This window comes from Methylobacterium organophilum (assembly GCF_022179465.1).
Classification (GTDB): Bacteria; Pseudomonadota; Alphaproteobacteria; order Rhizobiales; family Beijerinckiaceae; genus Methylobacterium; species Methylobacterium organophilum.
This window is the reverse complement of sequence record NZ_BPQV01000017.1, coordinates 1-52,681: the sequence shown is the minus strand read 5'-3', so window position 1 is coordinate 52,681 and position 52,681 is coordinate 1. Positions and strand designations below refer to the sequence as shown.

Below are 52,681 nucleotides of genomic sequence, written 5' to 3'. Positions count from 1 at the left end.
CGACGAGGTTGAAGCCCAGGGCGTCGAGGCTCTCCTGCAGGCCGGACTTCTCGAGATACTCGCCGACGACCTGGCTGCCGGGGGCGAGCGAGGTCTTCACCCAGGGCTTGGAGCGCAGGCCCTTGGCGACCGCGTTGCGGGCGAGCAGGCCGGCGCCGATCATCACGCTCGGGTTCGAGGTGTTGGTGCAGGAGGTGATCGCCGCGATCACCACGTCGCCGTGGCCGATGTCGAAGTTGGTGCCCTCGACCGCGTAGCGGCTGGCGATGTCGGCTGCCTTCTTGAACTCCTTCTCCATGGCATCGGCGAAACCGGCCTTGGCGGCGTCGAGCAGCACCCGGTCCTGCGGACGCTTGGGGCCGGCGAGGGACGGACGCACCGTGCCCATGTCGAGTTCGAGGGTGTCGGTGAAGACCGGATCGGGCGTCTGCGCGTCGCGCCACATCCCCTGCGCCTTGGCATAGGCCTCGACCAGGGCGATGCGGTCATCGGCGCGGCCGGTGACCTTCAGGAAGTCGATGGTCTTCTGATCGATGGGGAAGAAGCCGCAGGTGGCGCCGTATTCCGGGGCCATGTTGGAGATCGTGGCGCGGTCGGCCACCGCCATGTCGTCGAGGCCGGGGCCGTAGAATTCCACGAACTTGCCGACCACGCCCTTCTTGCGCAGCATCTGGGTGACGGTGAGCACGAGGTCGGTCGCGGTGGTGCCCTCGGGCAGCTTGCCGGACAGCTTGAAGCCGATCACCTCGGGGATCAGCATCGAGAGCGGCTGGCCGAGCATCGCCGCCTCGGCCTCGATGCCGCCGACGCCCCAGCCGAGCACGGCCAGACCGTTGACCATGGTGGTGTGCGAATCGGTGCCGACGAGGGAATCCGGATAGGCGATCTCGGCGCCGTCCTCGGTCTTGGTCCACACCGTCTGCGACAGGTATTCGAGATTGACCTGGTGGCAGATGCCGGTGCCCGGGGGCACGACGGAGAAGTTGCGGAAGGCCGACTGGCCCCACTTGAGGAAGGTGTAGCGCTCGCCGTTGCGGGCATATTCCAGCGCCACGTTCTCGTTGAGCGCCTTCGGGCTGCCGAACTCGTCGACGATCACCGAGTGGTCGATGACGAGGTCGACCGGCACCAGCGGGTTGATCTTCTGCGGGTCACCGCCGAGCGCGGCCATGGCGTCGCGCATCGCCGCGAGGTCGACGACGGCGGGGACGCCGGTGAAGTCCTGCATCAGCACGCGGGAGGGACGGAAGGCGATCTCGGTCTCGGCCGTGCCCCGGTTGTCGAGCCAGGCCACCGAGGCCTCGATGTCGGCCTTCTTGACCGAGCGGTCGTCCTCGAAGCGCAGCAGGTTCTCGAGGATCACCTTCATGGAGAAGGGCAGTGCGGCCGCGTCGGGCAGGCCGTTCTTCTGCGCCTCGGGGATGGAATAGAAGGTGTAGGTCTTGCCCCCTGCGGTCAGGGTCTGGCGGGCCTTGAAGCTGTCGAGGGATGCCACGGCGGGTCGGATCCTAAGCTGGCGTTGCGAACACGCGCAGGCATAACCTGCGCCACACGAGGTGTTCGGCTGGAAGCGCTCCAAAGAGCGCGCGCCGCCCCGGGGGTGCCCGGGTAGGATGGTGCGCGAGGGGCGGTTTGGACGCCCTGAGGGGTCGCGCGGCGCAGCCGCCGCCCGTATAGAACGTTTCGAATCTGGCCGCCAGCGTCGCGCGGCCGCGCGCGCCCCTTTCCCCTTTCATTCCGGCGCGTCCGCCGCCGAGGCGGGCGCCCGCTCAGACCCGGCCGTGCACGAGGTCGTGGATGAAGCCGAGCTTCGTCACCACGGGCGGCGCGAGCACGAAGGGGTAGAGATCGGTCTCGCCCATGGCCCGGCTGACGCTGTTCATGGCGAAGACGAAGGGCAGCCAGGCATCGATGATCTGCTGGATGCCCTCGGCCCGGTAGGGATCGAAATCGACCCGTGCGGCGAGTTCGCCGTGGGAATCGAGCAGGGGCTGCACCTGCATGCCGAAGGCGCTCGCCATTTCCAGGGTGTCGACGATGTGGAGATAGTGGGCCCAGGTCTCGGCGAAGTCTTCCCAGGGGTGGGTGGTGGCGTAGGCCGAGACGAAGTTCTCCCGCCAGTTCGGCGGCGTGCCCTGCTCGTAGTGGCGCTTGAGCGCCGCGCCGTAATCCTGCGAATCGTCGCCGAAGACGGCCCGGCAGGCCCCGAGCTTGCCGGCATCGCGCACCAGCACGTCCCAGTAATGGTGCCCGACCTCGTGCCGGAAATGGCCGAGCAGGGTCCGGTAGGGCTCGCCCATGGCCTTGCGCCGCTTCTCCCGCTCGGCCGGGTCGGCCTCGACCAGGGCGATGGTGATCACGCCGTTCTCATGGCCCGTCATCACCTTCGGCCCGTCGGCGCTGGGCGGATCGGCCAGGAAGTTGAAGATCAGACCGTGCTCGGGATCCTCGGCCCGGGTCACGAGGGGCAGTTTCCAGCGCAGGAGCGAGTAGATCAGCCGGTGCTTGGCGAATTCCATCTCGCGCCAGTGGATGAGGTTCTCCGGCACGCTCAGGTCCGGCACGATGCCGTTGTGGCGGCAGGCCAGGCAGAAGGCGTCGGTGGAGCCGGGCGGCACCAGCCAGTTGCAGGCGTCGTGCTGGGCGTTGGTGCAGAAGAAGCGCGGCGTCTCAGGCGCGGCCAGGGGCGTGAAGGAGTTGTTGTCGCCGGCCGGCGACACCGCGGAGAGCGTGTCCATCTCCGGCAGATAGCCGAGGCGATGGCCGCAGCGCTCGCAGGTGCGGTTCTCGAAATACAGGACGTTGCCGCAGGACTGGCACTTGAAGAGCTTCATCGGTGTCGTTCCAGGCCCGGTTCCGGCCGCGCCCGTGGCGTGCGGGTCGGCGGAGCGGCCGTCAGAGATGTCGAGGGGGCGCGGTCGGCGTTCACCGGGGGGCGAGCGCCCCGGTCCGCCGAGCTTCGTCGTTGTCGCGGCAGGAACTCGGGATCGCTGCCCCCGGTTTCCGGAGCCTTTACAAAAATCTGGTCCGCCTGGCTGCCGCCGTCTCGTCCTCCGCGCCGCCCTATTATTCCGACCAGCGCAGGGCGGCGGCGGCGGCGAGCGTGCCGATGACCGCGGCAATCAGGCTGAGGGCTGCCAGGATCGTGAGCGGCGTGGCGAAGGGAACGGTGCCGCCGAGGGCGGCCTCGCTCGCCGAGACGCCGAAGATCAGGGTCGGGATCATCAGCGGCAGCACCAGCACCGCCAGGATCAGGCCGCCGCGGCGGATCGAGGCGGTGAGCGCGGCGCCGACCGCGCCGATGAAGGTGAGCGCCGGGGTGCCGACGAGCAGCGTCAGGGCGGTCGCCCCCATGCCGGTGGGCGAGAGCGCCACCAGCAGGCCGAACAGGGGCGAGACCAGGGCGAGCGGCAGGCCCGTGGTCAGCCAGTGGGCCAGCACCTTGGCGAGCACGACCAGCTCCACGGGGGCGGGCGAGCCCGTCATCAGGTCGAGGGAGCCGTCCTCCTCGTCGGCCTGGAAGAGCCGGTCGAGCCCGATCAGCGTCGCGAGCACCGCGGCCAGCCAGAGGATCGCCGGGCCGATCCGCGAGAGCAGGTTCAGGTCGGGCCCCAGGGCGAAGGGCACCAGCGCCACGATCATCAGGAAGAAGACGAGGGAAAGCGCCCCCGAGCCGCCGACCCGGGCGGCGAGCAGGAGGTCCCGGCGCACCAGCGCCGCCACGGCGCGGATCACGACCAGGTCTCCCAGTCCGAGGCCGCCGCGTCGGCCGGGGCGGATGCGGCGGGGGGGGCGATGCGCAGCTCCGTCGCGTCCTCCAGCCCCATCGCCTGATGGGTCGCGGCGACGATCAGGCCGCCCTCGTCCCGGTGGCGCGCCATCAGGCCGGCCAGCACGGCCTGCGAGGCGGTGTCGAGGGCGGCGGTCGGCTCGTCGAGGAGCCAGAGCGGGCGCCGGCAGACGAGGAGGCGGGCGAGCGCCACCCGCCGCCGCTGCCCGGCCGAGAGGTAGCCGACCGGCAGGTCCAGGGCATGGGCGAGGCCGAGCGCCGCCAGCGCATCGCGGGGGCTCAGGGTCGGCGCGCCGAGGAGATCGCGGGCGAAGGCGAGGTTCTCACCGGCGGTCAGCGCGGTCTTCAGCCCGTCGCGGTGGCCGACCACGTGCAGGCATTCCGGCAGGGTGCGCTCGCCGACGCCCTCGACGCGGATCGTGCCCGAGGCGGGCTTCAGGCGTCCCGCGAGCATGGCGAGGAGGCTCGACTTGCCGGCGCCGTTGCGGCCGGTGACCATCAGCGCCTCCCGGTCGGAGAGCGCGAAGGACAGGCGCTCGAAGACGCGGCGCCCGGAGCGGCGGCAGGCCAGGTTCTCGACGATCAGCCGCAACGATCCGCCCGCATGTTCGCCCGCTCCGACCGCGTGTCGGAGCGGGCGCTCCGCCTATGCGGCGCGGGGCGGCTTCACGCAAGCGGCCGCGAAGGGGCGCGAACCGGGAGGTGGATGGCTCAGGCGGCTCGGCGGGAGAGCGCGGCGTCTTCCGGTTCGACCTCGTCGGTATGGACCTGGAAGGTGACGAGCTTGGCGGAGCCGAAGCTGGTGGTGATGGCGCAGTCGGTGGCATCGCGTCCCCGCGCCATCACGATCCGGCCGATGCGCGGGCGGTTGTGCCGGGCGTCGAAGGCGTACCAGCGCCCGTCGAGATAGGCCTCGAACCAGGCGGAGAAATCCATCGGCGCGGGATCCTTCGGCACGCCGATATCGCCGAGATAGCCCGTGCAGTAGCGCGCCGGGATGTTCATGCAACGGCACAGCGTGATGGCGAGATGGGCGAAGTCCCGGCAGACGCCGACCTGCTGGGCGTGACCCTCCGCGGCGCTGCGGGTCGCATCCGCCTGCATGTAGTCGAAGCGGATCCGCTCATGGGCGTAGTCGACGATCGCCTGCACCCGCGCCCAGCCCTCCGGCGTCTGACCGAAGAGCTGCCAGGCGGTGGCGCAGAGCTTGTCGGTGTCGCAGTAGCGGCTGCCCATCAGGTAGGGCAGCACGTCGTCGGGCAGGTCCTCGACGGGGAACTGGCGCGCCTCCGGCACGACCGGATCCGGCTCGCCGGAATCCCGGATCACGAAATCCGCCGACATGGCGATGCGCCCGGCTGGCGCGACGAGGCGGGTGGCGACATTGCCGAAGGCATCGCGATGCTGCCGCACCTCGACCGGCGGGTCGAACCGGATGGTCTCAGGCGTCACGAGATCCGGCTGACGCTCCGGGCGCACGTTCAGAAGTAGGGACATCGGGGTGGAGCGCACGGTCTCGAAGGCGATCGTGAAGCCGGTTCGGATCAGCATCTTGGGGTCCACAGGTCGACAATGTGAACCCCCAGAACATCCCTGCGCGCGCGCTGTTCCAGCCGCGCCTGCGGATAGAGGGGAGAGCGCTGCACAAATGTTGCGCAGGGCAAGGAGTTTCGCTCCGGGCGGCCGGGACCGGTTCGGTCCTTTCCGCGCGTCGGGTTGAAGCGTCGGGGCACGATCCGAGCGGCGTTGGACGCACCGTCGCGGTGCCGGCCTCGTGCATTGCTGGTGCACCGCACAGCGCGGTAAACGGGCGGCATGTGGACCGCCTTCTGGAACCGCCTCGCCCATCCGGGGCACTTCATGCGCTGGTCGGGGCGCCTGCTGCCCTGGCTCGCGGCTGCCTCGGCGCTTCTGATCGCCGCCGGGCTCTATCTCACCTGGTTCGTGGTGCCGCCGGACTACCAGCAGGGCGAGACCGTGCGGATCATGTACATCCACGTGCCCGCGGCCTGGCTCGGGGTGTTCTTCTACGGCGCGATGGCGGTCTCGGCGATCGGTACGCTGGTCTGGCGGCATCCGTTGGCCGATGTGGCGCAGCGGGCCGCGGCGCCGATCGGGGCGATGTTCACCCTGGTCTGCCTCGTCACCGGCTCGCTCTGGGGCAAGCCGATGTGGGGCACCTACTGGGTCTGGGATGCCCGGCTGACCTCAATGCTGATCCTGTTCCTGATCTATTGCGGCATCATCGCCCTGTGGCGCACCATCGAGGATCCCAACCGGGCGGCCCGTGCCATCGCCATCCTCACGCTGGTGGGGGCGGTGAACCTGCCGATCATCAAGTTCTCCGTGAACTGGTGGTCGACGCTGCACCAGCCGGCCTCGATCCTGCGCATGGGCGGCTCGACCATCGATCCGTCGATGCTCTATCCGCTGCTCGCGATGATCCTCGCCTTCACCCTGCTGGGCGTGAGCCTGCATCTCTACGGCATGCGCACGGAGATCCTGCGCCGCCGGGTGCGGGCGCTGACGATCCGCGAGGCCGAGCGGCTCGATGCAGGGGCCGCCATGGCGCCGGCATCGCCCCTTCCCGTGGGCCAGCCGGTCTGAGGGTGTCACGATGGACCTGACCGCCCAGCTCGGCCCCCATGCGGGCTTCATCCTCGGCGCCTACGGCTTCACGGCCCTCGTGATCGCGGGCCTCATCCTCAACGCCTGGCGCGACCGCCGGGCGCAGAACCGGGCGCTGGCCGCCCTCGAAGCGAGCCGGACGCCGCCGCGGCCATGAGCGAGACCCCCTCCCCCCACGACGCCCCGGCGGAGCCGGTGCGGCGCTCGCTGCTGGTCCTGCTGCCGGTGCTGGTCTTCGCGATCCTCGCCGGCCTGTTCTTCCTGCGGCTGCATTCGGGCGTCGATCCGCAGGCGCTTCCCTCCGCGCTGATCGGCAAGCCCGTCCCGGCTTTCGATCTCGGTCCCGTCGCCGGCCTCTCGGCCGAGGGGCAGCCGGTGCCGGGCCTGTCCTCCGCCGATCTCAAGGGCCAGGTGACGGTCCTGAACTTCTGGGCCTCCTGGTGTGCGCCCTGCCAGGTCGAGCACCCGATGCTGATGCGCCTGTCCCGGGAGCCCGGCATTCGCTTGGTCGGCATCGACTACAAGGATGGCGCCGAGGCCGGGCGTCGCTTCCTGGCGCGCAACGGCGTCCCCTTCGCCGCGGTGGGCGCGGATGCGAGCGGCCGCGTCGGCATCGATTTCGGGGTCTACGGCGTGCCGGAGACGTTCATCATCGGGCCGGACGGCACGATCCGCGACAAGCTCGTCGGCATCGTGACCGCGGAGAATTACGGCGACGTGCTCGCCAAGATCCGCGCCGCGGGCAAGATCGCGGCGGCCTCCCCGTGACGGATCAGGCCTCGGCCTTGTCCTTGCGCTCGTAGCGCATCAGCAGGGGCGTCTGGGCCAGCGCGAAGGCGATGGTGAGCGGCATGATGCCGAACACCTTGAAGCTGACCCAGAAGTCTTCCGTCTGCGTGCGCCAGACCGCCTCGTTGAGGACGGCCAGGGCCAGGAAGAACACGCCCCAGCGGAAGGTGAGCTTGCGCCAGCCCTCCTCGGTGAGGTTGAACATGCTGTCGAGGGCGACGGAGAGCAGCGAGCGGCCGAAGGCCAGCCCGCCGAGCAGCACCACCCCGAACAGGCCGTTCACGATGGTCGGCTTCATCATGATGAAGGTCTTGTCCTGAAGCGCGAGCGTCAGGCCGCCGAACACCACCACCACGACGCCCGAGACGAGGGGCATCACCGGCAGCCGGCGCACCAGGGCGAAATGGGCGGCCAGCGCGACCACCGTCGCCGCGATGAAGACGCCGGTCGCCACGAACAGCTTCTGGTCGGGCGAGACGCCGAAGCGCTCCGCATAGGAATTGACGAGGAAGAAGACGACGAGCGGCCCGAGCTCCAGGGCGAGCTTGAGGAGCGGCGGCAGGTGCCGGCGGGGCGGGACGGATTCGATCTTCATCGGGCGTTCTGGTGGCCTTCGCCGGCGTCCGGCCGGTGATGGCGGCGGCGGCGCGGCGGGTGTAGGACAGGGCGTTGCGTATTCCTAGAGCCGGGCCCCTCCCCTCGGACCGGACGCGGCTCCAGGCCCCGTCACAACGCGCGTTCACGCCGAAGCGGTCTCCACTGCGACGAAGCGCGCTCCAACTGCGGCGATCGCGCCGCCACGGTCGGACATGACGATCAGGATCGAGAACCCGGAGGCCGAAGCCCTCCTCGTCGACCTGGAACGGGCGACGGGGCGGGACCGGGCGGATCTGATCGTCGAGCTCCTGCGCCGCGAGCGCGACAGGCTCGCCCCTGGTCGGGAACGGATGCCCGTGGATGCCAAGGAATCCGCCCGCCTCCTGCGGGAAAGCGTGCAGGCGCGCGTTCTGATTGATTCGCGCCCCCTCGACGAGGTCCTGGCCTACGACGAGAACGGCCTGCCCGTGTGAGCGACTGCCACGTCATCGACACGTCTGTCTTCATCGCGATCCTCGCGAACGAGGCGGATGCCGACCTCTTGAGCGAGGCCGTGCGGTCGCGACCGCGCCGCGTCATGTCGGCTGCCACCTATCTCGAATGCGCGATGGTGATAGGCCGATGGCAGGCGGCCCGGGCGGATCTCGACGCCTGGCTCGCCCGCGAGCAGATCGACATCCACCCCGTCGATCACGCCCTCGTCCGGCTCGCAGCGGATGCCTTTGCCCGGTTCGGCAAGGGCCGGCATCCGGCCGGGCTGAATTTCGGCGATTGCTTCTCCTACGCCCTGGCGAAATCGCTGGATGCGCCGCTGCTGTTCAAGGGCGCGGATTTCGCGCGCACCGACATCGCGCCGGCCCTGCCCTAATCCTTCTCCAGCCCGGCGATGGCGCGGGCGAAATCCCGGGCCGCGAAGGGCTCCAGATCCTCCACGCCCTCGCCGACGCCGATGAAGTGCACCGGCAGGCCGAACTTGGCCGCGAGCGCCACCAGGATGCCGCCCCGGGCCGTGCCGTCGAGCTTGGTCATCACCAGCCCGCTGATCGGCGCCGCCTGGGAGAACAGCTCGACCTGGCTGAGGGCGTTCTGGCCGACGGTCGCGTCGAGCACGAGGAGCGCGGCGTGGGGCGCCTCGGGGTCGAGCTTGCGGATCACCCGCACCACCTTCTCGAGCTCCGCCATCAGCCCGGCCTTGTTCTGGAGCCGGCCGGCGGTGTCGATCAGGAGCACGTCCGTGCCCGCCTCCTTCGCCCGCTGCAGGGCGTCGAAGGCGAGGCCGGCCGCATCCGCCCCCTGGGCGCCGCCGATCACCGGCGTGCCCGTGCGCTCGCCCCAGACCTTGAGCTGCTCGATCGCCGCGGCGCGGAAGGTGTCGCCGGCCGCCAGCATCACGCTGCGCCCCTCCGCCTTCAGCTTGGAGGCGAGCTTGCCGATGGTGGTGGTCTTCCCGGCGCCGTTCACGCCGACCATCAGGATCACGAAGGGTTTCCGGGTCGCGTCGACCGCGAGGGGATGGGCGACGGGAGCCAGGGCCCGCTCGACCTCCGTGGCGAGGATGGCGCGGACTTCGTCGGCGGAGATGCCCTTCTCGTAGCGCCCCTTGCCGACGGCTTCGGAGATCCGCATGGCCGTCTCGACCCCGAAATCCGCCTGGATCAACGCATCTTCCAGCTCCTCCAGCGTGTCGGCATCAAGCTTCCGCTTCGTGAAAACCCCCGTGACCCGGTCGGACAGGGCTGAGGAGGTGCGGCGCATGCCGGCAGTGAGCCGGCTCCACCAGCCGCGCTTCTCCTCGGCCGGCGCCTCTGCCGGGGTTTCGGCGGAGACGAGGGAGGAAACCGGTGCTGTGCCGTGCTCGGGGTCGTCGCCCGCCGTCCCGGCGGGCGGCGCGTCCTCGTCGGCGACGGGCTGGAGATCGGCACCCTCGACCTCGTCGGGAACCGTGTTCTTGTCCGGGTCCTCGGGCGAGGGCTCGCTCGGCGGCAGGGGCACGGCCGCGATGTCGTCCGCACCTGTGGCGAAATCGGGCTGGCCCTCCGACTCCGAGGCCGGCGAGATCGGATCCAGCGTGGCGGCCTCGTCGGCGGCTGCCGGCTGCGATGCCTCCTTGCCCTTCCGTCCGAACAGCCGGCCGAACCAGCCCGGCTTTTCCTCGTCGCTCATTCGATCTTGCTCCCGGCGGCCGGCGTCACTAGCGAAACGATGCGATGCCGGCCCAAACACTCATCACCGACATAAGTGCGCGCCTCCTCTACCGCGACGCCCTGATGCTCGTCATCGACAAACCGGCGGGTTTGCCGGTGCATCCCGGACCGAAGGGCGGCCCGACGCTGACCGATTATCTGGACGCCCTGCGCTTCGGGTTGCCGAAGCGGCCGCAGGCGGCCCACCGGCTCGACCGCGACACCTCCGGTTGCCTGGTGCTCGGGCGCCATGCCAAGGCGCTGGCGCGGCTCAACCGCCTCTTCGCGGAGAGCGCCGTGGAGAAGACCTATTGGGCGGTGGTCGAGGGCGGGCCCCCCGACGAAGCCGGCACGATCGACCTGCCTCTCGCCAAGCGTTCCAATGACCCGCGGAGCTGGTGGATGAAGGTCGACCCCGCAGGCGATCCCTCTCTCACCCATTGGCGGGTGCTCGGGCGCGATCCCGCGGCCGGGCGCACCGTTCTGAAGTTGAAGCCCGTCACCGGCCGCACGCATCAGCTTCGCGTGCATTGCGCCGCTTCCGGCTGGCCGATCCTGGGCGATGCCGTCTACGGGACGGCGCCACGCGGCGCGGATCTCCACCTGCATGCCCGCGCCCTCGTCCTCCCTCTCTATCCACGCAAGGATCCGATCCGGGTGGAGGCGCCCCCGCCGGAGCGGATGCGTTCCGAGCTCGCGCGTTGTGGGCTTCCTGCCTGACGTCACCTCGCCGAGAGCATCTGCCCGTCATGGCCGGTGACGTGCACGGTGCGCAGTTCGCCCGTGGCTGCGCCGGGGAGGCGGACCCGCGCGAAGCCTTCGGTGCGGCCGATGCCGCCCCGCTCGGTCAAGACCCGCCGCACGGCGCCGATCTCGCCGTCGAGATGGCGAACGAGCGCCGCTTCCCCCGCGGCGCGCAGGCGGGAGGCGCGATCGCGCACGATCTCCGGCGCGACTTGCGGCATGCGTGCGGCCGGCGTGCCCGGCCGGGGGGAATAGGGGAAGACGTGGAGATGGGTCAGCCCGCATTCCGCGACGAGGTCGAGGGAGCGGGTGAAGTGGGGTTCGGTTTCGGTGGGGAAGCCGGCGATCAGGTCCGCTCCGAAGACGATGCCGGGGCGCAGGGCCTTGAGCCTGTCGCAGAAGGCGATCGCCTCGGAGCGGCTGTGGCGCCGCTTCATGCGCTTGAGGATGAGGTCGTCCCCCGCCTGTAGGGAGAGATGGACGTGCGGCATCAGCCGCGGCTCCTCGGCGAAGGCGGCGACGAGGGCCGGATCGGCCTCGATGGAATCGATCGAGGACAGGCGCAGCCGCGCCAGATCCGGCACCCCCTTCAGGATGCGCCGGACCAGGGTGCCGAGGCTCAGGCCCGCCGCGAGGTCGCGGCCATAGGCCGTGAGGTCGACCCCGGTCAGCACGACCTCGCAGCCGCCCCGGTCGACGATGCGGGCGACCTGCTCGACCACCGCGTCCGGGGGCAGCGAGCGGGAACGGCCGCGGCCGAACGGGATGACGCAGAAGGTGCAGCGATGGTCGCAGCCGTTCTGCACGGCGACGAAGGCGCGGGTATGCCCCTCCAGGGCGTCGGCCCGGACGGGGGCGAGGCGGCGCTCCTCCATGACGGTGCCCGGAGGCGCAGCGTCGCCGGTCCAGGTCTCCGGCCGCGTCTTGGCGGCGTTGCCGACGAGGCGGGACACCTCCGGCATGGCGGCATAGGCCTCCCGCTCCACCTCGGCGCCGCAGCCGGTGACGACGATGGGCCGGTCGGGCCGCGCCCGGGCGGCCCCGCGGATCGCCTTGCGGGCCTGCCGCCCGGCCTCCGCGGTGACGGCGCAGGTGTTGACGAGCAGGAGGTCGCCCCCGCCCGCGGCCTCGGCGGCGGCGCGCATCGCCTCCGACTCGACGGTGTTGAGCCGGCAGCCGAAGGTGAGCGTCTCGACGCTCATTCCGCCGCGCATCCGGCGAAGATCGCGGGGTCGAAGGTGCCCTCCCCTTCGAGAAAGACCGGGCCGGTCATCAGCACGTGGTCGTCGGCGCGCCACTCGATGAAGAGATCGCCGCCGGGCAGGCTCACCGTGGCCTGCCGGCCGATCATGCGCAGGCGCGCGGCGGCCACCGCCGTGGCGCAGGCGGCGGTGCCGCAGGCGAGGGTGAGGCCGGCCCCGCGCTCCCAGACCCGCAGCTTGATCGTCTCGCGGCCGGTCACCTGCGCGATCGAGATGTTGGCCCGCTCGGGGAAGAGCGGATGGGCTTCCAGCAGCGGGCCGATGCGGCCGAGATCGTAGCCGTCCGGGTCGGTCTCGACGAAGAAGATCGCATGCGGGTTGCCCATGCTCACCGCGCTCGGGGAATGCAGCACCGGCGCGTCGATCGGCCCGATCTGCAACTCGATCCGCCGCGTGTCGGGGAAGGGCTCGGCCAGCGGGATCTCGTCCCAGTTCAGGCGGGGGCGGCCCATATCGACGGTGAAGGAGCGGTCGGCGACCCGGCGCACGGCCACGAGCCCCGCCCTGGTCTCCAGCGTCAGGGTGCCGCCCTCGGCCGGGCGCGCCATCGCGGGGTCGTCGAACATGGCATAGGCGACGCAGCGGGTGCCGTTGCCGCAGGCCCCCGATTCCGAGCCGTCGGTGTTGTAGATCCGCATGAACGCGTCGGTGCCGGGGCTCTGCGCGTCGTGGATCACCATGAGCTGGTCGAAGCGCGAGCGCGAATCCCGCCCGATGGCGCGGGCTTCTTCCGGCGCGACGGTGAGGCCGCTGCCGCGCAGGTCCAGCACCACGATCGCGTTGCCGGCGCCGTGCATCTTGAGGAAACGACGATGTGCGAGAGGACTCATGAGGCCTGTGTGCCGATGGGGCTCGGATGAGAGGCGGCGGATGGTTGGAAGCCGGGGGCTATATGGCAGCCCGGGCCGCCGGGCGCGAGACCCGGGCGGGGTACGGGGGCGTGGCATGCAGGCCGCGCCGGGTCACGATCCCGCGCCGGATCCGCCTCGCCGAGGCGCGCACCCTCGCAGGCGCGGGGCTTCGTCGCTACGTAGGACGCCGTGCCCGGGAGCCGCGCGCGAATCAGCGCGGGCGGTCGGCAGGGCCATTCGGGAGTCTTTCTTGATCCGTCTGCCCGCTCCCTTCCTCGCCCTCTCGCTTCTCGTCGGCGGCGCGAGCCTGCCGGCCTGGGCGGACGAGAAGGCGCCCCCGCCGTCCAACGCGCCCTCGCCCGCCGAGAAGACGCCGCTGCCGACGACGACGCAGCCCGACCCGTCGAAATCCGAGGGGGGCACGCCTGCCCCCGCCCCGGAGCAGGCGCCGGTGCGGCAGACCCCGCCCGGGGCTCCCCCGCCGAGCGCGGCGGGTCCCAGCCCCCGCCAGACGCTGGTGCCGCCGAGTGCCGAGTCGAACGACGTGGAGACGGTCACCCTCGCCCCCAAGCCGGCGGCCATCGTGTCCGGCACCACCAAGTGGGAGGAGGCGGTGCCGAGCCTGAAGGCGAGCTTCGCGCGGATCGAGGCGGCGCTGGCCAAGGCGGGCGTCAAGGCGACCGGCCGCCCGATCGCGATCTTCATGAAGACCGAGGATGCGGGCTTCGACTACGAGGCGATGATTCCGATCGAGGCGACGCCCGCCAACCCGCCGACGGAGGAGGGCCTGCGCTTCGGCACCACTCCGGCCGGCAAGGCGATGCGGTTTCCCCACAAGGGATCCTACGACGAGATCGACGGCACCTACGAGACGCTCACCGCCTATCTCGACGCCAAGGACATCGCCGTGCAGGACCGCTTCGTCGAGGAATACGTGACCGACCTGACCGACAAGGCGGACGAGAAGCTCGACGTGAACATCTACGCGCTGACGAAGTAAGCGCCCCGAAGGAAGTGGCCCGGCGCGGGAACCGGCCGAATCCCTCGCGGATTCGGCCTCCATGTCCTTCCTGCCCGACAGCTCCGCCCAGAAGCGTCCCCGCGCCCGGCCCAAGCCGGACCCCGCGCCGGACCCCGCGCCGGATGCCGAGGCCGCCCCGCGCGCCCTGGAGATCCACCGGCGCCTCTGCGGCGTCTATGGCTGCCCGATCCCCTATTTCCACGATTTCGATCCCCTCAGCGAGCTGATCTCCTCGCTGCTCTCCCACCGCACCCGCAACGCGGAGTCGGGGCGGGCCTTCAAGGCGCTGCGGGCGCGCTGGCCCGACTGGGCCGCCGTGATGGCGGCCGACACGGCGGCGATCGAGGAGACGATCCGGGGCGTGACCTGGCCCGAATTGAAGGCGCCGCGGATCAAGGCCGTGCTCGCCGCGGTGGCCGAGCGGCAGGGCGAGCTCTCCCTCGATGTCCTGAAGGCGATGGAGGTGGAGGCCGCCCGGGCCTGGCTCGAGGCGATCCCCGGCATCGGCCCGAAGACGAGCGCGGCGGTGCTCGCCTTCAGCACCCTGCGCATGCCGGCGCTGCCCGTCGACAGCCATCATCACCGGGTCGCCCAGCGGCTCGGGCTGATCGGGCCGAAGGTCGATGTCGGCCCGAGCCACGCGATCCTGCGGGCGCAACTGCCGGCGGACTGGTCGGCCCAGGCCCTCTACGACAACCACGAGGTGCTGATGCTGCACGGCCAGCAGGTCTGCCACCACCGCGCCCCGCGCTGCGGCGCCTGCGTGCTGCTCGATCTCTGCCCGACCGGGCGGGCGCGAAAAGAGCTTCGCTGAGCCCGCCGGCGTTCTTGACCGGCTCCGCTCCCGGGTGCCAGTAACCGGCCCCTTGACCAGGGACACGAGATCGCCTCGGCCCAGCCTCCGCACCCAGGGATCCGCGCCGATGGCCGCGTTCACCGACCTCGTCTTCTCCGGCGTCCAGCCGACCGGGAACCTGCATCTCGGCAACTATCTCGGCGCCATCAAGCGCTTCGTGGAGATGCAGGAGCGGGACGCGCAGTGCCTCTATTGCGTGGTGGACCTGCACGCGATCACGCTGTGGCAGGACCCCGAGGCGCTGAAGGGCCAGATCCGCGAGGTCACCGCCGCCTTCCTCGCCGCCGGCATCGATCCCAAGCGCTCGATCGTCTTCAACCAGTCCCAGGTGCCCCAGCACGCCGAGCTCGCCTGGATCTTCAACTGCGTCGCCCGCCTCGGCTGGCTGAACCGCATGACGCAGTTCAAGGACAAGGCCGGCAAGGACCGGGAGAACGCCTCGATCGGGCTCTACGACTATCCGGTGCTGATGGCCGCCGACATCCTGGCCTACCGGGCGACGCATGTGCCCGTGGGCGAGGACCAGAAGCAGCATCTGGAGCTGACCCGCGACATCGCGCAGAAGTTCAACAACGACTTCGCCGGCTCGATCCTGGCCCATGGCCATGGCGAGCAGTTCTTCCCGCTCACCGAGCCGCTGATCGGCGGCCCGGCCGCCCGCGTCATGTCCCTGCGCGACGGCTCGAAGAAGATGTCGAAGTCGGACCCCTCCGACTATTCCCGCATCAACCTCACCGACGACGCGGACGCCATCGCCCAGAAGGTGCGCAAGGCCAAGACCGATCCGGAGGCGCTGCCCTCCGAGGTGGCGGGCCTCGCCGGCCGGCCGGAGGCGGACAACCTCGTCGGCATCTTCGCGGCGCTGCGCGGCATCACCCGCGAGGAGGTGCTGACGGATTTCGGCGGCGCCCAGTTCTCGAGCTTCAAGCCGGCGCTGGTCGACCTCGCCGTCGAGAAGCTCGCGCCGATCGGCGCCGAGATGAAGCGGCTCGTCGCCGACACGGCCTATATCGATTCCGTGCTGGCCGACGGCGCCGCCCGGGCCGAGGCCATCGCCGCCCCGACCCTCGACGCGGTGAAGGACATCGTCGGCTTCGTCCGCCGCGGGCCGGCGCTGAAGGCGGTCTGAGGCACGGGCGCCGAACGGCCGCTCCGGCCGTTCGGACGGTTGCGACGGCTCGGAGCCGGCATCGGTCTCCCGGCCGCGCTGGCCCCGCCCGCGATCTCGTGGCGACCTCGCCCGGCCTGTCTTCCGCAGGATCGCCCGGGGCGCCGCGCCCCGCTCCCTCAGGCCTCGCCCTTCACCAGCTTCTCCCCATAGGCATCGAGGCTCAGCACGCCTTCCCGCTCGGCCCGCGCCCGGTCCTCGTCGCTGATCACCGCCTGCACCATGTCGAGGCGCTTCCACTGGGCGAGCGGCGTCTCGCTGCCGGGCCTGGGCACGTAGCGGCTCTGCGCGACGCGGGTGTATTGGTGGACGTAGCGCGGGCAGTTGACCCAGGCCTTGGTGACGTCGACGCGCACGATGTACTTGGCTTCGGTGTATTCGCTCAGCAGGGGATCCTCGCGCAGGACCCGCGCGGTGCCCTGCACCCGCAGGCGGTGCGGCGTCTCGAAGTCGATGAAGAGCAGGCCGACCCGGCCCTGGCCGGTGATGTTGCCCATCGACAGGAACATGCCGTTGCCGTCGAAGCCCGGGAAGGCGAGCGCGTTCGGGCCGAGCACCTTCACGAAGCCGCTGGGGCCGCCCTTGTAGGAGACGGTCGGGTTCCCCTCCGGATCGACGGTCGAGAGGAAGAACATGTCGCGGGTCTCGATGAAGCCGCGCTCCGGCTCGCCGAGCGCCGGCTGGACGTGATGCTTGTCGAGGAAGTCCGCGAGCTTCTGCGTGCCGAACGCTTCCTGGAGCGCGCGGTGCTCCCCGCTATAGAGTGAATCCATCTCGTATCCTCCCGGTATGTCGTGCCGCCCGTCTTTGCGCGGGGCAGCATCGCAGAGCAGGCGGGGCCGCCTGTAGGGCATCTTGCCCGAGGGGGCCGCCCAAGAAAAAGGCCGGCACCGCGTCGCGGGCCGGCCTTCAGATGAGCCCGAGGCCGGGAAAGCCCGGCCTCGATGTCACGGGTGATCCGTTCCCGGATCAGTTCTTGGACTTGTCGACGAGCGCCTTCTCCGAGATCCACGGCATCATGCCGCGGAGCTTGGCGCCGACCTCCTCGATCGGATGGGCGGCGAGCTTGGCGCGGGTGGCCTTGAACGAGGTCTGGCCGACCTTGTTCTCCAGCATCCAGTTGCGGGTGAAGATGCCCGACTGGATGTCGTTGAGGACGCGCTTCATCTCGGCCTTGGTCTCCGGCGTGACGATGCGCGGGCCGGTGACGTACTCGCCGTACTCGGCGGTGTTGGAGATCGAGTAGTTCATGTTGGCGATGCCGCCCTCGTAGATGAGGTCGACGATCAGCTTCACCTCGTGCAGGCACTCGAAATAGGCCATCTCGGGGGCGTAGCCCGCCTCGACCAGGGTCTCGAAGCCGGCCTTGATCAGCTCGACGAGGCCGCCGCAGAGCACGGCCTGCTCGCCGAACAGGTCGGTCTCGCACTCCTCCTTGAAGGTGGTCTCGATGATGCCGGCGCGGCCGCCGCCATTGGCCGAGGCGTAGGAGAGGCCGAGGTCATGGGCGTTGCCCGAGGCGTCCTGGGCGATGGCGATCAGGGTCGGCACGCCGCCGCCCTTGAGGTACTCGCCGCGCACGGTGTGGCCGGGGCCCTTCGGGGCGACCATCAGCACGTCGAGGTCCTTGCGCGGCTCGATCAGGTTGAAGTGCACGTTGAGGCCGTGGGCGAACAGGAGCGCGGCGCCCTGCTTCATGTTGCCCTCCAGCGACTCCTTGTAGATGTCGCCCTGGAGCTCGTCGGGGGTGAGCATCATCACCACGTCGCCCCACTTGGCGGCGTCGGCGACGTTCATCACCTTGAAGCCCTCGTGCTCGGCCTTCTTGGCGGTGGCGGAGCCCTCGCGCAGGGCGATGACGATATCCTTCACGCCGGAATCGCGCAGGTTGAGCGCGTGGGCATGGCCCTGGGAGCCGTAGCCGACGATGACGACCTTCTTGCCCTTGATCAGGTTCAGGTCGGCGTCGCGATCGTAATAGACACGCATAGTCTGGTTCCTCTTCTCAAGCTTGGTGGTTGGGGTGTCGCGGCTGGCCGTACAGGGCCAGGAACTGCTCGACCGCCCGGGCCGCGTCGCGCCGGATCCCGGCGGCGTCGAGGTCGAGGGCGTCGCCGAGCAGGAGACGGATCTGGATGTCGCGGCCGACCAGCCCGAAGAAGGTCCGGAAGGCCGTCTCGCTGTCCTCGAAGGCGAGGAGGCCTGCGGCGCGCCCCGCCTCCAGCACCGGCTTGACCCGGTCCCCGATGGCGAAACGCCCGTTGGCCAGAACGATTCCGCCGAGATTGCTCTTGGCCGAGGCGGCGTGGCCGATGGCGAGGCGGTTGAGCGCCACCGAGGTGGGGCTCGCGATCACTTCGAGCCAGGTCGCCGCGAAATCCCCGAGGCTCTCGCGCAGGGTGGCCACGTCGAGATCCTGCGCCTCGTAGCGGCCGGCCCGCACCCGGGAGGCCTGCCACTGCACGGTGGCGGTGAGCAGGCCCTCGCGGTCGCCGAACCACTTGTAGAGCGTCTCCTTGGAACAGCTCGCCCGGCGGGCGACCGCATCCATGGTGAGCGGGTCGCCCTCCTCGACCATCAGCGACAGCACGGCATCGAACACCGCCTGCTGGCGGACCGATGGGGTGTCCTGCGGGGAAGGGGAATTCGGCTGCATCGCCCTGGGGCCAGTACCGTACCGTACGGTACGGCTCCTTAGACAGATTCGCCGCCTCAGGCAACCGGGCTCCCGGGCTCGGCTCCGGCGCCGCGCGCGAGGCCGCGGGCTCAGGCCGGCAGCGTCAGCCTCTCGCGGGCGAAGACCGCCTGCACGGCGGCCCGTTCCGCCATCGCCCTCGCATGGGCGGTCCAGGCGGGGAAGCGCTCGGCCATGTCGAACTTGCAGGCCGGGCCGCGGCCCCAGGTCCAGAACAGGAGCAGGTAGGGATCGACCACGCTGTAGCGGCCGCCCACCGCCCAGCCGCCGTTGGAGAGGCGCACCTCCGTCATGGTGCAGAGATCGCCGAAGGTGTCGAGGCCCTTGGCCCGGATTCCGGGAAACGCGGCCTCGTCGTCGGTGTAGCGCTCGCTGCGGCGGATATGGGCGAAGGCCGGGTGGTGGTTCGTCGAGAGCCAGGACAGCCACTCGTCCGCCTCGGCCTGCGCCCGGGGCGCCTGCGGCCAGAGCCCGGCCTCCGGATGCGCGCGGGCGATGTGGCGCAGGAGCGCGGTGTTCTCGGTGAGCACCCAGCCGTCCTCGTAGAGGGCGGGCACCCGGCCCTTCTCGTTGATCGCCAGGTATTCCGCGGCCCTCTGGTCTCCCGCCTGCAGGTCGAGGCGCACGGTCTCGTAGGGCGCACCGGTCTCTTCCAGGGCGATGTGGGACGCGAGCGAGCAAGCGCCGGGGGCGTAGTAGAGGGTGCGGGCGGTCATTCGGAGATCTTCCAAATTTCGTGCGGGTCAGAGACCGATCAGCTTCGCGATCTGGTGGCGAACTTCGATGAGAACGGAGTCGGGCACCACGCCGAGACGCCTGAGGATGCGAGCCCGTTGATCGATCGAGCGGACCTGGTCCGTCAGGACGGCGCCGGCCGTGCCTGTGCCGGCGGGAAGCATGACCTTGGTCGGCCAGGGGTCGACGTTGCGCGTGATCGGGCAGCCGATCACCCGGCGCGTCGCCGAGTTCATGAGTGCTTCCGAGACGACGAGAACCGGCCGCCGCCCATCCTGTTCGGTGCCGCGCACCGGGCCGAGTTCGACGAGGATCAGATCGCCGGGCTGGAGCGGCGCGTCGTCGGGCGCCATCTCAGCGGGGATCGCCGTCGTCGATGATCTCGGCGCCGCGATCCGGTCCCCAATCGACGGTCGGCGGCTCGAAGTCCGGACCGAGACGGCGCATCTCCGAGACCATCTCCTCGAGTGTGTAGACAGGACGCCCGTCAACGTAGCGCCGGCCGGCCCATTGTGCCGGTTCGGGCGGCGATGGCGGCTTCGAAACGATCTCCACGGTCTCCCCCTCGCGGATGCCGAGTTCCTCGGCCTCCGCGCTGGTCAGCCTGACGGCGAGATCATCGCCCCAGCGAACGACTTTGGCTTCCATCGCGAGCCTCCGGGAACCGGCGCGCGGGGCGCGCCGGCCGAGATTCCGGCCCGATCCTACATCGGCTCCGCGCCGCGGCCCATGGCGGCGATGCCGGTGCGGGAGATCTCGACGAGGCCGATCACGCCGAGCAGGTGAATGAAGCGGTCGATCTCCTCGGTCGCGCCGGTCAGCTCGAACACGAAGGAGTTGAGCGTGGCATCGAGCGTGCGCGCGCCGAAGGCCGAGGCGAGCCGCAGGGCCTCGCTGCGGTTCTCGCCCTGGCCGACCACCTTCACCAGGCAGAGCTCCCGCTCGAGGGCATTGCCCTGGAGGGTGAGGTCGACGACCCGGTGCACCGGCACCAGGCGGTCGAGCTGCGCCTTGATCTGCTCGATCACCGCGTTCGTGCCCGTGGTCACGATGGTGATGCGGGAGATGTGGCGCGCCTCCTCCGTCTCGGACACGGTCAGGCTCTCGATGTTGTAGCCGCGGCCCGAGAACAGGCCGGCGATGCGGGCGAGGGCGCCGGGCTCGTTGTCCACGATCACCGCGAGGGTGTGGCGGTTGACCGGCTCGACGCGGACCGCGTCGGGGTAGTGGGTGTTCATCGCGTTCATCCGTGCCGATCCTTCGCTGTCGTCTTCCCTGGGTCCCGGAAGGGCGCTGGACCGTCGTCCTCCCGGGTGATACCGGCCGCGCCATGAACCGGCGCCAGCGTGTCTTGGAATTTGTTCGTCCCGCGGGACGTGTCGGCGTCGAGATCGGCCCCCTCGCCCGGCCTCTGATCCTCCGCGAAGACGGCGACATCCTCTACGCGGACCACCTCGGCGCCGACGACCTCCGCCGGAAGTACGACGGACATCCGGCTCTGGGACCGGAGGGCGTGGCCGGCATCGCCGAGGTCGACGTGGTGCTCGACCGCTGCAGCCTCGCCGAGGCCCTGGGGCCGCGCGGCCCCGTGGACTACGTCGTCGCCGCCCATGTGATCGAACACATCCCCGATCCCATCCGCTGGCTCGCCGAGGCGGCCGAGGCGCTGAAGGCGGACGGCCTCGTCTGCCTGGTCGTGCCCGACAAGCGCTTCACCTTCGACCATCACCGCCCCGTGACCCCGACCGGCGCCCTCGTCGCGGCGCATCTGAACCGGCTGGAGCGGCCGCCCATCTCGGCGATCTACGAGCAGATCGCCCGCGCCTGCCCGGTCCATGCCCCGGCGGTGTGGAAGGGCCACCGGGTCGACCCGACGCCCTATCCCGGCGGCGGCCCCGCCGAGGCCCTGCGCATCGTCCGGGAGGTCGCCGGCACGGACACCTATGTCGACGCCCATTGCACGGTGTTCACGCCGCACAGCTTCGCCGTGGCGCTCGCCGAGATCCTGGCGCTGGGCCTGATCCCCTTCGCCTGCGAGGCCTTCGCGCCGACGCTGCCCAACGAGGACGAGTTCTTCGTCCTCCTGCGCAAGCGCGACGCCTGGAGCCCGGAAGCCCGGGCCGCCTCGGTGCCGTCCCTCGATGCCAAGCGCCATCACGACCTGCCGCCCTCGCGGGTCTCGGCCTGGATCCGGTCCGCCGCCCGCGCCCGGGGCCTCTGAAGCCCCCGGGCGCGATCCGCCGACCGGCCGGCCGTACCGGTCGTCAGACCAGCATCTTGCCCTCTTCCGAGATGACGTCGCCGATCTCGACCCCGGTCTCGCCGAGATAGTCGGAGAGCAGCATCTCGTTATGCGCCTTGCCCGAGGGGATCATCGGGAAGCAGTTCTCGGTCTTGTCGACGACGCAGTCGAAGATGACCGGGCCGTCGTAGTCGAGCATGTCCTTGATCGCCGCGTCGAGCTCGCCGGGCTTCTCGCAGCGGATGCCCTTGGCGCCGTAGGCCTCGGCGAGCTTCACGAAGTCCGGCAGGCTCTCCGAGTAGCTCTGCGAGTAGCGCGAGCCGTGCAGCAGCTCCTGCCACTGGCGCACCATGCCCATGTACTCGTTGTTCAGGATGAAGATCTTGATCGGCAGCCGGTACTGCACCGCCGTCGAGAGCTCCTGGATATTCATCAGGATCGAGGCCTCGCCCGCGATGTCGATCACGAGCCCGTCCGGGTTGGCGAGCTGCGTGCCGATGGCGGCGGGCAGGCCGTAGCCCATGGTGCCGAGGCCGCCGGAGGTCATCCAGCGGTTCGGCTCCTCGAACTTGAAGTACTGCGCCGCCCACATCTGGTGCTGGCCGACCTCCGTGGTGACGAAGGTCTTGCGGTCCTTGCAGGCCTCGTAGAGGCGCTGGACCGCGTATTGCGGCTTGATGATCGTGCCCGAGGGCCAGTAGGCGAGGCAGTCGCGCGACTTCCAGCGGCTGATCTTGTTGAACCAGTCCTCCAGGCGTCCCTTGTCGGGCTGGGACGGCAGCGCCCGCCAGGCGGCGAGCATGTCCTCCAGCACCGAGGCGCAATCGCCCAGGATCCCGACATCGACCTTGACGACCTTGTTGATCGAGGAGGCGTCGACGTCGACGTGGATCTTCTTCGAATAGGGTGCGAAGGCATCGAGCCGGCCGGTGATGCGGTCGTCGAAGCGCGCGCCGATGCAGATCATCACGTCGCAATCGTGCATCGCGAGGTTGGCCTCGTAGGTGCCGTGCATGCCCAGCATCCCGAGGAACTTGTCGTCGGAGGCGGGGAAGGCGCCCAGGCCCATCAGGGTCGAGGTGATCGGGAAGCCGGTCTCCGCCACCAGCTCGCGCAGGAGACGCGCGGCCTCGGGCCCGGAATTGATGACGCCGCCGCCGGTATAGAAGACGGGCCGGCGCGCGGAGGCCATCAGCTCGACGGCCGCGCGGATCTTGTCCTGATCGCCCTTGACCGCCGGGTGGTAGGTCTTGTGGCCGTTGTGGCGCGGGCGCTCGTAGACGCCGGAGGCGAACTGGACGTCCTTGGGCAGGTCGATGACGACCGGGCCCGGACGGCCGTGGCTCGCGACGTAGAACGCCTCGTGCAGGATGCGCGGCAGGTCGTCGATCGATTTGACCAGGTAGTTGTGCTTCGTGCAGTGGCGCGTGATGCCGACCGTGTCGCATTCCTGGAAGGCGTCGGAGCCGATCAGATGCGTCGGGACCTGGCCCGTGATCGCGACGATCGGGATCGAGTCCAGCATCGCATCGGTCAGGCCGGTGATGATGTTGGTGGCGCCCGGGCCGGAGGTCACGAGGACGCAGCCGACCTTGCCGGAGGAGCGGGCATAGCCCTCCGCCGCGTGGATCGCGCCCTGCTCGTGGCGCACGAGCACGTGCTTGACCGCGTCCTGGTGGAACAGGGCGTCGTAGATCGGGAGCACCGCGCCGCCCGGATAGCCGAACAGGGTATCCACGCCCTGATCCTGGAACGCCCGGATGACCATCTCGGCCCCGGTCATGACCTCGCCGCCCATCGTCTCCTCCATCACCTTTCGCATGCGACGACCCGGAATTCGGCAACAAAAAAGGGCCCCGAGGGACCCTGCATGCGCCACCGACCGGGTCTCGCGGGCTATTTCAAGCCCGCCCCGTCCGTGGCGCTTCCGCTACGATGAGAACCGCACGCATGCTTCGTATCAGACTGCTTCGAAAACAAGAGCCGCCCGTCTAGTCGAAGGATAGGCGAGCGTCAACGGGATCCTTGCGCGGTTCTCGATCAAATCGACGGGCGATCGACGGGGAACCGCGGCCAGGCTTCGCTCGTCTTGTCCCCACGCGCGTTTCGGACCACATCGAAGCGCAGCCGCGACCGAACCTGCAGGGCCACCGGGCGCTGCGCCCTGAGGCGAGACATGACGCCAGCCGCCTCCGCCTATCTCCTCCTCGACCTGGCGGGCCGCCTCTGCGCCCTGTCGCGGGCCTCCGTCCGGGAGGTGCTGCCGCTGCCGCATCTGCACGCGCCCCCGGCGGCGGGGGGACCGCTGGCGGGCTTCCTGAACCTGTCGGGCGCGCCCGTGCCGGTGCTCGACCTCGCCCGCCTCCTCGGCCTGCGCGCGGGGGCCGAGGCCGCGCCCGACGCGGCGCCTGCGGACGCCTATAGCCACGTGGTCCTGTCCGCCGGCGGCGATCTCGGCCTCCTCGTCGACCGCGTCGTGGATCTCGTCCAGGTCCCGGTAGAGGACCTGCGCCCGGTCTCGGACGCGCGCACCCTCAACGGCTGCGTCGAGGCGGAGATCGCCCTCGGCGACCGGCTGGTGCACGTCCTCTCCTTCGCCCGCATCGTGACCCGCGAGGAGCAGGCCCGGCTCGAGACCCTGCGCCTGCGCGCGGCCGCGCGCCTCGCCGCCCTCCCGGCGGAGACGTGAGGCGGGCGTGGCGGAGGAGCCGGGGCGCCGCCGCACGGGCGAATCGCGGACGGATGCCGGCTTCCCGGCCCTGAAGGCGCGCATCATCGCGCAGACGGGCCACCATTATTACGCCGACAAGGACGACCTGCTGTTCGACCGCCTCGCCCGGCGCTTCCGCGCCTGCGGGGTGCCGGATTCGGAAGCCTATCTCGCCCGGCTCTCCGGGCCGGAGGGGGCCGGGGAATGGTCGGCGCTGGAAGCCGAGATCACCATCGGCGAGACCTTCTTCTTCCGCTACGCCGAGCAGTTCGAGGCGCTTCGCAGCACCATCCTGCCCGGCCTGATCGCGGCCCGGAAGGGACAGAAGACCCTGCGCATCTGGAGCGCCGGCTGCTCCACCGGGGCCGAGCCCTATTCCGTGGCCATCCTCGTCCACGAGCTGCTCGGCCTCGCCCTGCCCGACTGGCGCGTGACCATCCTCGGAACGGATCTGAGCGCCGCCGCCCTCGCCACGGCGCGCCTCGGGGAATACGGGCGCTGGGCCCTGCGCACCCTGCCGCCGGAGGAGCGCCTGCGCTGGTTCCGGCCGATCCCGGCCCGGGCCGGGGCGCTGCGCGAGGGCGGCTACGCCCTGCGCCCGGAATACCGCGCCATGGTCCGGTTCGAGCGCCTGAACCTCCTGGCTCTCCTCGACGGCACCGTGCCCGAGGCCTACGCCGCCTTCGACCTGATCCTCTGCCGGAACGTGCTGATCTATTTCGGGCAGGCGCAGGTGAACGGGATGGTGCGCGCCTTCGGCCAGCGCCTGGGCGAGGACGGCTGGCTGCTCCTCGGCCATGCCGAGCCGAACCCGGCCTTCGCCGCCTGGCTCGCACCGGTCAATCTCCCCGGCACGGTCGCCTATCGGCCCCTCGGCACGCCGGAGGCCGCGCCTCCCCTCCCCGCGGAGCCGGTCGCCGCGCCGTCCGCCCCACCGCCGGCTGCGACGCCGCCCTCCCTCGCCCGGCCGCTGCCCGTCCCGGATCCGCTGGCGCCGTCCTCAGCACCGGCGGCCCCTCCCCGGCCCGCCGCCCCGGACGCCCTCATGGATATCCCCGCGGAGGCGGAGTCCGACCGCGACCGCGTCCTTTCCCGCATCCGGGCCCTGGCCGATGCGGGGGAGATGGGGGCGGCCTGGCGGGCGCTGAGCGCGGCCCTGGAGGCGGACCCGATCGATCCGGGGCTGCGCTACTACCAGGGATTGCTCGCCCGCAGCCTCGGCCGCGAGGCGGAGGCCGAGCGGGCCCTGCGCGGCGCCCTGTTCCTCGACCGGGACTTCGTGATGGCCCATTACCAGCTGGGATTGCTGCTCTCGGCGCTCGGCCGCCGCCTCTCGGCCCTGCGCGCCCTCGACAATGCCCTGAGCCTCGCGCAAGGACTGTCGCCGGAGACGGTGCTCCCGGAGGGTGACGGCGTGACCGCGGGCGAGATGAGGGACAACCTGCGGCATGCGCTCTCCGGCCTGCGGAGGCCGATCGCGTGAGCGAGGCTCCGGCGGTTCTCGACGCCCGGCGACGGCGCATCCTGCTCGACGCCCGCTCCGCCGCCCTGGCCGCGCGACCGGCCGGCGGCGCCGAGGCCGTGGCGCTGTCCGCCTATCTCGTCTGTACCTGCGGCCCGGAGCGCTACGGCCTGCCGATCGAGGCCGCCGCGGCGGTTCTGCCCGGGCGCCCCTGCGCCCGCCTGCCGGGGGCCGCCCCGGCCATCCGCGGGATCGTCGCCCTGTCGGGCGTCGTCGTCACCGTGATCGATCTGTCCGCCCATCTCGGCCTCGGGCGCGGCCCGGAGGACGAGGCGGGGCGCGGCCATCTGCTGCGGCTGCGCGGCCAGGAGCCGCCGATCGCCCTCCTCGTCGAGCGGGTGCTCGGCGTGGAGCACGTGCCCGTGCCGGCCCTGCCCGATGCCAACCCCGATGCCAGCCTCGGCGCCCATGCGGTCGCGCGCTATGCGCCGCCCGGCCGCGACGGCGCGGGCGGCTTCTCGATCCTCGACCTTCCCCTCCTCCTTCGGCGCTACCGTCCGGCGGCCTGACGCCGCCGCGGACCCGCCGATCCCCGTCATCCGGAGCCAGCCCCCCGTGTCGCTCTCGATCGGAAAACGCATCCTCCTCGGCTTCGTGGCCGTCACCCTGGTGATGATCGCCCTCGGCTTCTACGCGATCGGCCAGATCGGGGCGGTGCGGGACGCGACGGACAAGATCGTCTCCCGCGACCTCGTGGTGCTGCGCCAGCTCGACGAGCTCGGCAACGAGACCCGCAATCTCGGCGTCGTCCGGCGCAACGCCGTGATCGCCACGCTCCTGCGGGCGCAGGGCCGCACCGTGCGGGACGAGGATTTCGTCGGCAGCTGGCGCAAGATCGCGGTGAAGACGGACGGCCTCTTCGCCGAGCTGGTCCGGGAGACCGATCAGTACCGCAACCTGTCGATCTCCAAGGAGCGCGCGGCCACCTGGGACAGGCTGCACACGGTGCTGGTGCAGTCCCAGGACATCTATCGCCGCTACCGGATGCTGAGCGAGGCGCAGCTCGGCGCCACCTCGGCGAAGGATGTCGAGGAGGTGGAGAACCGCAACGACGAGGTGAGCGGGCTCTACGAGACGACGCTCGCGGCCATCGACAAGGCTCGGGCGGCCCTCGACGAGGGTGTGATGGCGGGCCAGCGCGCCGTGGCCGAGATCCACGAGAGCAGCCGCTTCTCGATCATCCTGACCCTCCTGCTCGCCGTGGTGCTGGCCGTGCTCGTCACGGTGCTGATCAGCCGCGCCGTGGTGCGCCCGCTCAACCTCGTCATGGCCTTCGCCGAGCGGGTCGGCTCGGGCGACCTCTCCAGCCAGCTCGATGCCCGCGGCGGGGACGAGGTCGGCCGCCTGGGGCGCACCCTCAACGGCATGGTGGCCGGCCTGTCCGATCTCGCCCGCACCAACCGGGCCGCCACCGCCGACCTCAACGCGGCCGCCGCGGAGATCCGGGCCTCGGCCCAGGAGCAGGCGGCGAGCGTCGAGGAGCAGTTCGCCGCCGTGCAGGAGACCGCCGCGACGGTGGACGAGATCACCCATTCCGGCGCCCAGATCTCCAAGCGCGCCACCGAGGTGATCGCGACCGCGCAGGCCGCCGCCCAGACGGCCAAGCAGGGCCTGCGGGCCGCCTCCGACACCGCCCGCGCCATGGACTCGATCCGCGAGCAGGGGGAGGCCGTGGCCGGCAACATCGTCGCGCTGAGCGAGAAAACGCAGGCCATCGGCGAGATCATCGCCACGGTGAACGACATCTCCGAGCGCACCCATCTCCTGGCGCTGAACGCGGCGATCGAGGCGGCGGCGGCGGGCGAGAGCGGGCGCAGCTTCGCCATCGTCGCCTCCGAGATGAAGCTCCTCGCCGATCAGGCCAAGGCCGCCACGGTGCAGGTTCGTACCCTGCTCTCGGAGATCCAGCGCGGCATCAATTCCTCGGTGATGCTGACCGAGGAGGCGGTGAAGCGCGCCGCCACCGGCAAGAGCCGCACGGATTCCACCGTGCGCACGATCGAGGAGATGGCGGCCCGGGTCGAGGAGGGCGTGCAGACCTTCCAGCAGATCGTCGCCTCGACCAACCAGCAGCAGCTCGGCATCGAGCAGGTGATGGGTGCGCTCCAGAACATCCGCCAGGCGAGCCAGCAGACCGCCGCCGGCACGCGGCAGGTCGAGACCGCCTCCGCCAACCTGACCGAGCTCGCGCAGGGGCTGATGACCCTGGCCGAGCGCTACCGGCTCTGAGGCACGGGCGCGTCTGAGGGATGGACATCCGGCGGCAGCTCCTCGAAGCCTTCGACCTCGAGCACCGGGAGCACCTCGAGGCGATCCGCACGGCGCTCGCCGGCGGGGCGGAGGGGCGCGCCCCGGACTGGAACGACGTCTTCCGCCGCGCCCACAGCCTGAAGGGCGCCGCCCGCGCCGTCGACCTGCCCCCGGTCGAGACCATCGCCCACCGCCTGGAGACCCTGTTCGAGCAGGTGCGCGACGGGCGGCGCGCCCTCGACGGGGCGGTGATGGCCGCCTCCCACCTCGCCCTCGACCGGATCGAGGCCTTCGTCGCCGGGACCAAGACCGGCACGCCCTCCATGCCTCCCGACGCGCTCGCCGCGCTCGATGCCTGCCTCGCCGGCCGGTCCCCGGCCGCGGAGCCCGCGCCCGCCCCGCCCCCGCCGAAGGAGGCCGCCCCGGCCGAGCCGGTGCCGGAGATCCCGCCCGATCCGGCCCAGGCGGTGCTGCGGGTGCCCGCCACGACCGTGCAGGCACTGGCGCTCGCCACCTACGACCTCGCCGGAACCCTGCCCGGCCAGGCCGCCGTCTCGGAGGGCCTGCGCCGGATCGCCGCCTCCGCGGCCCGGCTCCGGCGCCAGACCGAGCGGCTGCGCGGCGCCGGCGGCGAGGCGGAGCGGGGCCGGACCGACCTGTCGAGCCTGGAGGCGGCGCTCGCCGATCTCGCCCGCGACGCCGCCGACCTCGCCCGCAGCCAGGTCGGCACCGCCCTCGCCCTGGAGAACGCCGCGGCGCGGGTCCGGGAGGAGGCCGAGCGCCTGGCCCTGGTCCCGGCGGAGACCGTGTTCGGCGGCTTCGCCCGGACCCTGCGCGAGACCGCCCGCGGCGAGGGCCGCGAGGTCGATGTCCGGGTGCGCGGCCTCGACCTGCCGGTGGACCGGGTGATGCTCCAGGTGCTGAAGGACCCGGTCCTGCATGTCCTGCGCAACGCCCTCAGCCACGGCTTCGAGCCGCCGGAGACGCGGATCGCCGCCGGCAAGCCGGCCTCCCTCGTCATCCGCTTCGAGGTCGCCCTGCGCGCGGGACGGCTGGAGATCGCCGTGCGCGACGACGGCCGCGGCCCCGACCTCCCGGCGATCGAGGCCCGCGCCCGCGCCGCCGGGCTGCTCGCCCCCGGGGAGCGGGCGGAGCGCGAGAGGTTGCTCGGCTTCGTGTTCGAGCCCGGCTTCTCCACCAGCGCCGCGGTCGACACCCTCTCCGGGCGCGGCATCGGCCTGTCGGTGGTGGCGGAGGCGGTGCGGCGCCTGCAGGGCAGCGCCCGGCTCGAACCGGGCGAGCCCCATGGCAGCGCCCTGGTGATGAGCCTGCCGCTCTCGGCGGCCCGCTGCCCGGTCCTCGTGGTCGAGGCGGGGGGCGCGGCCTATGCCCTTCCGGCGGATGCGGTGGTGCGCCTGCTGCGCCTGCCCCCCGAGCAGCGCGGCCGCGTGCAGGGGCGGCCCGTGGCGAGCCTGCCGGACGTGGGCGGCGCGACGGAGACGCTGCCGGTGGTCGACCTCGCCGCCCTGCTCGGGGCAGCGGAGGAGCGGGACGGGCCGGTCGCGGCGGTGCTCCTGCGGGCCGGGTCCGGGCGCCGCTTCGTGCTCGTGGCGGAGCGCCTGCGCGAGGTGCGGACCTGCCTGCTCATGCCGGCGCCGCCGATCGGTCTCGACGCGATGCTGGCCACGGGCACGGTCATCCTCGAAGCCGAGATCCCAGCCCTGGTGCTCGACCCGGATTTCCTGCTGTCGCGGGCCGTCGAGGGGGCTGCGATCGCCCGGAGAGATGGTATCAGACTCGACACGTCCCCCGACGGAACGTTGGCCGCCAGCCGGCGTTCGACGGTTCTCGTCGTCGACGATTCGATCACCACGCGGACCCTGGAGAAGAGCATCTTGGAAGCGGCGGGCTACCGGGTGGTCGTCTGCGTGGATGGGCAGGACGCGCTCGACACCCTGCGGTCCGGGCTCGAACCCATCGATCTCGTGGTGGCGGATGTGGAGATGCCCCGCCTCGACGGCTTCGGCCTGGTGAAGGCCCTGCGCGGGCAGGACGCCTTCGCGAACCTTCCGGTGATCCTGATGACGTCGCGCGGCGACGCCGAGGACGTGGCCCGGGGATTGGACCTCGGCGCCAGCGCGTATCTGACGAAGCAGAAGTTCGATCAGCGCGAGCTCCTGGACACGATCGGTCAATTGCTGTGACGATGGGATCCGAACCTGGCCGCCGCGTGCGCGTGATGCTCGTGGAGGACTCGCTGGTGGTGCGCACGCTGCTCGCGCATATCGTGGCGCGGGACCCGCGGCTGGAGCTCGCCGGGGCGGTGGCCTCGGGCGAGGAGGCGCTGGCCGCCCTCGCGGTGACCCGGCCGGACGTGATCTCCATGGATATCCGCCTGCCCGGCATCGACGGCCTGGAGACGACCCGGCGCATCATGGCCGAGCACCCGACCCCGATCGTGGTGATCGCGGATGCGGTCGAGGATTCCTCTCTCAAGATCTCCATGAACGCCCTGCGGGCCGGCGCGCTCTCCGTGGTCGAGAAGCCGGTGGCCACGACGAATGCCGGCTACGAGGCCATCGCCGAGGAGATCTGCACGCAGCTGCGCATCATGGCGGCGGTGCCGGTGATCCGCCGCCGCCCGATCGGCGCGGAATGGGCGGCGCGCAAGGCCTCCCTCATCCAGGACGAGCCCCTCCCCCTGGCGGCGAACGCCCAGCCGAGCGTGCTCGCCATCGCGGCCTCCACCGGCGGGCCGCCGGCCCTGGCCAAGGTGATCGGCGCCCTGCCCGCGGGCTTCCCCCTGCCGGTCCTGCTCGTCCAGCACATGGGCGCGGCCTTCATGGAAGGCTTCGCGAGCTGGCTCGACAGCGTCGTGCCCCTGCCGGTGGCCGTCGCCCGGGACGGGGAGCGGATGCAGCCCGGCCATGTCTACGTCGCCCCCGGCGACCGGCATCTCGAACTCGGCACCGCCGGCACCCTGCGGGTGATGGGCTCCGAGCCGGTCAGCGGCCAGCGCCCGGCCGCGACGGTGCTGTTCCGCTCCGTCGCCCGGCAGGCGGGCGCCCGCGGGCTCGGCGTGCTGCTCACCGGCATGGGCGAGGACGGGGCGCTCGGCCTGCTCGACATGCGCCGGGCCGGGGCCCTCACCATCGCCGAGCACGAGAGCACGGCGGTGGTCTACGGCATGCCGGCCGCGGCCGTGCGGCTCTCGGCGGCCGCGCAGGTCCTGCCCCTCGACCGGGTGGCGGGGCAGCTCCTGGCCTGCGTCTGGCCGGAGGCGACGGTATGACGGAGACTCTGGCAACGGCGGCGCCGGACCGGGCCGCCCGGCTCCTCCTCGTGGAGGATTCCGAGACCCAGGCCCTGGAGCTGCGCCTGTTCCTCGAAGGCGCGGGCTTCTCCGTCGACCGCTGCGCGACGGCGGAGGCCGCGCTCGACCGCCTCAACAGCGACCTGCCCGACCTCGTCGTCGCCGATCATCACCTGCCGGGGATGAACGGCGACGAGTTCACCCGGCAGATGCGCCTCTCGCTGCGCACCCGCACCCTGCCCGTGCTGATGCTGACCGGAGCCCAGGACGGCGAGCGCCAGGGCCTGGAGAGCGGGGCCGACGCCTATGTCGCCAAATCCGCCGACCGCGACCTCCTGATCCTGCGCATCCGCGCGCTCCTGCGCGAGCGAGTCGCCGAGGAGGGGCCGGGCGTCTCCGCCTTCCGGCGCGGCCGGGTGCTCGTGGTGGATGGCAGCGCCACCTACCGCACCTTCTTCGCCGGCCTGCTCAGCCAGGACGGCCATGCCGTCGAGACCGCCGCCGACCGGGCGACGGCGCTGGCCGCCCTCGACGCGCCGGGCGCCGCCTTCGACTGCGTGACCGTCGATCTGCTCGGGCACGCCTATGACGGGCTCGCCCTGTGCCGGGAGATCGCGGCGCGCCGCAGCCTGGCGCTGCAGGACGGCACCAGCGCGACGGGAGCCTTCCAGCTGCTCGGCGTCGCGAGCGGCAACCCGGACAAGGCGATCCACGTGGAGGCCTTCGCCGCCGGCGCCGACGACGTGGTCGCCAAGACCGACGGCGAGATCCTGGCGATGCGGGTGCGCGGCCTGGTCCGGCGCCGGCTTCTCGAAGAGGACAACCGCCGCATCACCGGCGAATTCGGGGCCCGGGAACGTGCGCTCGAACGCGCCCGGGCCGAGGCCGAGGCGGCGGAGGCCCGCGCGGCCCTCGCCGACGCCCTGGAGCAGGCGAACCAGGACCTCGCCGCCGCCAACCGCAAGCTGACGGAGGCCCAGGCCAAGCTGGTCCAGGCCGCCAAGATGGCCTCCCTCGGCGAACTGGTGGCCGGCATCGCCCACGAGATCAACAATCCCCTCGCCTTCATCCTGGCCCATCAGGGCACCGTGGAGCGCCTGCTCACGGAGATGGCGCCGCCGGAGGACGAGGGCGCGCGCAAGGCCCTGACCAAGGCGCGCGACCGGGTCGGCTCCATGCGGATGGGCCTGACGCGGATCCAGGAATTGGTGCTCAACCTGCGCAAGTTCTCCCGCCTCGACGAGGGCGAGCGCTCCCTCGTCAACGTGCCGGACGCGATCGAGACCGTCCTGTCCCTGATCCAGCACAAGCTCGGCGACCGCATCACCGTGATCCGGGATTTCGCCGGGCGGGCGGAGATCTGCTGCACCCCGGCCCTGCTCAATCAGGTCGTCATGAACATCCTCGGCAACGCCGCCGATGCGATCGCGGGCCCCGGCACGATCACGGTGGCGACCCGGGCCGAGGCGGAGACGGACGTGATCCGGATCAGCGACACCGGCCCCGGCATCCCGGAAGCGCTGCGGGAGCGGATCTTCGAGCCCTTTTTCACGACGAAGCCCGTCGGCTCCGGCACCGGCCTCGGCTTGGCGATTGCCTACAGCGTCGTGCAGGCGCATAGCGGCACCCTGAGCGTCGAGACAGCGCCGGGCGGTGGGGCTTGCTTCGTCATCGGGATCCCGCGACAGACGGCGGACGCATGACCAAAGGTACGATCCTCGCCGTCGACGACGAACCGGACATCCTCATCGCTCTCGAGGACCTGTTCGAGGACGATTACCGCGTCGTCACCACGACCCGCCCCGTCGAGGCGCTGGCGATCATGCGGGCCGACCCGGACATCGCCGTGATCATCTCCGACCAGCGCATGCCGGGCCTGACCGGCGACGCGCTGCTGGCCGAAGCGCGCAGCTTCCACGAGGCGCAGGCCATCCTGCTCACGGGCTATGCCGACATCACCGCGGTGATCGGCGCGCTCAACCGCGGCGGCATCATCGGCTACGTGACCAAGCCGTGGGACCCGGCCCTGCTGCGCAGCACCGTGCGCAACGCCTATGAGCGCCACCGGCTCGCCCGCGACCTCGCCACCGAACGGGCGCTGCTGCGCGGCCTGCTCGACCATTCCGAGGACGCTATCGCCTTCAAGGATTCGGAAGGCCGTTTCGTCCGCCTCAACGCCCGCAAGGCGGCTTCCCTCGGGGCCGAGCCCGCCGCCTGCATGGGGCGGCAGGAGGCGGAGTTCCTCGATCCCGCCGCGGCCGAGGCGGTGCGCGGGGCCGAGGCGCTTGCCGTCTCCGGCGCCGAGCCCACCGAGGCCGTCGTCGCGACGGGGCCGGCGGGGGCCGAGCGCTGGACGCAGGTGAGCCGCGTCCCGATCCGCGACACGGCCGGGGACGTGTCCCATCTCGCCGTGATCGAGCGGGACGTGACGCAGCAGCGGCTGATGGAAACCCGCCTGCGCCAGACCGACAAGATGCAGGCGCTGGGCACCCTCGCGGGGGGCATCGCCCACGACTTCAACAACCTGCTGACCGCGATCCTCGGCAGCCTGGAGCTCGCCGGCCCGAAGGTCGCCGACCAGCCGCGGGTGAAGCGCCTGATCGACAACGCCACCGGTGCGGCCCAGCGCGGCTCCGCCCTGACCAAGCGCCTGCTCAGCTTCAGCCGGACGCCGGATCTGCGCCTGCGCAGCGTCGACGTGAACGCCCTGATCGACGGCATGAGCGACCTGTTCGGCCGCAGCCTCGGCGGGCTCGTCACCGTGCGCACGGCGCTCGCCTCCGAGACGCCACAGGCCTGCGTCGATCCCGATCAGCTCGAACTCGCGATCCTCAATCTCTGCATCAACGCCAGGGACGCGATGCCCGAAGGCGGCGCGATCACGATCGCGACCGGAGCCGCCCATGTCTCCGGCGAAGCGGAGCTCGCCGACGGCGACTACGCCCTGGTGACGGTGACCGACGAGGGCACCGGCATCCCGCCCGAGCTGCTGGAGCGCGTCTGCGAGCCCTTCTTCACCACCAAGGCCGTGGGCCAGGGCACGGGGCTCGGCCTCGCCATGGTGTTCGGCCTCGCCCAGCAGGCCAAGGGACGCCTGCGGATCCGCAGCGAGGTCGGGCGGGGCACGCAGGTGGAGCTGGCCCTGCCGCGGGCCGTGGGGGAGACGGAGAGCGGCACCGTCACCGTCAACGGCGACCGGCCGGCGCCCCGGCGCTCGGCCCGGGTCCTCGTCGTCGACGACGACGCCGAGGTCCGGCACGTCACCGCCTCCTTCCTGCACGATTTCGGCTACGCGGAATCGGAGGCCGTGGACGGCCCGTCGGCGCTGAACGCCATGGACGGGGCCCGCTTCGACCTCGTCGTGGCCGACCTCGCCATGCCGGGCATGAACGGGGTGGAGTTCGCCACGGAGGTGCGCCGGCGCTTCCCCGGGACGCCGGTCCTGATCCTGACCGGCCATGCCGACGCCGTCGCGATCCCCGAGGACCTGCCGGTGCTGATGAAGCCCTTCGGCTCCGGCGAGCTCGCCGCCCAGGTCGCGGGCCTGCTCGGCGCGGCGTGAGCGCGACTCAGGCTGCGGGCGCCCCTGGGCTACGGCTCCTTCTTGTCGAGGGACACGCAGGCCTTCACCAAATCCTCGAGCCGCAGCGCGCCGGGATTACCGATATTGGCCGTCTCCTCCAGGCAGCGCATGAAATAGTGGTTGTCGAGGTTCGGCGAGAGCGCCGAGAAGGCCTTGCCCATCCGGTTCGTGAAATCGATCTTGTCGGTCATGCTGGCCCGCGGCCAGAGATCGGCCTTGTCGTCCATCGACAGGTGCGCCTGCGCGGATCCGGCAAGACCACAAGAAAAGAATAAGAATAGAATAATCGAGCGACGCATGACCTGTTTTCTCCTCTTGTCGAGGACAGGCATCATAGTGCGATTGGCCCGGAAGAACAGAAAAGGGCGACCCTTTCGGATCGCCCTTCCTTGAAAAGATGGCCTTGTGGCCCGGATCAGGCCGCCTCGGCCTCGCCGCCGACCACGGGGCCGGAATCCTTGCCGCGGGCGTCGACGTCGCGGTCGACGAACTCGATCACGGCGAGCGGGGCGTTGTCGCCGTAGCGGAAGCCGGCCTTCATGATGCGGCAATAGCCGCCCGGACGGGCCTGGTAGCGCGGGCCGAGCACCGTGAAGAGCTTGGTGACCATGGCGGCGTCGCGCAGCTGGCCCATGGCGAGGCGGCGGTTATGCACGCTGTCGACGCGGCCGAGGGTGATCAGCTTCTCGACGACCGGACGCAGGTCCTTGGCCTTGGGCAGGGTGGTGACGATCTGCTCGTGCTTGATCAGCGCGGCGGACATGTTGGCGAACATCGCCTTGCGGTGCTCGGGGGTGCGGTTGAAGCGACGACCGCGGAAACCGTGACGCATGATGGCTGTCCTTCTCTCGACCCGGCCGCCGTGCCACGGAACGGTCGGGCGCCTCGCCAGGGAGGCTGTTCTTCATGGATCCGCTTGACCCCGCGGCGGGAGTTCTTCGCGCGAAGGGGCGCCCGCGGGCGCCCCGATGCGGCTTGCTCAGTAGTGCTCTTCGAAGCGCTTGGCGAGATCCTCGATGTTCTCCGGCGGCCAGCCGGGAACGTCCATGCCGAGGTGCAGGCCCATCCCGGCCAGCACTTCCTTGATCTCGTTGAGCGACTTGCGGCCGAAGTTCGGGGTGCGCAGCATCTCGCCCTCGGACTTCTGGATGAGGTCGCCGATATAGACGATGTTGTCGTTCTTCAGGCAGTTCGCCGAACGGACCGACAGCTCCAGCTCGTCCACCTTCTTGAGCAGGGCCGGGTTGAAGGGCAGCTGCGGCGCGAGCGGCGCGGCCTCTTCCTTGCGGGGCTCCTCGAAGTTCACGAAGACCTGGAGCTGGTCCTGGATGATGCGCGCGGCATAGGCCAGGGCATCCTCCGGCGACACGGCGCCGTTGGTCTCGACCGTCATAGTCAGCTTGTCCTTGTCGAGATCCTGGCCCTCGCGGGTGGTCTCGACGCGGTAGCTCACCTTGGTCACCGGCGAGAACAGGGCGTCGACCGGGATCAGGCCGATCGGCGCGTCCTCGGGGCGGTTGCGCTCGGCCGGGACGTAGCCCTTGCCGGTGGCGACCGTGAACTCCATGCGGATCTCGGCGCCGTCGTCCAGGGTGCAGATCACGAGGTCGGGGTTCAGCACCTGGATGTCGCCGACGACGCTGATGTCGCCCGCGGTGACGAGGCCCGGGCCGGTCTTGCGCAGGGTCATGCGCTTGGGCTGGTCGGACTGCGAGCGCAGGGCGATGGTCTTGATGTTGAGGACGATGTCGGTGACGTCCTCGCGCACGCCCGGGATCGAGGAGAACTCGTGCAGCACGCCGTCGATCTGGACGGAGGTGACGGCCGCGCCCTGGAGCGAGGACAGGAGCACGCGGCGCAGCGAGTTGCCGAGCGTGGTGCCGAAGCCGCGCTCGAGGGGCTCGGCCACGACGGTGGCGACGCGCTTGGGGTCGTCCCCGGCCGAGACCTGAAGCTTGTTCGGCTTGATGAGCTCTTGCCAGTTCTTCTGAATGACCACGGTCCTACCTCTCGTCCAATCCTGCGCCGCCCGCGAGGGCTCTAGCGCTTCGGCCGGATGCGCCCGCCCTGGCGCGCCCGGTCCCCAAAGTCTCGTTCCGCCTACCGGACTCCCGCCACCCAGAGCGCCGGCACGAAGCTGTAGCCTGCACCGTCCCGGGCGACGTGGCCGAGTGCCGGGAACTCGAGATGAGAGCCGGCGATGAACGTCTTCTCGCTCGCGACCTCGTCGAGGACGCGCTTGCGGGTCTCCCGCGCCTGCTCGCCGTCCACGTCGAAGACGACGCCGGCTTGCGGGTTCTTGAACTGGATCGCCGGCAGATGGACCACGTCGGTCCACAGCAACAGCGACTGGCCCCCGGACGAGATCCGGAAGCCGCAATGGCCCGGGGTGTGCCCGGGCAGATGGACCGCGTCGATGCCCGGCGCGACCTCGCCGCCCCGGTGATCGCGCAGCCGACCCTTGTAGGGCGCGACCGCCTTGCGGGCGCCCTCGAAATAGGGTCTGGCCCCCTCCGGAGCCTTGGCCAGCGCCTCGTCGGGCAGCCAATGCGCCACCTCGTCGGCATGCACCAGCAGCTCGGCGTTGGGATAGGCCGCCCGGTCGTCCCCCGTCAGCAGCCCGCCGGCATGGTCGGGATGCAGATGGGTGAGGATCAGCGTCTCGATCTCCTCCGGCCTCACCCCCGCCGCCGCGAGGGCAGCGGGAACGCGGCCGAGGGTCTCGGGCCCGAGCTTGCCGTAGCCGGTGTCGATCAGGACCGGCTTGCGGCCGGCCCCGGTGACGAGGAACGCGTTGAGCGTGATCAGCGGGGCCTGCGGACGAAAACCGGCGGCCTGGAGGGCGCCGGCTTCTTCCTTGGAGATGCCCGTGACGAGATCGAGCGACCCTTCGAAGTAGCCGTCATTGAGCGCGGTGACCGTGAGGTCGCCGAGATTCCAGCGCAGCACACCCGGAAGGGCCGTCGTGTCGTTCGCCACCGGCGTCTCCGTTTTCAGCCTCGTTCGTTCCGTCGATCCCGTCCGATCAGACGCGGCGGCGCTTGCGCGGCCGGCAGCCGTTATGCGGGATCGAGGTGACGTCGCGGATCGAGGTCACGGTGAAGCCCGCGGCCTGGAGGGCACGAAGGGCCGACTCGCGGCCGGAGCCGGGGCCGGAGACCTCGACCTCGAGGGTGCGCATGCCGTGCTCGGCGGCCTTGCGGCCGGCATCCTCGGCGGCGACCTGGGCGGCGTACGGGGTCGACTTGCGCGAGCCCTTGAAGCCCATGGCGCCGGCGGACGACCAGGAGATCGTGTTGCCCTGCGCGTCGGTGATGGTGATCATCGTGTTGTTGAACGAGGCGTTCACATGCGCCACGCCCGAGACGATGTTCTTGCGTTCGCGCCGGCGGACGCGGGTCGGTTCCTTGGCCATTCTGTTCTCGCTGGTCCTTCAATCACGCCCGTAACACCAGGCGCTCGGGATGTTTCATCACGTGGGCGCGGCTGCCGTGCAGGTCCGTCCCGATCAACCGCCGCCGCAGGGGAGCACCCGGCGCGACGCAAAGAAGGCCGAGCGACGCACGGCCTTCCAATGCCAGAATTACTTCTTCTTGCCGGCGATCGGCTTCGCCTTGCCCTTGCGGGTGCGGGCGTTGGTGTGGGTGCGCTGGCCGCGGACCGGGAGCTGCTTGCGGTGGCGCAGGCCACGGTAGCAGCCGAGATCCATCAGGCGCTTGATGTTCATCGAGACTTCGCGGCGCAGATCGCCCTCGACGACGTAGTCGCGGTCGATGGTCTCGCGGATCTGGAGCACCTCGGCGTCGGTGAGCTGGTTCACCCGGCGCTCGGCGGGGATGCCGACCTTCTCGGTGATCTCGCCGGCCTTCTGCGGGCCGATGCCGTGGATGTACTGAAGCGCGATGACGACGCGCTTGTTGGTCGGGATGTTGACGCCAGCGATACGAGCCAAGACTGCACTCCATGGGGCGGGCCGCAGCCCTGCCGTTTTTGCCTGTGACAAGCGCGCGTCCGGTGGAGGCCGGCCCCTGCGCGCCCTCAAGACGACAAATCGGCCCGCAAGCAGCCTTTCTCGAAGGTGCCCCGGACCTGATCGTGTCTCGACGAAGGTGGCTCGCCTAGCGCAGGCGCGCAAAGATGTCAACGCGCCCTTTACGGATCTTCCGAGTCCGAAGGCGTCCCTCATCCCCGGCGCGACAGCAGCAGCGCCAGGGCCGCGGCGCCCGCGCCGAAGAGGCAGGCGCCGGTCCAGCCCGCTTGCTGGAAAGCGAGACCGCCCATTCCCGCACCGAAGGCGCCCCCGAGCAGCATCGTCGCCATGAACACGGTGTTGAGGCGACTCCGGGCCTGGGGATCGAGCCCATGCACCTGGGCCTGGTTGGCGACCTGGGACGAGGCCACGCCGAGATCCATCACCAGCACCCCGGCGGCGAGGGCGGCGAGGCTGCCGTCCAGCAGCCGGAACAGCAGGAAGGCGGCGATGACGAGGCCGGTGCCGGCGGAGACGACCCTGGCGGGGCCGTGCCGGTCGGCGAGCGCCCCGGCCCGCGGCGCGGCGAGCGCTCCGGCGATGCCGGCCAGCGCCAGCAGACCCACCGCGGTGCCGCCGAGGCCGTAGACCGGCTCGCGCAGATGCAGGGCCACGGTCGACCAGAAGCCCATGAAGGCGCCGAACATCAGGAACTGGATCGCCATGGCGCGGCGCAGGCCGGCATGGCTGCGCACCAGCGTGACCATCGAGGCGAGGAGATGCGGGTAGCTGAGCCGCGTCGTCGGCTCGATCCGCGGCAGGACCAGGGCCAGCACGAGGCCGACCGTGCCGGTGAGGGCCACCGCGAACCAGTAGACCGCGTGCCAGCCGAGGGCGTCGGCGATCACCCCGCTCACGGCCCGCGCCCCGAGGACGCCGATGAGGATGCCGCTGAGCACCGTCCCGATCACGCGGCCGCGTTCCGAGGGGGCGGAAAGCTGGACCGCGAAGGGCACGATCTGCTGCGCGACGGTCGCGAAGAGACCGACGCCGAGGCTCGCCGCGGCGAGCCAGGCGAGGCTCGGGCTGAGCGCGGCCGCGATCAGGGTGACGACCAGGGCCGCGACGGTGGCCAGGATCAGCGCCCGCCGCTCGAACCGGTCCCCGAGGGGGGCGAGGAACAGGACGCCGCAGGCGCCGCCGAGCTGCGACAGCACGGGGATCGTGGCCACCGTGCCGGAGGCGACGCCGAAATCATGGGCCAGAAGCCCGAGGAAGGCCTGATTGTAGTAGCTGTTGGCGACCGCGCTGCCGGCCGCGACCGCCAGGATCCGCAGGAGCCCGGCCGAGAGGGTCGTGTCGGACGTGGGGGGCATGGGCGTCATGCCCGCCTCCTTGCATCCGGCCTGCGCACGGACAAACGCTTTCGCGAGAGGCGAGCTCTGCAACGGGGGAACGGCGGGCTTCGCCCCGCGGCGGCGGCCTAAGCCGCCGTCACGCCGGAACGCCTCAGGAGGCGACGGCCTCGCGGTAGCCGTCGAGCAGCGCCGTGACCTCGGTGGTGACCGCGTCGATCGGCTTCATGCCGTCGAGCTGCTTCAGGAGCCCCGTTCCGGCATAATAGTCGGAGAGCGGCGCGGTCTGCTTCTTGTAGGCCTCGAGCCGGGTCTTGAAGACTTCCGGCGTATCGTCCTTGCGCACGGGCAGGCCCTTGGCGGCCGTCTCCTCCGCGCGCTTGGCGATGCGGCCGACGAGGGCGTTCTCGTCGACGACGAACTCCACCACCGCGTCGAGGGCGATGCCCTTGTCGGCGAGCATGGCGTCGAGGGCCCGGGCCTGCTCCACGGTGCGCGGGAAGCCGTCGAGGATGAAGCCGGGCTTGGCATCCGCCTCTTCGATCCGGTCGGCGACGATGCCGACCACGACCGCGTCCGGCACGAGCCCGCCGCTCTCCATGATCGCCTTGGCCTCGCGCCCGACCGGCGTGCCGGCGGCGACCGCCGCACGCAGCATGTCGCCCGTCGAGAGCTGAGGGATGCCGTAGCGCTGCACGATGCGCTCGGACTGGGTACCCTTCCCCGCCCCGGGGGGTCCGAGCAGAATGATCCGCATGGCGTCCCTTCCTGTCCTCAAAGGCCCGCGCCCGGGCTCTTGCTTCGCGGCCTGACGGCGCTTCGCTTAGCCGCAGCCCGCGTTTCTGCGCAATTCCTCAAGGCCCGTCCACCGCACCTTTGGTGGAGAGGCGGGCCGGTCTGTCACTCAACGGCGGCGCGTGGTGGAGGCGCCGCGCAGCTTCGCCTTCTTCACGAGGCCCTCGTACTGATGCGCCATCAGGTGCCCGTGGATCTGGGCGACCGTGTCCATGGTCACGGAGACCACGATCAGCAGCGAGGTGCCGCCGAAGCCGAGGCTCGCCGAGGTGTAGGAGGCCACGATCTCCGGCACCAGGCAGACGAAAGTCAGGTAGAGGGCGCCGATCACGGTGATGCGGGTCAGCACCTTGTCGATGAAGGCGGCGGTGCGCTCGCCGGGGCGGATGCCCGGGATGAAGCCGCCATGCTTCTTCAGGTTGTCCGCCGTCTCCTGCGGATTGAACACCACCGCGGTGTAGAAGAACGTGAAGAAGATGATCAGCGCCGCGTAGGCCACCATGTAGAGCGGCCGCCCGTGGCCGAGATAGGCCGTCAGCGTGCCGAGGATGCCGGTGGAGCCCTGATTGGCCGAGAAGCTCGCCACGGTCGTCGGCAGCAGCAGCAGCGACGAGGCGAAGATCGGCGGGATCACGCCCGAGGTGTTGAGCTTGAGCGGCAGGAACGAGGTCTGGCCCTCGTACATCCGGTTGCCGACCTGGCGCTTCGGATAGTTGATCAGGAGACGGCGCTGGGCGCGCTCCATGAACACGATGAAATAGACCAGGGCGACCGCGGCCACGGCGGCGCCGAGCAGGATGGCCGGCGAGAGCGCGCCAGTGCGCGACAGCTCGAGGGCGCCGAAGATCGCCGCCGGCAGGTGGGCGACGATGCCCGCGAAGATGATCAGCGAGGAGCCGTTGCCGATGCCGCGGGAGGTGATCTGCTCGCCGATCCACATCAGGAACAACGTGCCGCCGGTGAGCGTGATCACGGTCGAGAGGATGAAGAACGGGCCCGGGTTGATCACCGCATTCGAGCCCTGCAGGCCGAAGGCGATGCCCCAGGACTGGACCAGCGCCAGCACCACCGTGAGGTAGCGGGTGTACTGGTTGATGACCTTGCGGCCGGACTCGCCCTCCTTCTTCAGCGCCTCCAGGCTCGGCACGACCGAGGTGAGGAGCTGAACGATGATCGAGGCCGAGATGTACGGCATGATGTTCAGCGCGAACACCGCCATGCGCTCGACGGCGCCGCCGGAGAACATGTTGAACAGGCCGAGCACGCCGCCCGCCTGGTTCTGGAAGTTCCGGGCGAACTGCTCGGGGTCGATGCCGGGAATCGGGATGTAGGTGCCGAGCCGGAACACGATCAGCGCGCCGATCGTGAACCAGATCCGCTTTTTCAGCTCGTCGGCCTTGGCGATGGCGCCGAAATTGAGGTTGGCGGCAAGCTGCTCGGCGGCTGAGGCCATGTCACGCGTTCCCGGAAATGGGCGTTCGGACGCGATTCGCGCGTCCCGAAAACAGGAGCGGCGGCCACGCGCGTCGCACGGGCCGCCGCTCGGTTGTTCGACTTAAGGGCTGGCTCAGGCCGACGCAACCGTGCCGCGATGCGCGACGCCGGCGGCGTAGACCGTGGTCACCGAGCCACCCGCCTTCTCGACGGCCTCGATGGCCGACTTGGAGGCGCGGGTGACCTCGAAGCTGAGCTTCGCGGTCAGCTCGCCGACGCCGAGCAGCTTCACGCCGTCGCGGGCGCGGCTGATCACGCCGGCCTTGACGAGGGCGTCGACCGTCACGGTTGCGGCCTTGTCGAGCTTGCCGGCATCCACGGCCTCCTGCACCCGGCCGAGATTCACCTCGTTCAGGTCGGCGGCGTGGATGTTGTTGAAGCCGCGCTTCGGCAGGCGACGATGCAGCGGCATCTGGCCGCCCTCGAAGCCCTTGATGGCCACGCCGGTGCGGGCCTTCTGACCCTTCACGCCGCGGCCCGCGGTCTTGCCCTTGCCGGAGCCGATGCCCCGGCCGACACGCATGCGCGCCTTGGTGGCGCCCTCGTTGTCGCGGATCTCGTTGAGCTTCATGGTGGAGCCCTCCTCACGCCGCGGCGTCGTCGAGGACGCGCACGAGATGCGCGACCTTGCGGATCATGCCGCGCACCGCCGGAGTGTCCTCCAGCTCGGAGACGCGGTGCAGCTTGTTCAGCCGGAGGCCGATCAGCGTCTGGCGCTGGGAGGCCTCGCGGCGGATCGGCGAACCGACCTGCTCGATGCGGACAGTCTTGCTAGCCATTCTGCCCTCCCCTTACGCCACGGCGGCTTCAGAGGTGTCGGCCGGGTCGGCATCGCGGCGGCGCGCCTGGAGCGCGGACACCTTGAGGCCACGACGGGCCGCGACCGAACGCGGGCTGTCCTCGTTCTTGAGCGCGTCGAAGGTGGCGCGCACGAGGTTGTAGGGGTTCGAAGAGCCGAGGCTCTTGGCCACCACGTCCTGCATGCCCAGCGTCTCGAAGACGGCGCGCATCGGGCCGCCCGCGATGATGCCGGTGCCCTGCGGGGCCGCGCGGAGGATCACCTTGCCGGCGCCGTGACGGCCGTTGACGTCGTGGTGCAGCGTGCGGCCTTCGCGCAGGCTGACGCGGATCAGGCCGCGCTTGGCGGCTTCCGTCGCCTTGCGGATGGCCTCCGGCACCTCGCGGGCCTTGCCGTGGCCGAAGCCGACGCGGCCCTTCTGGTCGCCGACGACGACGAGCGCCGCGAAGCCGAAGCGACGGCCACCCTTCACCACCTTGGCGACGCGGTTGATGTGGACGAGCTTGTCCACGAACTCGCTGTCGCGCTCCTCGCGGTCGTCGCGGCGACGACCCTCGCGTTCACGTGCCATTGTTCTTTCCCGTGATCTCACTGACGCGGGCGTGACGCCCGCTCGCTCGATGGTTCCCCTCCCCCGAGACGGGGGAGGGAGAAGTTCCTCAGAACTCCAGACCGCCCTCGCGGGCGGCTTCGGCCAGGGCCTTGACCCGGCCGTGATAGAGGTAGCCCGAGCGGTCGAAGATGACCTTCGACACGCCGGCCGCCTTGGCGCGCTCGGCGACGAGCTTGCCCACCGCGGTGGCGGCGGCGACGTCGGCGCCGGTCTTCAGGCTGCCCTTGAGATCCTTCTCCAGGGTCGAGGCGGAGGCGAGCGTACGGCCCGCCGCGTCGTCGATGACCTGGACGTAGATCTGCTTGGACGAGCGGAACACCGACAGCCGCGGACGGCCATTGGCGGCCGCGCGCAGGGCGCGGCGGACGCGCGCCTTGCGGCGGATGAGGGCTTCGTTCTTGTTCGACATGATCGCCCCCTTACTTCTTCTTGCCTTCCTTGCGGAAGATGAACTCGCCGGCGTACTTGACGCCCTTGCCCTTGTAGGGCTCGGGGCCACGGTATTCGCGGATCTCCGCGGCCACCTGGCCGACGCGCTGACGATCGATGCCCGAGACCACGATCTCCGTGGGCTTCGGCGTCACGATGGTGATGCCGGCCGGGATCTCGTACTCGATGTCGTGGCTGTAGCCGAGCGACAGCTTGAGCGCCTTACCGGCCATCGCGGCGCGGTAGCCCACGCCGGTGATCTCCAGCTTCTTCTCGAAGCCCTTCGAGACGCCCTCGACGAGGTTCGCCACCTGGGCGCGCGAGGTGCCCCACAGGGAGCGGGCCTGCTTCGACTGGTCCTTGGGCTGCACCGAGACGGCGCCGTCCTTGAACTCGACGATGACCTGGGGCGGCACCACGAACTGGAGCTCGCCCTTGGAGCCCTTCATCTTCACCGTCTGACCCGTGACCGTGGCGGTGACGCCGGCGGGGACGGGGACGGGCTTCTTGCCTACGCGAGACATGTCGCTGTCCTCCGGATCAGAACACCTTGCAGAGCACTTCACCGCCGACGTTGCGCTCGCGCGCCTCGTGATCGGCCATGACGCCCTGCGGGGTCGAGATGATGGTGACGCCGAGGCCGTCGGCGACGCGCGGCAGCTCGCCCACGGACGAGTAGACGCGGCGGCCGGGCTTCGACACGCGGCTGATCGAGCGAATGACGGGCTGGCCGTCGAAGTACTTCAGCTCGATCGCGAACTCCGAACGGCCGTTGCCGAGGTCGGTGGTCGCGTAGTCGCGGATGTAGCCCTCGGACTTGAGGACGTCGAGCACGCTCTTGCGCAGCTTCGAGCCGGGCGTCTGGACGACGTTGCGGCGGCGCAGCTGGCCGTTGCGGATACGGGTGATCATGTCACCCACGGGATCGTTGACCATGGTCGCTCCCCCTTACCAGCTGGACTTCACGAGACCCGGGATCAGGCCCTTGTTGCCGAGCTCGCGCAGGGCAACACGGGACATCCCGAGCTTCCGGTAATAGGCGCGGGGGCGCCCGGTGATCTCGCAACGGTTGCGAATGCGGGTGGGCGACGAGTTGCGCGGCAGCTCGGCGAGCTTGAGGCGCGCCTCGAAGCGCTCCTCCATGCCGAGCGACTCGTTGTTCGCGATCTCGAGCAGCGCCTTCCGCTTCTCGGCAAAGCGCTTCACCAGCGCCTTGCGGTGGTTGTTCTTTTCGACTGAGCTCTTCTTAGCCATGTCTTCTCTCTCCGGTGTCCGCGTATAAGCGAGCGTTGCCGCCGCTTACTGCCGGAACGGGAAACGGAACTGGGCGAGGAGCGCGCGCGCCTCCTCGTCCGTCGTGGCGGACGTCTGGATGACGATGTCCATGCCCCAGGGCTGCTCCGCCTTGTCGTAGGAGATCTCCGGGAACACGAAATGCTCCTTCAGGCCGAGGGCGTAGTTGCCGCGGCCGTCGAAGGACTTCGGGTTCAGGCCGCGGAAGTCGCGAACGCGCGGCAGCGCGATCGTGATCAGGCGATCCATGAACTCGTACATGCGCTGCTTGCGCAGCGTCACCTTGCAGCCGATCGGCATGCCCTCGCGGACCTTGAAGGTCGCGATCGCCTTGCGGGCGCGGGTGATGACCGGCTTCTGGCCGGCGATGAGGGCGAGGTCGCCCGCCGCCACCGAGGCCTTCTTGGAATCGGCAGTGGACTCGCCGACGCCCATGTTGATGACGATCTTCTCGATCTGCGGGACCTGCATCGGGTTCTTGTACCCGAACTGCTCGATCAGCTTCTGCCGGACGACCTCGTCGTAGTGCTTGCGCAGACGCGGGACGTAGGCGTTCTTGTCGGCCTCAGCCATCGATCTGATCCCCCGTGGTCTTGGCGAACCGGACCTTGCGCCCGTCGTCGAGGATGCGGAACCCAACACGGGTCGGCTTGCCGTTGGCATCGGCCACCGCGATGTTGGACAGGTGGATGGCAGCCTCCTTGGAGATGATGCCGCCTTCCTGGTTCTGGGTCTGGCGCTGGTGCTTCTTCACCAGGTTGATGCCGCGAACGAAGGCCTTGTCCTCCTTCGGCAGCACCTGGATGACCTCGCCGGAGCGACCCGCGTCGCGACCGGTGAGAACGACGACCGTGTCGCCCTTCTTGATCTTGGCGGCCATCACAGCACCTCAGGAGCGAGCGAGATGATCTTCATGTGGTTGCGGGCGCGCAGCTCGCGCGGCACCGGCCCGAAGATACGGGTGCCGACCGGCTCCTTCTGATTGTTGATCAGGACGGCCGCGTTGCGGTCGAACCGGATCACCGAGCCGTCGGCGCGCTTCACGTCCTTGGCGGTGCGAACGACGACCGCCTTCATGACGTCGCCCTTCTTCACGCGGCCGCGCGGAATCGCCTCCTTCACGGAGACGACGATGATGTCGCCCACGCCGGCATACTTGCGCTTCGACCCGCCGAGCACCTTGATGCACATCACGCGACGCGCACCAGAATTGTCGGCGACGTCCAGATTCGTCTGCATCTGGATCACAGGAGTGACCTTTCCTTGTTTCAGGCGGGTTTCCGCACGCGGGCGGTATTGCCCGGCGGACGACGCCTGATGGGGATCTGACGTCCCCGGCTCATAAGAGAGACCGCGCAATCGGCGCTTTGAACGCCGGCGCGGTCACCGCGTACGAAGGGATGCGAACATCCCATGGACTGTCGCGAAGGCGTGCCCATTACAATGAGTCCGTCCATCGCGCAAGGCCATATCGCGGCGATCGCCCGCTTCCGCATCCCGGCGACCCCTTGGCGGCGTCGACGGGGGAGGAAGCGGTCTGCCCGCAAACGAAAACGGGCGCGAAAGCTCGCGCCCGCTTCGAACCTGTCCCGAGGAAGACCTCAGGCGGCGGTGCCGGCCGCCTCGGCCGCAGCGGCCTGATCCTCGACCAGCTTCCAGGTCTTGGTCTTGGAATAGGGCCGCGACTCCTCGATGAACACCGTCTGGCCGATCTTGGCCACGTTGCCCTCGTCGTGGGCATGGTAGTTCTTCGAGCGACGGACGGTCTTCTTCATCACCGGGTGGGTGAAGCGACGCTCCACCTTCACGACGATGGTCTTGTCGGTCTTGTCGCTGACGACGACACCCTGAAGGATGCGCTTGGGCATGGCGTTATCTCCTCAGGCCTTGGCCGCGTCGAGCGTCTTGCGACGCTGCAGCGTGCGGACGCGGGCAATGTCGCGCCGGACCTCACGGACCCGGGCGACGTTCTCGAGCTGGCCCGTCGCACCCTGGAAGCGCAGGTTGAACTGCTCCTTCTTCAGGTTGACGAGCTCGTCGGAAAGCTGATCCGCCGACATCGCGCGCAGATCAGACAGTCTTTGCGTAGACTTCATGATCCTTCTTCCTATCAATCGGCGATGCGCTGGATGACGCGCGTGCGCACCGGCAGCTTCGCGGCACCGAGGCGCAGAGCCTCGCGGGCGATGTCCTCGGCGACACCGTCGACCTCGAACATGATGCGGCCGGGATGGACGCGGGCCGCCCAGTACTCGGGGGCACCCTTACCGGAGCCCATGCGGACTTCGGTGGGCTTGGCGGTGACGGGCAGATCCGGGAACACCCGGATCCACACGCGGCCCTGACGCTTCATCTCGCGGGTGATCGCGCGGCGGGCCGCCTCGATCTGGCGCGCGGTGATGCGCTCGGGTTCCATCGCCTTGAGGCCGAACTGGCCGAAGTTCAGCTCAAAGCCGCCCTTGGCCGCGCCATGGATGCGCCCCTTGAACTGCTTGCGGAACTTGGTCTTCTTGGGTTGCAGCATGGCAGCCTCTCATATGCTTCAGGTGGCTGCGATCACGCGTTGGCGTGATCGCGGCGACCCTCGCGGCCGCCCTCGCGGCCGCCCTCGCGATCGCGCTCACGACGCCCGCCGGAGCGGCCGCCCTCTTCCTGAGCGCGCTTGTCCTGCGCCATCGGGTCGTGCTCGAGGATCTCGCCCTTGAACACCCACACCTTGATGCCGCAGGTGCCGTAGGTCGTGAACGCCGTGGCGACGCCGTAATCGACATCGGCGCGCAGGGTGTGCAGCGGAACGCGGCCCTCGCGGTACCACTCCGTGCGGGCGATCTCCGCGCCGCCGAGACGGCCGGCGCAGTTGATGCGGATGCCCTCGGCACCGAGACGCATGGCCGACTGCACGGCGCGCTTCATGGCGCGACGGAAGGCGACGCGACGCTCGAGCTGCTGGGCGATCGACTCGGCCACCAGGGTGGCGTCGATCTCGGGCTTGCGCACCTCGACGATGTTGATGGCGACGTCCGCCTTCGTCATCGTGTTCACGAGCTTGCGCAGCTTCTCGATATCCGCACCCTTCTTGCCGATCACCACGCCCGGGCGGCCCGAGTGGATGGTGACGCGGCACTTCCGGTGCGGACGCTCGATCACGATCTTGGAGACCGCGGCCTGCTTGAGCTGCTTCATGAGGGCGGCGCGGATCGCGACGTCCTCGTGCATCAGCCGGGCATACTCGCCCTTCTCGGCGAACCAGCGGGAATCCCAGGTCCGGTTGATGCCGAGCCGCAGGCCGATCGGATTGACTTTCTGTCCCATCGGAAACTCCTCAGGCCGCTTCGGCGCGCACTTCGCGAACCACGATCGTGAGGTTCGAGAAGGGCTTCAGGATGCGCGCGCCGCGGCCGCGGGCACGGGCGTGGAAACGCTTGAGAACCAGCGCCTTGCCGACGAAGGCCTGGCTCACGACCAGGTCGTCCACGTCGAGGTCGTGGTTGTTCTCGGCGTTGGCGATCGCGCTCTCGAGGCACTTCTTCACGTCGCGGGCGATGCGCTTGCGCGAGAATTCGAGGTCGGCGAGCGCCGTCTCGACCTTCTTGCCGCGGATCAGCGCCGCCACGAGGTTGAGCTTCTGAGGGCTGACGCGCAGCATGCGCGCGACGGCCTTCGCCTCGTTCTCGGGGAGCGCGCGGGGGGTGGCAGCCTTGCCCATCTCAGCGCCTCTTCGCCTTCTTGTCGGCCGCGTGGCCCGGGAAGGTGCGGGTCGGCGAGAACTCGCCGAACTTGTGCCCGACCATCTCCTCGGTGACGTAGACCGGGATATGCTTGTGTCCGTTGTGCACACCGAAGGTGATGCCCACGAACTGCGGAAGGATCGTGGAGCGGCGGCTCCAGATCTTGACGACCTCGTTGCGGCTGGAACCGCGCGCGGCGTCGGCTTTCTTGAGGAGGTAGCCGTCGACGAACGGCCCCTTCCAAAGGGAGCGTGCCATGGTGGTTACTTCTTGCGGTTATGACGGCTGGACAGGATGAAGGTGTCGGTCCGCTTGTTGGACCGGGTCTTCTTCCCCTTGGTGGGCACGCCCCAGGGCGTGACCGGGTTCCGGCCGCCCGAGGTGCGACCCTCACCGCCGCCGTGCGGGTGATCGACCGGGTTCATGGCGACGCCGCGGTTATGCGGACGCTTGCCCAGCCAGCGATTGCGCCCGGCCTTGCCGAGCGAGATGTTCATGTGGTCGGGGTTGGAGACCGCGCCCACGGTGGCGAAGCACTGGCCATGGACCAGGCGCTGCTCGCCGGAGTTCAGGCGCAGGGTCACGTAGCCCTGGTCGCGGCCGACGATCTGGGCGTAGTTGCCCGCGGACCGGGCGATCGCGCCGCCCTTGCCGATCTTCAGCTCGACGTTGTGGACGATCGTGCCCACCGGCATGTTGCCGATCGGGCCAGCATTGCCCGGCTTCACGTCGACGGTCTCGCCCGCGACGACGGTGTCGCCGGGGGAGAGGCGCTGCGGAGCCAGGATGTAGCTCTGCTTGCCGTCGGGGAACGTGATGAGCGCGATGAAGGCGGTGCGGTTCGGATCGTACTCGATCCGCTCCACGGTCGCCGCCACGTTCAGGTTCTCGCGACGCTTGAAGTCGACGTTGCGCAGGACCCGCTTGTGGCCACCGCCGCGGAAGCGGACGGTGACGCGACCGAGATTGTTGCGGCCACCCGAGGAGGTCTTGCCCTCGGTCAGCGCCTTCACCGGCTTGCCCTTGTAGAGCTCACGGCGGTCGACGAGCACGAGCTGGCGCAGGCTCGGCGTGACCGGTTTGAATGTCTTCAAGGCCATCGGCTTGATCCTAACGCTTCAAGTCTCAGAGGCCGGTCGTGACGTCGATCGTGTCACCCTCGGCGAGGGTGATGATCGCCTTCTTCACGTCCGAACGCTGCCCGCGCTGCCCGCGGAAGAACTTCTTCTTGCCCTTGGTGACGAGCGTGTTGACGCTCGTGACCTTGACGTCGAACAGCTTCTCGACCGCGTCCTTGATCTGCGGCTTGGTGGCCTTCGGGGCGACCCGGAAGACGACCTTGTTCTGCTCGGTGAGGTTGGTCGCCTTCTCGGTGATGACCGGGGAGACGATCACGTCGTAGTGGCGCGGATCGGCACTCATTTGAAACGCTCCTCCAGCGCGTCGACGGCGGCGCGCGTCAGCACGAGCGTGTCGCGGCGCAGGATGTCGTAGACGTTGATGCCCTGCACGGGCAGAACGTCGATCTGCGGGATGGCGCGAGCGGCGCGGCCGAAATTCTCGTCCACTTCCGCCCCGCCGATGATCAGCGCGTTCGAGAGGCCGAGCTTGCCGAAGCGCTCGATGAGCGCCTTGGTCTTGAAGCTCTCGATCTTGATGTCGTCGACGACGATCAGGGTCGAGGCCTTGGCCTTCGTGGAGAGCGCATGCTTGAGGGCAAGCGCGCGCACCTTCTTGGGCAGGTCGTGGGCATGGCTGCGCACGACCGGACCGAAGGCACGTCCACCGCCGCGGAACTGCGGGGCGGAGGCGGCGCCGTGACGGGCGTTGCCGGTGCCCTTCTGCTTGTACAGCTTCTTCGAGGTGCGATCGACATCCGAACGGTTCTTCACCGCATGGGTGCCGGCGCGCCGCTTGGCGAGCTGGTAGCGCACCATGCGCTGCAGGATGTCGGCGCGCGGCTCAAGGCCGTAGATCGCCTCGTTGAGCTCGACCGAGCCGGCGGAGCCGCCGTCGAGCGTGGTGATATCGAGCTTCATCACGCGTTCTCCTCGGAGGCGGGCGCTTCGGGAGCCGCGGCGGCAGCACCGTTCTCACGGAACTTGCCCGGCTGCGGCACGTCGGCGGGGAGCGCGCGCTTGACCGCGTCGCGGACCTGGATCCAGCCGCCGGCGACGCCGGGAACGGCGCCCTCGACGAGGATGAGGCCGCGCTCCGGATCCGTGCGCACGACGCGCAGATTCTGCGTGGTCACCCGCTCGACACCGAGATGGCCCGGCATCTTCTTGTTCTTGAAGGTCTTGCCCGGATCCTGGCGGCCACCGGTCGAACCGATCGAGCGGTGGGAGATCGACACGCCGTGGGTGGCGCGCAGACCGCCGAAGTTCCAGCGCTTCATGCCGCCGGCGAAGCCCTTACCCGTGGTCGTGCCCGTCACGTCGACGAACTGGCCCGGGATGAAGTGGTCGGCGGTGATCTCGGCGCCGACCGGGATCAGCGCGTCCTCGGACACGCGGAACTCGGCGAGCTTCTGCTTCGGCTCGACCTTGGCGACGGCGAAGCGGCCGCGCTCGGCAGCCGAGACGTTCTTCACCTTGGCCTTGCCGACGCCGACCTGCAGCGCGACGTAGCCGTCTTTCTCGGTGGTACGGTGTGCCACAACCTGGCACTGATCGATCTGGAGCACGGTGACGGGCACGTGTTCGCCTGCGTCCGTGAAGACGCGGGTCATGCCGACCTTCCGTGCGATGACGCCTGAGCGCATAGGTCTCTCCCTCGCGCGATGAAACAGGAAGCTCTAGGTCCGAGGCGGACTTAGAGCTTGATCTCCACGTCCACGCCCGCGGCGAGGTCGAGCTTCATGAGCGCGTCCACGGTCTGCGGAGTCGGGTCGACGATATCGAGCACCCGCTTATGCGTGCGCATCTCGAACTGCTCGCGGGACTTCTTGTCGATGTGCGGCGAGCGGTTCACGGTGAACTTCTCGATGTGGGTCGGCAGCGGGATCGGGCCACGGATCTGGGCGCCGGTGCGCTTGGCCGTGGAGACGATTTCCTTGGTCGACGCATCGAGGATGCGATGGTCGAACGCCTTGAGGCGGATGCGGATATTCTGACCGTTCATGACCTGATTACCTCGGCGGGAACGTGAAGGGCGGGCGCGAGGGCCCGCCCCTCTTCGTCCCCTGTCGGTAGCTCGTGCCGGATGGCTTAGTCGTTGATGGCGGCGACGACGCCGGCACCGACGGTTCGGCCGCCTTCACGGAT

The 52,681-nt window shown here is 70.1% G+C and carries 65 protein-coding genes (1 of these 65 cut by a window edge); 18 read left to right on the top strand and 47 right to left on the bottom strand.

Features of this window, described 5'->3' with window-relative positions:
• The 5 genes from acnA to MFF21_RS22530 all read right to left on the bottom strand — a co-directional run.
• Positions 1–1,495, bottom strand: the 5' portion of a protein-coding gene (gene acnA, locus MFF21_RS22550) for an aconitate hydratase AcnA (protein WP_238314593.1). The gene continues 1,205 nt to the left of window position 1, outside the view; 1,495 of the gene's 2,700 nt are visible here — the first part of the coding sequence; it begins with the start codon at positions 1,493–1,495; the stop codon falls past the left edge of the window.
• 274 nt (positions 1,496–1,769) lie between these two features.
• Positions 1,770–2,834, bottom strand: coding sequence for a zinc-binding metallopeptidase family protein (locus MFF21_RS22545; RefSeq protein WP_238314591.1), 1,065 nt, complete (start codon positions 2,832–2,834; stop codon positions 1,770–1,772).
• A 232-nt stretch (positions 2,835–3,066) separates the two neighbouring features.
• Positions 3,067–3,735, bottom strand: coding sequence for a heme exporter protein CcmB (ccmB, locus tag MFF21_RS22540; RefSeq protein ID WP_238314588.1), 669 nt, complete (start codon positions 3,733–3,735; stop codon positions 3,067–3,069).
• Positions 3,732–4,382: a heme ABC exporter ATP-binding protein CcmA gene (ccmA, locus tag MFF21_RS22535; protein ID WP_238314585.1), complete on the bottom strand. Its 651-nt coding sequence runs from the start codon at positions 4,380–4,382 to the stop codon at positions 3,732–3,734. Before ccmA ends, ccmB begins: the two co-directional genes overlap by 4 nt.
• 119 nt (positions 4,383–4,501) lie before the next feature.
• On the bottom strand, positions 4,502–5,341 hold the full coding sequence (locus MFF21_RS22530; RefSeq protein ID WP_238314582.1) for a transglutaminase-like domain-containing protein: 840 nt from the start codon (positions 5,339–5,341) through the stop codon (positions 4,502–4,504).
• Between the two features lie 264 nt (positions 5,342–5,605).
• Between MFF21_RS22530 and MFF21_RS22525 the strand changes: the two genes are divergently transcribed.
• Genes MFF21_RS22525 through MFF21_RS22515 form a run of 3 tightly spaced genes read left to right on the top strand, consistent with a single transcriptional unit; the run spans position 5,606 to position 7,186 of the window.
• Positions 5,606–6,397 (top strand): heme ABC transporter permease, encoded by a 792-nt coding sequence (locus tag MFF21_RS22525; protein ID WP_238314580.1) that lies wholly within the window; start codon positions 5,606–5,608, stop codon positions 6,395–6,397.
• 10 nt (positions 6,398–6,407) lie between these two features.
• Entirely contained in the window at positions 6,408–6,575 is a 168-nt protein-coding gene (ccmD, locus tag MFF21_RS22520; RefSeq protein WP_238314577.1) for a heme exporter protein CcmD, read from the top strand.
• Positions 6,572–7,186 carry a DsbE family thiol:disulfide interchange protein gene (locus MFF21_RS22515; RefSeq protein WP_238314574.1) on the top strand — a complete coding sequence of 205 codons (615 nt, stop codon included), beginning with the start codon at positions 6,572–6,574 and terminating at the stop codon, positions 7,184–7,186. Before ccmD ends, MFF21_RS22515 begins: the two co-directional genes overlap by 4 nt.
• A 4-nt stretch (positions 7,187–7,190) precedes the next feature.
• Here the strand turns inward: MFF21_RS22515 and MFF21_RS22510 are convergent, their stop codons facing one another.
• Positions 7,191–7,802 carry a septation protein A gene (locus tag MFF21_RS22510; RefSeq protein WP_238314571.1) on the bottom strand — a complete coding sequence of 204 codons (612 nt, stop codon included), beginning with the start codon at positions 7,800–7,802 and terminating at the stop codon, positions 7,191–7,193.
• A gap of 214 nt (positions 7,803–8,016) precedes the next feature.
• Between MFF21_RS22510 and MFF21_RS22505 the strand changes: the two genes are divergently transcribed.
• The gene (locus MFF21_RS22505; protein WP_238314568.1) at positions 8,017–8,277 is read left to right on the top strand and encodes a type II toxin-antitoxin system VapB family antitoxin; all 261 of its coding nucleotides are present in this window, start codon (positions 8,017–8,019) and stop codon (positions 8,275–8,277) included.
• Positions 8,274–8,672 carry a type II toxin-antitoxin system VapC family toxin gene (locus MFF21_RS22500; RefSeq protein ID WP_238314566.1) on the top strand — a complete coding sequence of 133 codons (399 nt, stop codon included), beginning with the start codon at positions 8,274–8,276 and terminating at the stop codon, positions 8,670–8,672. Before MFF21_RS22505 ends, MFF21_RS22500 begins: the two co-directional genes overlap by 4 nt.
• Here the strand turns inward: MFF21_RS22500 and ftsY are convergent.
• Entirely contained in the window at positions 8,669–9,967 is a 1,299-nt protein-coding gene (gene ftsY / locus MFF21_RS22495; RefSeq protein WP_238314563.1) for a signal recognition particle-docking protein FtsY, read from the bottom strand. The genes MFF21_RS22500 and ftsY overlap by 4 nt on opposite strands.
• A 44-nt stretch (positions 9,968–10,011) precedes the next feature.
• Here ftsY and MFF21_RS22490 point away from each other — a divergent pair, with 44 nt between their 5' ends.
• On the top strand, positions 10,012–10,707 hold the full coding sequence (locus tag MFF21_RS22490) for an RluA family pseudouridine synthase (protein WP_238314560.1): 696 nt from the start codon (positions 10,012–10,014) through the stop codon (positions 10,705–10,707).
• A 2-nt stretch (positions 10,708–10,709) separates the two neighbouring features.
• Here MFF21_RS22490 and mtaB read toward each other — a convergent pair whose 3' ends face one another.
• Together mtaB and dapF are read right to left on the bottom strand one after the other, a co-directional pair.
• Entirely contained in the window at positions 10,710–11,933 is a 1,224-nt protein-coding gene (gene mtaB, locus MFF21_RS22485) for a tRNA (N(6)-L-threonylcarbamoyladenosine(37)-C(2))-methylthiotransferase MtaB (RefSeq protein WP_238314557.1), read from the bottom strand.
• Complete coding sequence (dapF, locus tag MFF21_RS22480) at positions 11,930–12,823, bottom strand: diaminopimelate epimerase (protein ID WP_238314553.1); 894 nt, start codon at positions 12,821–12,823, stop codon at positions 11,930–11,932. The genes mtaB and dapF overlap by 4 nt, the downstream gene beginning before the upstream one ends.
• Positions 12,824–13,094: 271 nt before the next feature.
• On the opposite strand from dapF, the gene MFF21_RS22475 reads away from it, so the two are divergent.
• The 3 genes from MFF21_RS22475 to trpS all read left to right on the top strand — a co-directional run bounded on the left by MFF21_RS22475 (position 13,095) and on the right by trpS (position 15,850).
• On the top strand, positions 13,095–13,844 hold the full coding sequence (locus tag MFF21_RS22475) for a GyrI-like domain-containing protein (RefSeq protein WP_238314550.1): 750 nt from the start codon (positions 13,095–13,097) through the stop codon (positions 13,842–13,844).
• 61 nt (positions 13,845–13,905) lie between these two features.
• The gene (locus MFF21_RS22470; RefSeq protein ID WP_238314533.1) at positions 13,906–14,679 is read left to right on the top strand and encodes an endonuclease III domain-containing protein; all 774 of its coding nucleotides are present in this window, start codon (positions 13,906–13,908) and stop codon (positions 14,677–14,679) included.
• Between the two features lie 109 nt (positions 14,680–14,788).
• Entirely contained in the window at positions 14,789–15,850 is a 1,062-nt protein-coding gene (gene trpS, locus MFF21_RS22465; RefSeq protein ID WP_238314531.1) for a tryptophan--tRNA ligase, read from the top strand.
• A gap of 158 nt (positions 15,851–16,008) precedes the next feature.
• Here the strand turns inward: trpS and MFF21_RS22460 are convergent, their stop codons facing one another.
• The 7 genes from MFF21_RS22460 to ilvN all read right to left on the bottom strand — a co-directional run bounded on the left by MFF21_RS22460 (position 16,009) and on the right by ilvN (position 20,566).
• The gene (locus MFF21_RS22460; protein ID WP_238314528.1) at positions 16,009–16,662 is read right to left on the bottom strand and encodes a pyridoxamine 5'-phosphate oxidase family protein; all 654 of its coding nucleotides are present in this window, start codon (positions 16,660–16,662) and stop codon (positions 16,009–16,011) included.
• Positions 16,663–16,858: 196 nt separating this feature from the next.
• Positions 16,859–17,878 carry a ketol-acid reductoisomerase gene (gene ilvC, locus MFF21_RS22455; RefSeq protein WP_133089719.1) on the bottom strand — a complete coding sequence of 340 codons (1,020 nt, stop codon included), beginning with the start codon at positions 17,876–17,878 and terminating at the stop codon, positions 16,859–16,861.
• A gap of 16 nt (positions 17,879–17,894) precedes the next feature.
• The gene (locus MFF21_RS22450; protein ID WP_238314525.1) at positions 17,895–18,545 is read right to left on the bottom strand and encodes a TetR/AcrR family transcriptional regulator; all 651 of its coding nucleotides are present in this window, start codon (positions 18,543–18,545) and stop codon (positions 17,895–17,897) included.
• Positions 18,546–18,655: 110 nt separating this feature from the next.
• Positions 18,656–19,300 (bottom strand): glutathione S-transferase family protein, encoded by a 645-nt coding sequence (locus tag MFF21_RS22445; RefSeq protein ID WP_238314509.1) that lies wholly within the window; start codon positions 19,298–19,300, stop codon positions 18,656–18,658.
• 27 nt (positions 19,301–19,327) lie between these two features.
• On the bottom strand, positions 19,328–19,672 hold the full coding sequence (locus MFF21_RS22440; protein WP_238314506.1) for a type II toxin-antitoxin system PemK/MazF family toxin: 345 nt from the start codon (positions 19,670–19,672) through the stop codon (positions 19,328–19,330).
• 1 nt (position 19,673) lies between these two features.
• Entirely contained in the window at positions 19,674–19,967 is a 294-nt protein-coding gene (locus MFF21_RS22435) for an AbrB/MazE/SpoVT family DNA-binding domain-containing protein (protein WP_238314491.1), read from the bottom strand.
• A 56-nt stretch (positions 19,968–20,023) separates the two neighbouring features.
• Entirely contained in the window at positions 20,024–20,566 is a 543-nt protein-coding gene (gene ilvN, locus MFF21_RS22430; protein WP_238314488.1) for an acetolactate synthase small subunit, read from the bottom strand.
• A 104-nt stretch (positions 20,567–20,670) separates the two neighbouring features.
• Here ilvN and MFF21_RS22425 point away from each other — a divergent pair, with 104 nt between their 5' ends.
• Entirely contained in the window at positions 20,671–21,540 is an 870-nt protein-coding gene (locus MFF21_RS22425) for a methyltransferase domain-containing protein (RefSeq protein WP_238314472.1), read from the top strand.
• A gap of 43 nt (positions 21,541–21,583) precedes the next feature.
• Here the strand turns inward: MFF21_RS22425 and MFF21_RS22420 are convergent, their stop codons facing one another.
• Positions 21,584–23,359 (bottom strand): acetolactate synthase 3 large subunit, encoded by a 1,776-nt coding sequence (locus MFF21_RS22420; protein WP_238314700.1) that lies wholly within the window; start codon positions 23,357–23,359, stop codon positions 21,584–21,586.
• Between the two features lie 378 nt (positions 23,360–23,737).
• Here MFF21_RS22420 and MFF21_RS22415 point away from each other — a divergent pair, with 378 nt between their 5' ends.
• From MFF21_RS22415 to MFF21_RS22380, 8 genes are read left to right on the top strand one after another with little or no spacing between them, the layout of a single operon-like run.
• Positions 23,738–24,250: a chemotaxis protein CheW gene (locus tag MFF21_RS22415; RefSeq protein WP_238314457.1), complete on the top strand. Its 513-nt coding sequence runs from the start codon at positions 23,738–23,740 to the stop codon at positions 24,248–24,250.
• 7 nt (positions 24,251–24,257) lie between these two features.
• Entirely contained in the window at positions 24,258–25,754 is a 1,497-nt protein-coding gene (locus MFF21_RS22410) for a CheR family methyltransferase (protein WP_238314454.1), read from the top strand.
• The gene (locus MFF21_RS22405; RefSeq protein ID WP_238314452.1) at positions 25,751–26,302 is read left to right on the top strand and encodes a chemotaxis protein CheW; all 552 of its coding nucleotides are present in this window, start codon (positions 25,751–25,753) and stop codon (positions 26,300–26,302) included. The genes MFF21_RS22410 and MFF21_RS22405 overlap by 4 nt, the downstream gene beginning before the upstream one ends.
• 46 nt (positions 26,303–26,348) lie before the next feature.
• Positions 26,349–28,022, top strand: a complete 1,674-nt coding sequence (locus MFF21_RS22400) for a methyl-accepting chemotaxis protein (protein ID WP_238314450.1) — start codon at positions 26,349–26,351, stop codon at positions 28,020–28,022.
• Positions 28,023–28,042: 20 nt separating this feature from the next.
• Positions 28,043–30,247 carry a hybrid sensor histidine kinase/response regulator gene (locus tag MFF21_RS22395; protein WP_238314446.1) on the top strand — a complete coding sequence of 735 codons (2,205 nt, stop codon included), beginning with the start codon at positions 28,043–28,045 and terminating at the stop codon, positions 30,245–30,247.
• Between the two features lie 2 nt (positions 30,248–30,249).
• Positions 30,250–31,335, top strand: a complete 1,086-nt coding sequence (cheB, locus tag MFF21_RS22390) for a chemotaxis-specific protein-glutamate methyltransferase CheB (protein ID WP_238314445.1) — start codon at positions 30,250–30,252, stop codon at positions 31,333–31,335.
• Entirely contained in the window at positions 31,332–33,059 is a 1,728-nt protein-coding gene (locus tag MFF21_RS22385) for a response regulator (RefSeq protein ID WP_238314442.1), read from the top strand. The genes cheB and MFF21_RS22385 overlap by 4 nt, the downstream gene beginning before the upstream one ends.
• Positions 33,056–34,918 carry a response regulator gene (locus MFF21_RS22380; protein ID WP_238314440.1) on the top strand — a complete coding sequence of 621 codons (1,863 nt, stop codon included), beginning with the start codon at positions 33,056–33,058 and terminating at the stop codon, positions 34,916–34,918. The genes MFF21_RS22385 and MFF21_RS22380 overlap by 4 nt, the downstream gene beginning before the upstream one ends.
• A gap of 29 nt (positions 34,919–34,947) precedes the next feature.
• On the opposite strand, the gene MFF21_RS22375 is transcribed toward MFF21_RS22380, so the two are convergent.
• The 30 genes from MFF21_RS22375 to rpsJ form a co-directional block, all read right to left on the bottom strand.
• Positions 34,948–35,166, bottom strand: coding sequence for a hypothetical protein (locus MFF21_RS22375; RefSeq protein WP_238314437.1), 219 nt, complete (start codon positions 35,164–35,166; stop codon positions 34,948–34,950).
• Between the two features lie 188 nt (positions 35,167–35,354).
• Entirely contained in the window at positions 35,355–35,771 is a 417-nt protein-coding gene (rplQ, locus tag MFF21_RS22370; protein ID WP_238314434.1) for a 50S ribosomal protein L17, read from the bottom strand.
• 147 nt (positions 35,772–35,918) lie between these two features.
• Positions 35,919–36,938: a DNA-directed RNA polymerase subunit alpha gene (locus tag MFF21_RS22365; RefSeq protein WP_238314432.1), complete on the bottom strand. Its 1,020-nt coding sequence runs from the start codon at positions 36,936–36,938 to the stop codon at positions 35,919–35,921.
• Between the two features lie 101 nt (positions 36,939–37,039).
• Entirely contained in the window at positions 37,040–37,918 is an 879-nt protein-coding gene (locus tag MFF21_RS22360) for an MBL fold metallo-hydrolase (protein ID WP_238314429.1), read from the bottom strand.
• Between the two features lie 46 nt (positions 37,919–37,964).
• The gene (rpsK, locus tag MFF21_RS22355) at positions 37,965–38,354 is read right to left on the bottom strand and encodes a 30S ribosomal protein S11 (protein ID WP_009866710.1); all 390 of its coding nucleotides are present in this window, start codon (positions 38,352–38,354) and stop codon (positions 37,965–37,967) included.
• A gap of 168 nt (positions 38,355–38,522) precedes the next feature.
• Positions 38,523–38,891: a 30S ribosomal protein S13 gene (gene rpsM, locus MFF21_RS22350; protein ID WP_238314426.1), complete on the bottom strand. Its 369-nt coding sequence runs from the start codon at positions 38,889–38,891 to the stop codon at positions 38,523–38,525.
• A 230-nt stretch (positions 38,892–39,121) separates the two neighbouring features.
• Positions 39,122–40,294, bottom strand: coding sequence for an MFS transporter (locus MFF21_RS22345; protein ID WP_238314423.1), 1,173 nt, complete (start codon positions 40,292–40,294; stop codon positions 39,122–39,124).
• 124 nt (positions 40,295–40,418) lie between these two features.
• Positions 40,419–41,021 carry an adenylate kinase gene (locus MFF21_RS22340; RefSeq protein WP_238314420.1) on the bottom strand — a complete coding sequence of 201 codons (603 nt, stop codon included), beginning with the start codon at positions 41,019–41,021 and terminating at the stop codon, positions 40,419–40,421.
• Positions 41,022–41,168: 147 nt separating this feature from the next.
• Positions 41,169–42,512: a preprotein translocase subunit SecY gene (gene secY, locus MFF21_RS22335; RefSeq protein ID WP_238314418.1), complete on the bottom strand. Its 1,344-nt coding sequence runs from the start codon at positions 42,510–42,512 to the stop codon at positions 41,169–41,171.
• Between the two features lie 114 nt (positions 42,513–42,626).
• Positions 42,627–43,124, bottom strand: a complete 498-nt coding sequence (gene rplO / locus MFF21_RS22330; RefSeq protein ID WP_238314415.1) for a 50S ribosomal protein L15 — start codon at positions 43,122–43,124, stop codon at positions 42,627–42,629.
• Between the two features lie 13 nt (positions 43,125–43,137).
• Entirely contained in the window at positions 43,138–43,332 is a 195-nt protein-coding gene (gene rpmD, locus MFF21_RS22325) for a 50S ribosomal protein L30 (protein WP_238314412.1), read from the bottom strand.
• 12 nt (positions 43,333–43,344) lie between these two features.
• The gene (gene rpsE / locus MFF21_RS22320) at positions 43,345–43,923 is read right to left on the bottom strand and encodes a 30S ribosomal protein S5 (RefSeq protein ID WP_012253652.1); all 579 of its coding nucleotides are present in this window, start codon (positions 43,921–43,923) and stop codon (positions 43,345–43,347) included.
• 88 nt (positions 43,924–44,011) lie between these two features.
• Positions 44,012–44,374 carry a 50S ribosomal protein L18 gene (gene rplR / locus MFF21_RS22315; protein ID WP_238314409.1) on the bottom strand — a complete coding sequence of 121 codons (363 nt, stop codon included), beginning with the start codon at positions 44,372–44,374 and terminating at the stop codon, positions 44,012–44,014.
• A 10-nt stretch (positions 44,375–44,384) separates the two neighbouring features.
• A complete protein-coding gene (rplF, locus tag MFF21_RS22310) occupies positions 44,385–44,918 on the bottom strand; it encodes a 50S ribosomal protein L6 (RefSeq protein ID WP_238314407.1) in 534 nt (177 codons plus the stop codon).
• Positions 44,919–44,934: 16 nt separating this feature from the next.
• Positions 44,935–45,330 (bottom strand): 30S ribosomal protein S8, encoded by a 396-nt coding sequence (gene rpsH / locus MFF21_RS22305; RefSeq protein WP_238314405.1) that lies wholly within the window; start codon positions 45,328–45,330, stop codon positions 44,935–44,937.
• A gap of 12 nt (positions 45,331–45,342) precedes the next feature.
• A complete protein-coding gene (gene rpsN / locus MFF21_RS22300; RefSeq protein WP_238314403.1) occupies positions 45,343–45,648 on the bottom strand; it encodes a 30S ribosomal protein S14 in 306 nt (101 codons plus the stop codon).
• Positions 45,649–45,693: 45 nt separating this feature from the next.
• Complete coding sequence (gene rplE, locus MFF21_RS22295; RefSeq protein WP_238314386.1) at positions 45,694–46,260, bottom strand: 50S ribosomal protein L5; 567 nt, start codon at positions 46,258–46,260, stop codon at positions 45,694–45,696.
• Positions 46,253–46,567: a 50S ribosomal protein L24 gene (rplX, locus tag MFF21_RS22290; RefSeq protein WP_238314382.1), complete on the bottom strand. Its 315-nt coding sequence runs from the start codon at positions 46,565–46,567 to the stop codon at positions 46,253–46,255. The genes rplE and rplX overlap by 8 nt, the downstream gene beginning before the upstream one ends.
• Complete coding sequence (gene rplN, locus MFF21_RS22285; protein WP_238314380.1) at positions 46,567–46,935, bottom strand: 50S ribosomal protein L14; 369 nt, start codon at positions 46,933–46,935, stop codon at positions 46,567–46,569. The genes rplX and rplN overlap by 1 nt, the downstream gene beginning before the upstream one ends.
• Before the next feature lie 353 nt (positions 46,936–47,288).
• Positions 47,289–47,555 (bottom strand): 30S ribosomal protein S17, encoded by a 267-nt coding sequence (gene rpsQ, locus MFF21_RS22280; RefSeq protein WP_238314378.1) that lies wholly within the window; start codon positions 47,553–47,555, stop codon positions 47,289–47,291.
• A gap of 12 nt (positions 47,556–47,567) precedes the next feature.
• Positions 47,568–47,783 (bottom strand): 50S ribosomal protein L29, encoded by a 216-nt coding sequence (gene rpmC, locus MFF21_RS22275; RefSeq protein ID WP_238314375.1) that lies wholly within the window; start codon positions 47,781–47,783, stop codon positions 47,568–47,570.
• A 14-nt stretch (positions 47,784–47,797) separates the two neighbouring features.
• Positions 47,798–48,211 (bottom strand): 50S ribosomal protein L16, encoded by a 414-nt coding sequence (gene rplP, locus MFF21_RS22270; protein WP_238314373.1) that lies wholly within the window; start codon positions 48,209–48,211, stop codon positions 47,798–47,800.
• A 32-nt stretch (positions 48,212–48,243) separates the two neighbouring features.
• Positions 48,244–48,999, bottom strand: coding sequence for a 30S ribosomal protein S3 (gene rpsC / locus MFF21_RS22265; protein ID WP_238314370.1), 756 nt, complete (start codon positions 48,997–48,999; stop codon positions 48,244–48,246).
• 10 nt (positions 49,000–49,009) lie between these two features.
• Positions 49,010–49,393 carry a 50S ribosomal protein L22 gene (rplV, locus tag MFF21_RS22260; RefSeq protein ID WP_238314368.1) on the bottom strand — a complete coding sequence of 128 codons (384 nt, stop codon included), beginning with the start codon at positions 49,391–49,393 and terminating at the stop codon, positions 49,010–49,012.
• A 1-nt stretch (position 49,394) separates the two neighbouring features.
• Positions 49,395–49,673 (bottom strand): 30S ribosomal protein S19, encoded by a 279-nt coding sequence (rpsS, locus tag MFF21_RS22255; RefSeq protein WP_009865532.1) that lies wholly within the window; start codon positions 49,671–49,673, stop codon positions 49,395–49,397.
• Between the two features lie 5 nt (positions 49,674–49,678).
• The gene (rplB, locus tag MFF21_RS22250) at positions 49,679–50,515 is read right to left on the bottom strand and encodes a 50S ribosomal protein L2 (protein WP_238314351.1); all 837 of its coding nucleotides are present in this window, start codon (positions 50,513–50,515) and stop codon (positions 49,679–49,681) included.
• Between the two features lie 25 nt (positions 50,516–50,540).
• A complete protein-coding gene (locus MFF21_RS22245; protein WP_238314348.1) occupies positions 50,541–50,837 on the bottom strand; it encodes a 50S ribosomal protein L23 in 297 nt (98 codons plus the stop codon).
• Positions 50,834–51,454, bottom strand: a complete 621-nt coding sequence (gene rplD, locus MFF21_RS22240; RefSeq protein ID WP_238314335.1) for a 50S ribosomal protein L4 — start codon at positions 51,452–51,454, stop codon at positions 50,834–50,836. The genes MFF21_RS22245 and rplD overlap by 4 nt, the downstream gene beginning before the upstream one ends.
• Positions 51,454–52,179: a 50S ribosomal protein L3 gene (rplC, locus tag MFF21_RS22235; protein WP_238314332.1), complete on the bottom strand. Its 726-nt coding sequence runs from the start codon at positions 52,177–52,179 to the stop codon at positions 51,454–51,456. Before rplC ends, rplD begins: the two co-directional genes overlap by 1 nt.
• Before the next feature lie 50 nt (positions 52,180–52,229).
• On the bottom strand, positions 52,230–52,538 hold the full coding sequence (rpsJ, locus tag MFF21_RS22230; protein ID WP_238314320.1) for a 30S ribosomal protein S10: 309 nt from the start codon (positions 52,536–52,538) through the stop codon (positions 52,230–52,232).
• Between the last annotated feature and the right edge of the window lie 143 nt (positions 52,539–52,681).

Excerpts from the sequence above, each read along its gene's own strand:
- MFF21_RS22340 (WP_238314420.1), bottom strand. The coding sequence starts at position 41,021 with ATGCGGATCATTCTGCTCGGACCCCCCGGGGCGGGGAAGGGTACCCAG.
- rplE (WP_238314386.1), bottom strand. The coding sequence starts at position 46,260 with ATGGCTGAGGCCGACAAGAACGCCTACGTCCCGCGTCTGCGCAAGCAC.
- rpsQ (WP_238314378.1), bottom strand. The coding sequence starts at position 47,555 with ATGCCCAAGCGCATCCTTCAGGGTGTCGTCGTCAGCGACAAGACCGAC.
- MFF21_RS22385 (WP_238314442.1), top strand. The coding sequence starts at position 31,332 with ATGACGGAGACTCTGGCAACGGCGGCGCCGGACCGGGCCGCCCGGCTC.
- MFF21_RS22515 (WP_238314574.1), top strand. The coding sequence starts at position 6,572 with ATGAGCGAGACCCCCTCCCCCCACGACGCCCCGGCGGAGCCGGTGCGG.
- cheB (WP_238314445.1), top strand. The coding sequence starts at position 30,250 with ATGGGATCCGAACCTGGCCGCCGCGTGCGCGTGATGCTCGTGGAGGAC.
- rplB (WP_238314351.1), bottom strand. The coding sequence starts at position 50,515 with ATGGCCTTGAAGACATTCAAACCGGTCACGCCGAGCCTGCGCCAGCTC.
- rplF (WP_238314407.1), bottom strand. The coding sequence starts at position 44,918 with ATGTCTCGCGTAGGCAAGAAGCCCGTCCCCGTCCCCGCCGGCGTCACC.
- MFF21_RS22345 (WP_238314423.1), bottom strand. The coding sequence starts at position 40,294 with ATGACGCCCATGCCCCCCACGTCCGACACGACCCTCTCGGCCGGGCTC.
- MFF21_RS22530 (WP_238314582.1), bottom strand. The coding sequence starts at position 5,341 with ATGCTGATCCGAACCGGCTTCACGATCGCCTTCGAGACCGTGCGCTCC.
- MFF21_RS22420 (WP_238314700.1), bottom strand. The coding sequence starts at position 23,359 with ATGGGCGGCGAGGTCATGACCGGGGCCGAGATGGTCATCCGGGCGTTC.
- MFF21_RS22460 (WP_238314528.1), bottom strand. The coding sequence starts at position 16,662 with ATGGATTCACTCTATAGCGGGGAGCACCGCGCGCTCCAGGAAGCGTTC.
- MFF21_RS22435 (WP_238314491.1), bottom strand. The coding sequence starts at position 19,967 with ATGGAAGCCAAAGTCGTTCGCTGGGGCGATGATCTCGCCGTCAGGCTG.
- rplO (WP_238314415.1), bottom strand. The coding sequence starts at position 43,124 with ATGAAGCTCAACGAGATCCGCGACAACGAGGGCGCCACCAAGGCGCGC.
- MFF21_RS22525 (WP_238314580.1), top strand. The coding sequence starts at position 5,606 with ATGTGGACCGCCTTCTGGAACCGCCTCGCCCATCCGGGGCACTTCATG.
- ilvC (WP_133089719.1), bottom strand. The coding sequence starts at position 17,878 with ATGCGTGTCTATTACGATCGCGACGCCGACCTGAACCTGATCAAGGGC.
- MFF21_RS22470 (WP_238314533.1), top strand. The coding sequence starts at position 13,906 with ATGTCCTTCCTGCCCGACAGCTCCGCCCAGAAGCGTCCCCGCGCCCGG.
- rplP (WP_238314373.1), bottom strand. The coding sequence starts at position 48,211 with ATGCTGCAACCCAAGAAGACCAAGTTCCGCAAGCAGTTCAAGGGGCGC.
- rpmD (WP_238314412.1), bottom strand. The coding sequence starts at position 43,332 with ATGGCTAGCAAGACTGTCCGCATCGAGCAGGTCGGTTCGCCGATCCGC.
- MFF21_RS22445 (WP_238314509.1), bottom strand. The coding sequence starts at position 19,300 with ATGACCGCCCGCACCCTCTACTACGCCCCCGGCGCTTGCTCGCTCGCG.
- MFF21_RS22510 (WP_238314571.1), bottom strand. The coding sequence starts at position 7,802 with ATGAAGATCGAATCCGTCCCGCCCCGCCGGCACCTGCCGCCGCTCCTC.
- rplR (WP_238314409.1), bottom strand. The coding sequence starts at position 44,374 with ATGTCGAACAAGAACGAAGCCCTCATCCGCCGCAAGGCGCGCGTCCGC.
- secY (WP_238314418.1), bottom strand. The coding sequence starts at position 42,512 with ATGGCCTCAGCCGCCGAGCAGCTTGCCGCCAACCTCAATTTCGGCGCC.
- rplD (WP_238314335.1), bottom strand. The coding sequence starts at position 51,454 with ATGAAGCTCGATATCACCACGCTCGACGGCGGCTCCGCCGGCTCGGTC.
- rpsE (WP_012253652.1), bottom strand. The coding sequence starts at position 43,923 with ATGGCACGTGAACGCGAGGGTCGTCGCCGCGACGACCGCGAGGAGCGC.
- rpsS (WP_009865532.1), bottom strand. The coding sequence starts at position 49,673 with ATGGCACGCTCCCTTTGGAAGGGGCCGTTCGTCGACGGCTACCTCCTC.
- MFF21_RS22505 (WP_238314568.1), top strand. The coding sequence starts at position 8,017 with ATGACGATCAGGATCGAGAACCCGGAGGCCGAAGCCCTCCTCGTCGAC.
- MFF21_RS22395 (WP_238314446.1), top strand. The coding sequence starts at position 28,043 with ATGGACATCCGGCGGCAGCTCCTCGAAGCCTTCGACCTCGAGCACCGG.
- ccmD (WP_238314577.1), top strand. The coding sequence starts at position 6,408 with ATGGACCTGACCGCCCAGCTCGGCCCCCATGCGGGCTTCATCCTCGGC.
- ftsY (WP_238314563.1), bottom strand. The coding sequence starts at position 9,967 with ATGAGCGACGAGGAAAAGCCGGGCTGGTTCGGCCGGCTGTTCGGACGG.
- rpsJ (WP_238314320.1), bottom strand. The coding sequence starts at position 52,538 with ATGAACGGTCAGAATATCCGCATCCGCCTCAAGGCGTTCGACCATCGC.
- rpmC (WP_238314375.1), bottom strand. The coding sequence starts at position 47,783 with ATGAAGTCTACGCAAAGACTGTCTGATCTGCGCGCGATGTCGGCGGAT.
- rpsK (WP_009866710.1), bottom strand. The coding sequence starts at position 38,354 with ATGGCCAAGGAACCGACCCGCGTCCGCCGGCGCGAACGCAAGAACATC.
- rpsH (WP_238314405.1), bottom strand. The coding sequence starts at position 45,330 with ATGGTCAACGATCCCGTGGGTGACATGATCACCCGTATCCGCAACGGC.
- rpsN (WP_238314403.1), bottom strand. The coding sequence starts at position 45,648 with ATGGCTAAGAAGAGCTCAGTCGAAAAGAACAACCACCGCAAGGCGCTG.
- mtaB (WP_238314557.1), bottom strand. The coding sequence starts at position 11,933 with ATGAGCGTCGAGACGCTCACCTTCGGCTGCCGGCTCAACACCGTCGAG.
- rpsC (WP_238314370.1), bottom strand. The coding sequence starts at position 48,999 with ATGGGACAGAAAGTCAATCCGATCGGCCTGCGGCTCGGCATCAACCGG.
- MFF21_RS22380 (WP_238314440.1), top strand. The coding sequence starts at position 33,056 with ATGACCAAAGGTACGATCCTCGCCGTCGACGACGAACCGGACATCCTC.
- MFF21_RS22440 (WP_238314506.1), bottom strand. The coding sequence starts at position 19,672 with ATGGCGCCCGACGACGCGCCGCTCCAGCCCGGCGATCTGATCCTCGTC.
- MFF21_RS22245 (WP_238314348.1), bottom strand. The coding sequence starts at position 50,837 with ATGAGTGCCGATCCGCGCCACTACGACGTGATCGTCTCCCCGGTCATC.
- trpS (WP_238314531.1), top strand. The coding sequence starts at position 14,789 with ATGGCCGCGTTCACCGACCTCGTCTTCTCCGGCGTCCAGCCGACCGGG.
- MFF21_RS22545 (WP_238314591.1), bottom strand. The coding sequence starts at position 2,834 with ATGAAGCTCTTCAAGTGCCAGTCCTGCGGCAACGTCCTGTATTTCGAG.
- rplX (WP_238314382.1), bottom strand. The coding sequence starts at position 46,567 with ATGGCCGCCAAGATCAAGAAGGGCGACACGGTCGTCGTTCTCACCGGT.
- rplV (WP_238314368.1), bottom strand. The coding sequence starts at position 49,393 with ATGGGCAAGGCTGCCACCCCCCGCGCGCTCCCCGAGAACGAGGCGAAG.
- MFF21_RS22415 (WP_238314457.1), top strand. The coding sequence starts at position 23,738 with ATGACGCCAGCCGCCTCCGCCTATCTCCTCCTCGACCTGGCGGGCCGC.
- MFF21_RS22450 (WP_238314525.1), bottom strand. The coding sequence starts at position 18,545 with ATGCAGCCGAATTCCCCTTCCCCGCAGGACACCCCATCGGTCCGCCAG.
- MFF21_RS22375 (WP_238314437.1), bottom strand. The coding sequence starts at position 35,166 with ATGGACGACAAGGCCGATCTCTGGCCGCGGGCCAGCATGACCGACAAG.
- rplQ (WP_238314434.1), bottom strand. The coding sequence starts at position 35,771 with ATGCGTCACGGTTTCCGCGGTCGTCGCTTCAACCGCACCCCCGAGCAC.
- dapF (WP_238314553.1), bottom strand. The coding sequence starts at position 12,823 with ATGAGTCCTCTCGCACATCGTCGTTTCCTCAAGATGCACGGCGCCGGC.
- rplC (WP_238314332.1), bottom strand. The coding sequence starts at position 52,179 with ATGCGCTCAGGCGTCATCGCACGGAAGGTCGGCATGACCCGCGTCTTC.
- ilvN (WP_238314488.1), bottom strand. The coding sequence starts at position 20,566 with ATGAACGCGATGAACACCCACTACCCCGACGCGGTCCGCGTCGAGCCG.
- MFF21_RS22490 (WP_238314560.1), top strand. The coding sequence starts at position 10,012 with ATGCCGGCCCAAACACTCATCACCGACATAAGTGCGCGCCTCCTCTAC.